The organism is Larkinella rosea (assembly GCF_003858635.1).
Classification (GTDB): Bacteria; Bacteroidota; Bacteroidia; order Cytophagales; family Spirosomataceae; genus Larkinella; species Larkinella rosea.
Map to the genome: position 1 here is coordinate 230,687 of NZ_RQJO01000017.1, position 57,671 is coordinate 288,357.

The 57,671-nt window shown below is 52.5% G+C and carries 41 protein-coding genes (1 of these 41 cut by a window edge); 25 read left to right on the top strand and 16 right to left on the bottom strand.

Translation table 11 applies throughout. The features are described from left to right. Positions 1 to 9: 9 nt before the first annotated feature. Together EHT25_RS32200 and EHT25_RS32205 are read left to right on the top strand one after the other, a co-directional pair. The gene (locus EHT25_RS32200; protein ID WP_124879571.1) at positions 10 to 1,362 is read left to right on the top strand and encodes an MFS transporter; all 1,353 of its coding nucleotides are present in this window, start codon (positions 10 to 12) and stop codon (positions 1,360 to 1,362) included. A 4-nt stretch (positions 1,363 to 1,366) separates the two neighbouring features. Next, on the top strand, positions 1,367 to 2,305 hold the full coding sequence (locus EHT25_RS32205; protein WP_124879572.1) for a carbohydrate kinase family protein: 939 nt from the start codon (positions 1,367 to 1,369) through the stop codon (positions 2,303 to 2,305). 88 nt (positions 2,306 to 2,393) lie between these two features. Here EHT25_RS32205 and EHT25_RS32210 read toward each other — a convergent pair whose 3' ends face one another. Together EHT25_RS32210 and lgt are read right to left on the bottom strand one after the other, a co-directional pair. Beyond that, positions 2,394 to 3,026 carry a transposase gene (locus tag EHT25_RS32210; protein WP_124879573.1) on the bottom strand — a complete coding sequence of 211 codons (633 nt, stop codon included), beginning with the start codon at positions 3,024 to 3,026 and terminating at the stop codon, positions 2,394 to 2,396. A 116-nt stretch (positions 3,027 to 3,142) separates the two neighbouring features. After that, positions 3,143 to 3,976 (bottom strand): prolipoprotein diacylglyceryl transferase, encoded by an 834-nt coding sequence (lgt, locus tag EHT25_RS32215; RefSeq protein WP_124879574.1) that lies wholly within the window; start codon positions 3,974 to 3,976, stop codon positions 3,143 to 3,145. Between the two features lie 144 nt (positions 3,977 to 4,120). Between lgt and yidD the strand changes: the two genes are divergently transcribed. The 3 genes from yidD (at position 4,121) to EHT25_RS32230 (ending at position 5,338) form a co-directional block, all read left to right on the top strand. Continuing rightward, positions 4,121 to 4,330 carry a membrane protein insertion efficiency factor YidD gene (gene yidD, locus EHT25_RS32220; protein ID WP_124879575.1) on the top strand — a complete coding sequence of 70 codons (210 nt, stop codon included), beginning with the start codon at positions 4,121 to 4,123 and terminating at the stop codon, positions 4,328 to 4,330. Between the two features lie 137 nt (positions 4,331 to 4,467). After that, positions 4,468 to 4,845, top strand: a complete 378-nt coding sequence (locus EHT25_RS32225; RefSeq protein WP_124879576.1) for a co-chaperone GroES — start codon at positions 4,468 to 4,470, stop codon at positions 4,843 to 4,845. A 52-nt stretch (positions 4,846 to 4,897) separates the two neighbouring features. Further along, entirely contained in the window at positions 4,898 to 5,338 is a 441-nt protein-coding gene (locus tag EHT25_RS32230; protein ID WP_229311876.1) for a DUF4174 domain-containing protein, read from the top strand. A gap of 38 nt (positions 5,339 to 5,376) precedes the next feature. On the opposite strand, the gene EHT25_RS32235 is transcribed toward EHT25_RS32230, so the two are convergent. Next, positions 5,377 to 5,799, bottom strand: coding sequence for a hypothetical protein (locus EHT25_RS32235; protein ID WP_124879577.1), 423 nt, complete (start codon positions 5,797 to 5,799; stop codon positions 5,377 to 5,379). A 151-nt stretch (positions 5,800 to 5,950) separates the two neighbouring features. Here EHT25_RS32235 and EHT25_RS32240 point away from each other — a divergent pair, with 151 nt between their 5' ends. From EHT25_RS32240 to EHT25_RS32255, 4 genes are all read left to right on the top strand, one after another. Beyond that, positions 5,951 to 6,304: a hypothetical protein gene (locus tag EHT25_RS32240; protein ID WP_124879578.1), complete on the top strand. Its 354-nt coding sequence runs from the start codon at positions 5,951 to 5,953 to the stop codon at positions 6,302 to 6,304. A 92-nt stretch (positions 6,305 to 6,396) separates the two neighbouring features. Beyond that, complete coding sequence (locus EHT25_RS32245; RefSeq protein ID WP_124879579.1) at positions 6,397 to 8,403, top strand: TonB-dependent receptor plug domain-containing protein; 2,007 nt, start codon at positions 6,397 to 6,399, stop codon at positions 8,401 to 8,403. A gap of 8 nt (positions 8,404 to 8,411) precedes the next feature. After that, entirely contained in the window at positions 8,412 to 8,921 is a 510-nt protein-coding gene (locus EHT25_RS32250) for a molybdopterin-dependent oxidoreductase (RefSeq protein ID WP_124879580.1), read from the top strand. A 4-nt stretch (positions 8,922 to 8,925) separates the two neighbouring features. Continuing rightward, complete coding sequence (locus tag EHT25_RS32255) at positions 8,926 to 10,002, top strand: cytochrome-c peroxidase (protein WP_124879581.1); 1,077 nt, start codon at positions 8,926 to 8,928, stop codon at positions 10,000 to 10,002. A 15-nt stretch (positions 10,003 to 10,017) separates the two neighbouring features. On the opposite strand, the gene EHT25_RS32260 is transcribed toward EHT25_RS32255, so the two are convergent. Then, a complete protein-coding gene (locus tag EHT25_RS32260; protein WP_124879582.1) occupies positions 10,018 to 10,266 on the bottom strand; it encodes a hypothetical protein in 249 nt (82 codons plus the stop codon). A 484-nt stretch (positions 10,267 to 10,750) separates the two neighbouring features. On the opposite strand from EHT25_RS32260, the gene EHT25_RS32265 reads away from it, so the two are divergent. Next, on the top strand, positions 10,751 to 10,966 hold the full coding sequence (locus tag EHT25_RS32265) for a hypothetical protein (protein WP_124879583.1): 216 nt from the start codon (positions 10,751 to 10,753) through the stop codon (positions 10,964 to 10,966). Here the strand turns inward: EHT25_RS32265 and EHT25_RS32270 are convergent. Beyond that, positions 10,960 to 11,955 (bottom strand): OmpA family protein, encoded by a 996-nt coding sequence (locus EHT25_RS32270; protein ID WP_124879584.1) that lies wholly within the window; start codon positions 11,953 to 11,955, stop codon positions 10,960 to 10,962. The two genes, EHT25_RS32265 and EHT25_RS32270, sit on opposite strands and share 7 nt — an antisense overlap. A 233-nt stretch (positions 11,956 to 12,188) precedes the next feature. Between EHT25_RS32270 and EHT25_RS32275 the strand changes: the two genes are divergently transcribed. Further along, complete coding sequence (locus EHT25_RS32275) at positions 12,189 to 14,006, top strand: SGNH/GDSL hydrolase family protein (RefSeq protein WP_124879585.1); 1,818 nt, start codon at positions 12,189 to 12,191, stop codon at positions 14,004 to 14,006. 3 nt (positions 14,007 to 14,009) lie between these two features. Here EHT25_RS32275 and EHT25_RS32280 read toward each other — a convergent pair whose 3' ends face one another. Both EHT25_RS32280 and EHT25_RS32285 read right to left on the bottom strand, forming a co-directional pair. Further along, positions 14,010 to 16,388: a TonB-dependent receptor gene (locus tag EHT25_RS32280; protein ID WP_124879586.1), complete on the bottom strand. Its 2,379-nt coding sequence runs from the start codon at positions 16,386 to 16,388 to the stop codon at positions 14,010 to 14,012. 107 nt (positions 16,389 to 16,495) lie between these two features. Continuing rightward, on the bottom strand, positions 16,496 to 17,125 hold the full coding sequence (locus tag EHT25_RS32285; RefSeq protein ID WP_124879587.1) for a dioxygenase family protein: 630 nt from the start codon (positions 17,123 to 17,125) through the stop codon (positions 16,496 to 16,498). 262 nt (positions 17,126 to 17,387) lie between these two features. Between EHT25_RS32285 and EHT25_RS32290 the strand changes: the two genes are divergently transcribed. The 4 genes from EHT25_RS32290 (at position 17,388) to EHT25_RS32305 (ending at position 20,267) form a co-directional block, all read left to right on the top strand. Continuing rightward, positions 17,388 to 18,467: a sensor histidine kinase gene (locus EHT25_RS32290; protein ID WP_124879588.1), complete on the top strand. Its 1,080-nt coding sequence runs from the start codon at positions 17,388 to 17,390 to the stop codon at positions 18,465 to 18,467. A gap of 38 nt (positions 18,468 to 18,505) precedes the next feature. After that, entirely contained in the window at positions 18,506 to 18,979 is a 474-nt protein-coding gene (locus EHT25_RS32295) for a hypothetical protein (RefSeq protein WP_124879589.1), read from the top strand. 15 nt (positions 18,980 to 18,994) lie between these two features. After that, positions 18,995 to 19,489, top strand: a complete 495-nt coding sequence (locus EHT25_RS32300) for a hypothetical protein (RefSeq protein WP_124879590.1) — start codon at positions 18,995 to 18,997, stop codon at positions 19,487 to 19,489. Positions 19,490 to 19,550: 61 nt separating this feature from the next. Further along, positions 19,551 to 20,267, top strand: a complete 717-nt coding sequence (locus EHT25_RS32305; RefSeq protein ID WP_124879591.1) for a LytR/AlgR family response regulator transcription factor — start codon at positions 19,551 to 19,553, stop codon at positions 20,265 to 20,267. An 87-nt stretch (positions 20,268 to 20,354) separates the two neighbouring features. Here the strand turns inward: EHT25_RS32305 and EHT25_RS32310 are convergent, their stop codons facing one another. Continuing rightward, positions 20,355 to 23,141 (bottom strand): DUF1553 domain-containing protein, encoded by a 2,787-nt coding sequence (locus tag EHT25_RS32310; RefSeq protein WP_124879592.1) that lies wholly within the window; start codon positions 23,139 to 23,141, stop codon positions 20,355 to 20,357. Positions 23,142 to 23,282: 141 nt separating this feature from the next. On the opposite strand from EHT25_RS32310, the gene EHT25_RS32315 reads away from it, so the two are divergent. The 6 genes from EHT25_RS32315 (at position 23,283) to EHT25_RS32340 (ending at position 29,334) form a co-directional block, all read left to right on the top strand. Continuing rightward, positions 23,283 to 23,846, top strand: a complete 564-nt coding sequence (locus EHT25_RS32315; RefSeq protein ID WP_124879593.1) for a pentapeptide repeat-containing protein — start codon at positions 23,283 to 23,285, stop codon at positions 23,844 to 23,846. An 11-nt stretch (positions 23,847 to 23,857) separates the two neighbouring features. Beyond that, the gene (locus EHT25_RS32320; protein ID WP_124879594.1) at positions 23,858 to 24,763 is read left to right on the top strand and encodes a LysR family transcriptional regulator; all 906 of its coding nucleotides are present in this window, start codon (positions 23,858 to 23,860) and stop codon (positions 24,761 to 24,763) included. A gap of 67 nt (positions 24,764 to 24,830) precedes the next feature. Next, on the top strand, positions 24,831 to 26,033 hold the full coding sequence (locus EHT25_RS32325; protein WP_124879595.1) for a threonine synthase: 1,203 nt from the start codon (positions 24,831 to 24,833) through the stop codon (positions 26,031 to 26,033). A gap of 451 nt (positions 26,034 to 26,484) precedes the next feature. Beyond that, positions 26,485 to 27,588 (top strand): serine hydrolase domain-containing protein, encoded by a 1,104-nt coding sequence (locus tag EHT25_RS32330; RefSeq protein WP_124879596.1) that lies wholly within the window; start codon positions 26,485 to 26,487, stop codon positions 27,586 to 27,588. Continuing rightward, positions 27,585 to 28,667 (top strand): sensor histidine kinase, encoded by a 1,083-nt coding sequence (locus tag EHT25_RS32335; RefSeq protein ID WP_124879597.1) that lies wholly within the window; start codon positions 27,585 to 27,587, stop codon positions 28,665 to 28,667. The genes EHT25_RS32330 and EHT25_RS32335 overlap by 4 nt, the downstream gene beginning before the upstream one ends. Next, complete coding sequence (locus EHT25_RS32340) at positions 28,648 to 29,334, top strand: LytR/AlgR family response regulator transcription factor (protein ID WP_124879598.1); 687 nt, start codon at positions 28,648 to 28,650, stop codon at positions 29,332 to 29,334. The genes EHT25_RS32335 and EHT25_RS32340 overlap by 20 nt, the downstream gene beginning before the upstream one ends. Positions 29,335 to 29,426: 92 nt before the next feature. On the opposite strand, the gene EHT25_RS32345 is transcribed toward EHT25_RS32340, so the two are convergent. The 3 genes from EHT25_RS32345 to EHT25_RS32355 form a co-directional block, all read right to left on the bottom strand. Next, positions 29,427 to 33,764, bottom strand: a complete 4,338-nt coding sequence (locus tag EHT25_RS32345) for a CotH kinase family protein (RefSeq protein WP_124879599.1) — start codon at positions 33,762 to 33,764, stop codon at positions 29,427 to 29,429. 491 nt (positions 33,765 to 34,255) lie between these two features. Next, complete coding sequence (locus EHT25_RS32350; RefSeq protein WP_124879600.1) at positions 34,256 to 38,074, bottom strand: CotH kinase family protein; 3,819 nt, start codon at positions 38,072 to 38,074, stop codon at positions 34,256 to 34,258. Positions 38,075 to 38,475: 401 nt separating this feature from the next. Then, positions 38,476 to 41,895 carry a DUF7133 domain-containing protein gene (locus tag EHT25_RS32355; protein WP_124879601.1) on the bottom strand — a complete coding sequence of 1,140 codons (3,420 nt, stop codon included), beginning with the start codon at positions 41,893 to 41,895 and terminating at the stop codon, positions 38,476 to 38,478. A 369-nt stretch (positions 41,896 to 42,264) separates the two neighbouring features. Between EHT25_RS32355 and EHT25_RS32360 the strand changes: the two genes are divergently transcribed. Continuing rightward, the gene (locus EHT25_RS32360) at positions 42,265 to 42,846 is read left to right on the top strand and encodes an RNA polymerase sigma factor (RefSeq protein WP_124879602.1); all 582 of its coding nucleotides are present in this window, start codon (positions 42,265 to 42,267) and stop codon (positions 42,844 to 42,846) included. Positions 42,847 to 42,854: 8 nt separating this feature from the next. Here the strand turns inward: EHT25_RS32360 and EHT25_RS32365 are convergent, their stop codons facing one another. Continuing rightward, positions 42,855 to 46,148: a VCBS repeat-containing protein gene (locus EHT25_RS32365; RefSeq protein WP_124879603.1), complete on the bottom strand. Its 3,294-nt coding sequence runs from the start codon at positions 46,146 to 46,148 to the stop codon at positions 42,855 to 42,857. Positions 46,149 to 46,345: 197 nt separating this feature from the next. Here EHT25_RS32365 and EHT25_RS32370 point away from each other — a divergent pair, with 197 nt between their 5' ends. The 3 genes from EHT25_RS32370 (at position 46,346) to EHT25_RS32380 (ending at position 52,560) form a co-directional block, all read left to right on the top strand. After that, a complete protein-coding gene (locus EHT25_RS32370) occupies positions 46,346 to 47,428 on the top strand; it encodes a FecR family protein (RefSeq protein WP_124879604.1) in 1,083 nt (360 codons plus the stop codon). 137 nt (positions 47,429 to 47,565) lie between these two features. Further along, positions 47,566 to 50,994 (top strand): TonB-dependent receptor, encoded by a 3,429-nt coding sequence (locus EHT25_RS32375; protein ID WP_185731561.1) that lies wholly within the window; start codon positions 47,566 to 47,568, stop codon positions 50,992 to 50,994. Between the two features lie 96 nt (positions 50,995 to 51,090). Next, positions 51,091 to 52,560, top strand: a complete 1,470-nt coding sequence (locus EHT25_RS32380) for a RagB/SusD family nutrient uptake outer membrane protein (protein ID WP_124879606.1) — start codon at positions 51,091 to 51,093, stop codon at positions 52,558 to 52,560. Positions 52,561 to 52,801: 241 nt separating this feature from the next. Here the strand turns inward: EHT25_RS32380 and EHT25_RS32385 are convergent, their stop codons facing one another. The 4 genes in view from EHT25_RS32385 to EHT25_RS32400 are tightly spaced (at most 16 nt apart) and all read right to left on the bottom strand, a layout consistent with a single transcriptional unit that may run on beyond the window. Further along, the gene (locus EHT25_RS32385; protein WP_124879607.1) at positions 52,802 to 54,007 is read right to left on the bottom strand and encodes a lanthionine synthetase C family protein; all 1,206 of its coding nucleotides are present in this window, start codon (positions 54,005 to 54,007) and stop codon (positions 52,802 to 52,804) included. 16 nt (positions 54,008 to 54,023) lie between these two features. Continuing rightward, a complete protein-coding gene (locus EHT25_RS32390) occupies positions 54,024 to 55,295 on the bottom strand; it encodes an HlyD family secretion protein (protein ID WP_124879608.1) in 1,272 nt (423 codons plus the stop codon). A gap of 3 nt (positions 55,296 to 55,298) precedes the next feature. After that, positions 55,299 to 57,533: a peptidase domain-containing ABC transporter gene (locus EHT25_RS32395; RefSeq protein WP_124879609.1), complete on the bottom strand. Its 2,235-nt coding sequence runs from the start codon at positions 57,531 to 57,533 to the stop codon at positions 55,299 to 55,301. Between the two features lie 11 nt (positions 57,534 to 57,544). Beyond that, positions 57,545 to 57,671 carry the 3' end of a lantibiotic dehydratase gene (locus EHT25_RS32400; RefSeq protein WP_124879610.1) on the bottom strand. It continues 3,056 nt past the right edge of the window, so 127 of the gene's 3,183 nt are visible here — the last part of the coding sequence; its start codon lies off the right edge, out of view; its stop codon occupies positions 57,545 to 57,547.

Sequence of the window (57,671 nt, forward strand, 5' to 3'; positions counted from 1 at the left end):
TTTTCTCTCATGAAAGACAAGCCCCGCTTAAGTTTCTGGCAAATCTGGAATATGAGTTTTGGATTTCTGGGCATTCAATACGGCTTTGGGTTGCAACAGGCCAACATGAGCCCGATTTTCCGGTACCTCAATGCCGACGAGTCTTCCATTCCCATTTTGTGGCTGGCCGGGCCGGTAACGGGTTTGCTGGTGCAGCCCATCATCGGTGCCATGAGCGACAAGACATGGTCAAAACGCTGGGGACGCCGAAAACCGTATTTTCTGGTCGGTGCCATCATCACCAGTTTTGCATTGGTAATGATGCCCAATTCGTCGGCACTCTGGATGGCGGCCAGCCTGATGTGGTTGCTGGACGCCGGTCTGAACATCACGATGGAACCCTTTCGGGCGTTTATTGGCGACAAGTTAGCCATTCAGCAACGTAATCTTGGTTTTGCCGTCCAGAGTTTTTTCGTCGGGTTTGGGCAGACGCTCGCCAATTTGATGCCCTTTATCTTACCGGTTTTCGGTATTGCGATGGCGGCTTCGGGGGCCAACCTCATTCCGGATTTCGTTAAATATTCATTTTACGTCGGTGCTGTCGCCATTCTGGCTGCGGTTTTCTGGACGATGTATACCACCACCGAATATCCGCCCGAAAACATGGAAGAGTTCGAGCGGATGAAAAAGGAGAAAAGCGGGGTTTTTCACGCCTTTACCGAAGTTTTCGACGCCTTTCGGAATATGCCCGCAACGATGAAACAGCTCTGGTGGGTGAAATTTTTTACGTGGTACGGTTTGCCGCTGATGTGGCAGTACCTGTCGCTGGCCATTGCCCGCCATGCTTTCAACGCGCCGGATGCCATCTCCAATCCGAGCGGTTTTGCCGAAGGACTGAAATGGAGCAACCTGTGTTTTGCCCTGTTCAACGTCGGCTGCTTCGGTATCTCGTTTCTGTTGCCACCCATTGCCGCCCGTTTGGGTCGCCGGAGCACCCATGCGGTTTTTCTGACCATCGGCGGGCTGGGATTTCTCTCGATGATGTTTTCGCCCGATAAATACGTGTTTCTGATCGGCATGACACTCGTCGGACTGGCCTGGGGTTCCATCATGTCCATGCCGTATGTGATGCTTTCCACCTCGGTGCCTAAAGAGCGGATGGGTGTTTACATGGGTTTGTTCAACGGGTTTATCGTGGTTCCGCAGATCATCAACAACATGACCATTGAGTTTCTGTACAAAACCATCCTGAACAACGATCCGCGTAATGCGCTGGCTCTCTGCGGAGTTTGCCTGATCTTAGCCGCCGGAGCCTGCTTTCTGGTCAAAGAATCCAAACAATCCGAAGAGGCCGCGTTCCCGATTGGCGCCGGTGGACATTAAGCGTATGAATTCCCAAAACCGTACGTACGACCTTCTGGCGGTGGGCGAATTGCTGGTTGATTTAATTGGTCACGAACTGGCCGACGATCTCCGGCAAACGCGTGATTTTCACCGGTATCAGGGCGGAAGCCCGGCGAATATGGCGGCCAACATGGCCCGGCTGGGCAATCGATCCGCTTTAGTCGCCTGCGTCGGAAACGACAACCTGGGCGTTTACCTGAAAGACCGTGTTGCTGAAGCAAACGTTGAAACGCAATTTATTGCGTCTAACCCCACCGCCCCCACGAGCGTCGTCATCGTTTCCCGCACCAAAGGCACCCCCGATTTCATTGCCTACCGCGAAGCCGACTGCTGGATCAAACCCGAACATTTGCCCGATGACTTACTAAAAAACGCTGCCATTTTCCATACTACCTGTTTTGCCCTCAGTCGCCAACCGGCGCAGGATGCCATCGTGGATGCCGCCCGGCGCGCGAACGAAGCCGGTTGTCAGGTCAGTATCGATGCCAATTACGCGCCCGCGATCTGGCCCGACCGGGAACTGGCGCAGCGCGTTTTGCAGCAATATTGTTCGGCCAACGCATTGGTCAAACTCAGCGACGACGACGCAGCGCGCTTGTTCGGATATCGGCAGAAACCGGAAGAAATTGCGGCTTATTTTCACGGAAATGGTGCCCCTTTGGTTTGCCTGACTTTAGGTGCCGAAGGGAGTTTTGTCTCCTACGAAAACGGTCGCCAGCGGCTTCGAATTCCCAGCCGGAAGATTGAAGTGATCGACGCCACCGGCGCGGGCGATGCCTACTGGGCGGGTTTTCTGACGGCCTGGCTCGACGGCCACGATCCGGCAAGCTGCGCCAGAGCGGGCGCTCATCTCGCCGAAAAAAAATTAACCCGCCAGGGCCCCTTGCCCGGCGGGATGGATAAAGAGGAGTTGTTTGGTTAGAAGAAAGAGGTGAGACAAGAGAGTAAAGACCAATGTCAATAAAGGATATTAGTCTTTATTCTCTTGTCTCACCTCTCTTGTCTATTACTCACTTCAATTCCGCCAGCTTGTCGAGGTCGATCTTTTCGAGCGTGGCTTTGATTTTATCCATGTCGACGCCGTTGCCTTTGGCGGTAACGATGAAGCGGTTTTTGATTAACACGGCAATTTCGCCGTTTTTATTGCTGTTGTCGTATTTTTCGTAAGATTTGTAATCGCCGAATTTGGTGGTTTTTTCGTAACCGTTCTCGGTTTCTTTGTCCACTTCAATAATCGACCAGGCGGCTAAACCCATCAAGGCACCGGTTCCGCCCGCATCAACAATGTCAATTTCAATGGATTGGCTGCCGTCTTCGTTGCGGTAATCGCCTTTTGCCGTTGAAATATTGAAACCCGCCATGCCGTTTTTCTCGCCGGTAGCTTCTTTCCGGGCCAGCCCGTCGGCATCGGCGGGGAGCATTTCTTTCAATTTCCGGAAATCAACGGTTTCGACCGGGCCGTTTTTCGACATATCTTCGGCCTGTTCGGCCATCTTTTTCAGCGCCTTCACACTTTCGGTGGCCGAGATTGACGTGCCGTCGTCGCCCGACTCTTCCGTTTTTTCTTCTTCTTTATTTCCACCACAACTCATCAGCAGCGTTGCCGCCAGCAGGAAGACCGGTACCGATTTGATCAATTTCATGGTCAGATTGATTGGTTAAGTCAGGAATTCAATCAAAAAACAAGGTAAGAAGTATTTCAACTTCTAGTGACCAATTTTGATTCTCCGGTAATTAAATAAAGATTAAATCGCTGATTTTAACGGGATTTGCTCGAATCGATGGGGGTGGGACGTTTGCGAAAACTCACGATCAGCAGATAAATACCGGCGAGTACGGCAGGAATACTCAGAATCTGTCCCATATTCAGCGCCAGCGTGTTCTCAAACTCCACCTGATTCTCTTTGAAGTATTCGTAAACAAACCGCAAACCGAATACGCCGATCAGGAAGATGCCGAGCAAACTGCCGTGGGGCGTGTTCTGTTTGTAGCGGTTCCAGAACCAGAAAAGAAACAGGCAAATGAAAAAGCACGAAATGGCTTCGTATAATTGCGCCGGATGGCGGGGAATCTGTAAGTACTCGGTGTTGTTAACAAAGACGAAACCCCAGGGCACATCGGTCGGACGGCCGACGATCTCGGAGTTCATCAGGTTACCCAAACGAATGAAACAACCACCTAATGCAACCGCGATCACGATGCGGTCGGTGACCCAGAGAAAGGTCTGGTTCGTGGCCCGGCTGGATTTCCGGCGGGAGTAGAGCCACAAACCGGTCAGAATCCCGACGGTAGCGCCGTGGCTGGCGAGTCCGCGGTAGGGGGGAAGAATGACTTCGAGTGGGTTTTTGAACAATACTTCGGGTTCGTAGAAAAGGAAATGGCCGATGCGGGCCCCCAAAACCGTGGCGATAACCATGTAAAGCGTCAGGGCGTCGATATCAGCGATCGGCTTTCCTTCGCGTTTAAAGATGTAGAGCATGATTTGCTGGCCCAACAAAAAGCCGAGTGCAAACAGAAGACCATACCAGCGAACGGAGAATGTACCGATGGAAAACAATTCGGGATTGACGTCCCAGATGATGTATGAGAGCATTCGATGTAAAGAAGTGTTAAAAATAGACCCGCTCCGGCGGTTTAGGGTTTGAATGTGTCCAAATGCGCGAACGGTTTTAAAACCGGGTCGGCACGGACTGAAAGCAAAGATAGAAAAGATTTAACGAAGGAGTTGTCACCCACTATGAAAACCGCATTGATTGGTTTCGTTCGCTTTTATCAGGGAGCGATTTCGCCCTACCTTCCCAACGCGTGCCGGTACACGCCGACCTGCTCCCAATATATGATCGAAGCCGTGCAGAAATACGGTGCTTTGAAAGGCGGACAATTGGGATTGAAGCGGATTTCGCGCTGCCATCCGTGGGGTGGAAGCGGCTACGACCCCGTTCCCTGACGATTTTGATCCGGAGAAAAAGGCGGCCTCAACTGACAATTTGTCGCATTTGTCGTCCGAAAGCCACATAGCCTGATTGTTGAGCGAATTGCCTCGCGACGCGAACTGCGCGCAAAAATGACAAGTGATATACTACGATGGAAATAACGGCAGATAATCGATTAAGACGATTGATCGTTGTGGGTGACCGGGTGCTGGTGAAACCCAAGAATCCGAGTGAACGTACCAACAGCGGTTTGTATTTACCCCCAACCGTAACGGAAAAAGAACAGGTTCAGAGCGGCTACGTCATTAAAGTGGGGCCGGGTTATCCGATTCCGTCGCCAACGGAAGACGAGCCGTGGAAGGAAACTGAAGAAAAAGTGAAATACATGCCGCTTCAGGCACAGGAAGGTGATCTGGCGATTTACCTCCAGCGGAACGCCATTGAACTGGAATACGAAGGCGAAAAATACTGTATTGTTCCCCAGTCGGCCATCCTGCTGCTGGAACGGTCCGAAAACCTCTTCGAATAAAATGGGTTATAAGAGTTCGTAAGCTTCCTTTACGAACTCTTCTATTTTTACGATGAACACGGGTTGGGTAGTTGGCATGCTGGTGGGTATGATCTGGTTGGAAAACGCCGGTTTTCAATCGCCATCCCTGAAAAATACGCTGGCGGCAAAACGGGATCATCGGCGCGTTCTGGTGATCTACAGCCGGGAGAGTTCGCAGCAGGAACTGGATGCGCAGCAAAAGGCTTTTCAAGCTGAAAAAACCGGTCTGGCCGAGCGGGATCTGGACGTCATTGTACTGACCGACGCGAAATTGCCGGAAACGGATCGCCGGTTTTTGATGCAAAATCCGTTCAACCTTTCTCCCGCCACCGGTTTTAAAGGCTGGCTCATCGGCAAAGACGGCGGGGTTAAACACGCGTTTACCAAACCGGTTGACTCCGGCGAACTCTTCCGCATCATCGACAGCATGCCCATGCGTCAGGCGGAAATGTCGAAAGGGAAGAAGAGTTAACAGACAGGGACAATTCTGTATGCGGAAGAAGTAAAAGTTTACAACAAATTCAACTGGACCAGCACCGACAGAAACTGATAGCATCCCGTTTTGATGTGAGCGAACTCGTCGGACAGCCCGGTAATCTGGAGTGAAATGGCTGAATACAGGCTCAGATGCGGTTTTCCGCACTTCAGACAGCCCGACGAATTGCCTGAAACGGTACCTTCACAAAGCAGGTCGGACCGCAGGCGGTGGAACCACACTTTTAACCGGTTCAGCCGCTGGGAATAATCGATGGCCCGCTGGCGCAGATTCTGGTGATTATATTGTTCCAGGACGTCATTCAGCAGAACCAGCAACTGATCAACTTCCTGTTCATAGCTCGTCAGCGTGACGCTCCAGCGCTGATTTTCGGTATGACATTGATTCAGGAGGTGCAAATCGGCAATTGGATTCTTCAACGGTTCCATCGTTTCCATGTTTTCCGTAAAGCTCCCGGTTTGGCCGAACCTTTCCCATGACATTCGTCAGTTGCCGGGCAGACGATAATCAGTTGTCAGACTAATGTCAGTCATCCAACTGGTGCTTTTCCTCCGCCACTTTTGTGTCATCAAATTAGCTCACAAGACGATGAACACGAAACTTTCTTTGCCCGCACATGCCGTTGCTGAACAGAACCACACTCTGAGCTGGCGTACAAAATATAACAACACAATTAATTTACTGGAAACCGGCGATTACCGCTTTACGGTGATGGTGGCCATGCTGATCATTCAGAGCTGTATCATCACTCCGGCGTCCCTGCTGATTTTCCAGTATTTTGATTTTGGCTTCAGTGATGTTTTCGCCGGAATTGCGGTAGTAGCCTTCTTTGGCGTACTGGTTTCGAATCTGGGACTGTTGTCCGTGCGGTTTTGCATCAGCCTTTTCACCGTCAATGTGTTACTCCACGTAGTGATGGTGGCCATGCATTTTATCCGCTGAGGTCGTTGAATGAATCAGGAAATCTGATCATTCAGTCGGTAAATGCGTTATATTTGTTGGGATATAACGACCAGCCAGCTAATCCGACCTGAATGAGATACAATTACGCTTCCCTGATTGGAAAATTAGCCCTTGGTATCCTCTTTTTTCAACCGGCTTTTGCGCAGCAGATTCGTTCTGCTGACTCAAGCCGGGTTTTTAGTTTGGGAGAGGTAACGGTTTTGGGGCGCCGGAGCCTCGACTCGGCCCATACCGTCCAGAGTGGTCGAATGGAGCTGTTCAATCGGCTCGACGTGGGCCGGGCGCTCAATCTGCTGCCCGGCGTCAATTTGTCGACGGTGGGGGCGCGCAACGAATCGATGGTGTACTTGCGCGGTTTTGATTTGCGGCAGGTGCCGGTTTTTATCGACGGCATTCCGGTGTATGTTCCCTACGACGGCTACGTGGATCTGGGGCGGTTTACAACCTTCGATCTCGCTGAAGTTAATGTCACCAAAGGATTTTCGTCGGTTACCTACGGGCCCAACACGATAGGGGGCGCCATCAATCTGGTGTCGCGCCGACCTCAGAAGCGGTTTGAATTTGAAGGACGTGGCGGGTTGATGAGTGGTCAGGGACACCGCTACAACCTGAACGTTGGGACGAATCTGGGGAAATTTTACTTCCAGGCATCGGCTTCGCAATTGAAGCAGGAGACGTTTCCGCTGTCGAACCAATTCGTCGTCCACGCCCAGGAAGACGGCGGTGACCGGCAGAATGCGTACCGCAATGACCGAAAATACAGCCTGAAAGCCGGTTTTACCCCCAACGCCACTGACGAGTATACTTTTAGTTACGTTAATCAGAAAGGAACGAAAGGAACACCGCCGTACGCGGGCGACGATCCGAAGCAGACGCCCCGGTTTTGGCAGTGGCCCAACTGGGATAAGGAAAGCTGGTATTTTATTTCCCGGACGGCCCTGACAACCAGTAGTTACCTGAAAGTCCGTTTGTTTTACGATAAGTTTAAAAACCTCCTGAGCGCTTTCGACGACAATACGTATACGACGCAGAAAAAAGGGTCTTCCTTCAATAGTTTTTACAACGATGACACCAAAGGCGGTTCGCTCGAATACGGTAACCGTTTGGCCGAAAGTCATAATCTGAAAGCCTCGTTCCATTACAAACAGGATCGGCACCGCGAAAACAACCAGGGCGAACCGGCTCGGACGTTCATCGATCAGACGTATTCGCTGGGGGTTGAAGACGTATTTCGGCTGACCAGTCAACTCTCGCTGGTGCCGGGCATCAGCTACAATTCGCGCCAGAGTCTGCGGGCGGAGAACTACGAAAGTACGACGAAACTCATCAAGCCGTTTGCCGGGAACAACAGTTCGGCCCTGAACGCGCAGGCCGGTTTATTTTATAATCCAACCGCCAATCGGCAACTGGGTTTCACCGTCGCGCGCAAAACCCGCTTTGCCACGATCAAAGACCGGTATTCGTACCGCATGGGAGCCGCCATTCCGAATCCGGAACTGAAAGCCGAGTCGGCGCTGCATTTCGAAGCGGCTTATGCCGATCAGTTTAATCTGGGAAAACCGGGTCGAACCCTGACGCTTCAGGGCAGCCTTTTTTACAGCAAACTGACCGACGCCATTCAGCAGGTCAACAATGTGCAGCCCAACGTCTATCAGTTTCAGAACACCGGCCGGGCCGAGTTCTACGGCGGGGATTTGTCGGTCAAAGTGCCGATCGGTTCCGTCTTGCAAACCGGGCTACAGTATTCGTACATTCACCGCCAGAATCGGAGCAATTCCGACCTGAAATTTATTGATGTTCCCGACAACAAAGTGCTGGTTTTTGCGCAGGCTCAGGTGTTGCGCCGGGCCACCTTGCTGGCCAATGTCGAATACAATTCGGATCGGTACAGCACCAGTTACGGCACAAAGGCGAAAAGTTTTGTGGTGGAATACGCCAAAGCGTCGGTGCGGATTGTGCGGTTTGTGAGCCTGGAAGGCGGAATAAATAATATTTTTGATCAGGACTATGCCCTTGCAGAAGGGTTTCCCGAACCGGGCCGTATGTATTTCGTAAATCTGCTGCTGACCAACTTATAAAACCGACCATGACCCGATTTAACCTCCTGTTTCGCCCGGCGCCTTGGGCCTTGTTTGTTCTGATTGGTGCGTTTTGTCTGGCGGCCGGTACCGGTTTTGGGCAGATTACCATTTCCGGCGAAGTTACCAAACCGCTGACGCTCCAGGCCGCCGATCTGAAAGCCCTGCCGCATACCGAGGTGACGGGCAAAGACCGCGACGGAAAAGAACACAAATACGCGGGTGTGCCGCTGGCCGACCTGCTCAAACTGGCGGGGGCCACGATGGGCGGGGAGTTGCGGGGCGAAAACCTCATGAAGTACGTCGTCGTGAAAGCCATCGATGGCTACGAAACGCTGTACGCGCTGCCCGAACTGGATGCTGACTTTGCCACCCGCACCATCATTCTGGCCGACAGCGTCGATGGATCGCCCCTGCCGTCGGGCGTTGGGCCGTACCGGATTGTGGTTCCCGGCGAGAAAAAACCGGCCCGCTGGGTGCGCGAAGTGAAAAGCATCGAAGTGCGGTTTGCAAAATAAAAAGATGACTGTCAGCCGGTTTGTTCTTTTCGGATTCGTGGCGCTGGCCGTTCTGGCGGCCTTTCAACCTGCTGACGACCCGGTTCCGACTGGCCCGTACGAGCTGAAATACCCGGCTTCGTTCGGCGGACGATTCAGCATTCCGGCTGACAATCCGATGACGCAGGAAGGCGTTTACCTGGGTCGGCTTTTGTTCTATGAACCGCGTTTGTCGGCCACCGGAACGGTTTCCTGCGCCAGTTGCCACCAGCAGTCGCGGGCCTTTACCGACGGTTTGGCAAAAAGTGTAGGTGTCAGCGGCAAACCGACGCGCCGGAATTCGATGTCGCTGGTCAATCTGTTGTGGGTTCGGCAACTGTTCTGGGATGGTCGCTCGAATTCTCTGGAAGAACAGACGCTGGTGCCGCTCCAGCACACCGACGAAATGGGTTTGAAACCGGGTGAAGCCGCCCTAAAAATACAGAAAACGGCTCCGTATGCTGCTTTATTCCGACGCGTTTTTGGCTCGGATTCCATCACCGACGGCCGGATTGCCAAAGCCATTGCCCAGTTTGAACGAACGCTGATTTCGGCGGATTCGCCCTACGACCGGTTTTTGGCGGGAAAATATGCATTGACGGCTGCGGAAGAACGCGGATTCCGGCTTTTCTCGACGGCTCCGAATCCCGAACGCGGCATCCGGGGCGGCAATTGCGTCCACTGCCACGGCGGTCCCAAACTGATGCAGGAGTTGTTTCACAACAACGGTCTTGATTCAAACGCGACTGACCCGGGGCGGCAGGAAGTGACGGGGCTGGAACTGGACCACGGGCGGTTTCGGGTGCCGACCTTACGCAATATTACACTGACCGCGCCCTACATGCACGACGGTCGGTTTACCACGCTGGCGGCCGTTCTCGATCACTACAGCGACCATGTTCAGGCCAGCCCCACGCTGAGCCGCGAACTGGTGGCGGCTCAGGCGGGAGGACTTGGTTTAACACCTTCCGAAAGAAACGATCTGCTGGCTTTTCTGCATCTATTGACGGATACGGTTTTTGTCAACAATCCGCAGTTTTCGAACCCGCATGTCCGGCATTGAAACAGGTTACTGAAATTAAATAAAGGGCTGTGGCTGAGGAGTTTGAAGGCCTACCGCCGACTTGATCCGGTGTTGAAGTTCCAGATCCAACTGCCGGGCATAGTCCGTCCACTCTTTATCGGCCTCCATAAACTGGTCCCCGCGTTCCTTTTCGTCGGCTTTATAATGTTTCTCGGCATCTTTGACGTAAGATGCGGCCAGGTTGAGGGCATAATCGTACATTTTCTGAATCTCTTCGAACGAAAGCTCACTTAGATTTTTCATAAGACGGGGTTAATGTGTGGACTATAAACTATCGGACACCGCTAAATGTTAAAACAAGGTCGGGTAGGCAGGAATAGGCAGAAAAGCGAGGGTGCCTGGCTCGTTTAGTTGATTAACTTTTCTATATTTGATAAAAAACAATACCGACATGGCGATCGCGTGGCTTATATCCGGAGTTGTCCTGCTTTATTACATTGGGAAGGCCCTGGAAAAACCGGGTAAACCCAACTGGAACAAAGCAATTGTGTCCGCGATTTTCTGGCCTTTTTCGATATTCATGAATTGGAGGACCGAGAAAGAAGATCCAAAATGAGCTGACCTCTTTTTAACCACTGTGGTTTTATCCTTCAAGTTTATTTTTCCTGCCTTTTAGTGACTTTCTGGCAAGGCTTCCGTCTTACTGATAACCGGTCTCAAAACACGCATTGTAGGGGCGGTTTTGATACTGAATGATCCACAAACCGGAATTAACCTTGTCTTGAAAATGACCACTCCTGTCAGCAATACTCTGAAAAAAAGTATTCGATCTTTGTTTATTCTCTTCGTTATTATTGCGTCACTGATTGTAGCAAGTCCGGCGAATATGCGCGGTATTCTGATCGCCGTCGGCAGCTTCGAATTCGTCGGAATGAGTGTTATGTCGTGGATGGCTGCATCGGCTCGCTGGGTGTTCAGGGATTCTGCCTATCCAACTCATTGAGGTGAAAACTGAAGAACAACCCGCCGGTTTTTCACTTTCGTTTCTTCCGACTCGTTGGATGCCGCCGGTGAATCAGCGCCTTTCCAGGCAGGTCGGATCTGGTTGGCTGGAACTCCCTTTTTTCGCAAATAATTGGCGACGGCTCGGGCCCGGAATTCAGACAAAGTCAGGTTTAATTTTCGCTCACCAACATCATCCGTGTAACCGGTTATATCAACCACAATGTGGTTTTGATTGGCCAGAAACTGCGAAATCGAGTCCAACGCAGCCGTGGTTTCTTTGCGTAATTCATAACTGCTCTGATCAAAATACAGTGATCGTGTCGGGAGTGATTCCGGACGGTTCGACAAAGCTGCATTTGCAGAAACCGGTTTTTCAATGCGAATCGATTTAAAGTTAAAGCCCGGACCGACGGTCAGGGACTCGCGCAAAAGCAGACGGCCATCGGTCGTTGATGCGGTCAGGACGTATTCGCCCTGCCGGATATCGCGCAGGAAAAAATAAGGCGCTTTTTTTAAGAGTTTCGAGTTAAATTCGGTGAAAAATCGTTGTGTTTTACCGTGTTTCATTTCATAATTAATCTCCAGGCTATCCGGCGAATGAAAGCTCCAGTAAAGCTGATTTTGTTGTTTGACAGGAAGGGAATCTTTCGCGCTGATGGGAATGGTGACGTAAAAGTTAGCGTCATTTTCGACTTTCCCAAGAAAATTTACCGGTATGGTCGCCGGCTGATAACCGTCCAGTTCGAACGACAGATGGTGGGTTGAATCCGGTAACTGCAAATGAAAAATTCCTGAATCGTTGCTCTGCCCCAGATTTACTCTGCGGTTTCCGTACAACGCAAATGCCCTGATCTTCAGATCGACGCCCGTTGCCACATCGTAACAACTGCCGGAAACCAGCACCGAATGAGTAGCCTGATCAATTTTACCGGAGGAAGGGGCGCTGCCGGAAAAGCAATACGCCCAAAGGAGAAAAAAGGAAACCATACGTCATTTTCTACGTTTTCTGCCCATCTACTAGCTAAAATGTACGCTAGACTTAGCAAGTATAAGGTAAATAAATTATAAAACTAAATATATAGTTAAAAAATAATTGATTTATTCTGCCGCACAAAATACCCCGTAAAAGACAAAACCAGGGTCAGTGATTTACTTTGTTAACTTCCTGCGTATTTTTGGAGCAGATCACCGCGCTATTCCGTGCAGCTTGCAACCCTTCTATGAAAAAAACGCTTTTCCTCCTTTGTGCATTCGTTTACCTGAATTGCGTACCGGGTTTTGCCCAAACTCCCACCGAATACGTCTGGTGGAACCCCACTCAGGCCGATTTTCCGGTCATTGAGGGCCAGGGCTGGCGGGGCAAGGACATCCAGAATCCGTATGACCGCTTACCCGCCGAATCCGAAAAAAGCGTCCGGAAAGCCGTCTGGGACTTGTCGCGCAATTCCGCCGGGTTGATGATCCGGTTTCGGGCCAATACCGATAAGATCGTGGTTCGGTACGCAGTCAGTGGCAAACAGGCCATGCCACACATGCCCGCAACCGGTGTTAGTGGTGTCGATTTATACGCAGCGAACTACGACGGTGACTGGTTGTGGTGCAACGGAAAATACGCATTCGGCGACACGATCCGGTACGAATACGCCAACATGGAACCCACCGAAAAAGGCCGGGAATTCCGGTTATATTTGCCGCTTTACAACACGCTGAAATGGCTCGAAATCGGGGTTCCGAAAGACGTTACGTTCACCCCCTTACCCATTCGGGTCGATAAACCGATTGTGGTGTACGGCACTTCCATCGCGCAGGGCGGTTGTGCATCGCGGGCGGGAATGGCCTGGACGGCGATTCTGGGCCGGAAAATGGACCGGCCGCTGATCAACCTGGCGTTTTCGGGCAATGGCCGACTGGAAAAGGAAGTCGTGGACCGCGTAGCGCAACTCGACGCGAAAATCTACGTGCTGGACTGCCTGCCGAACCTGATTGCCAACGGCGACCGGAAACTGGAGGATGTCTACAACCTGATTGTCGAAGCGGTAAAAAATCTTCGGCAAAAACAACCGGCCACGCCGATTCTGCTGGTTGAACACGCGGGCTATACCGACGGGGGCATCAGTCCGCTGCGCCGGAATTATTACACCGAAGTCAACGAGGTGATGCGCAAGGCGTTTACGAAGTTGAAAGGCGAAGGAATCGACCAGTTGTATTTACTGCCCAAATCGCAGATCAACCTGGATTCGGACGCGATGGTGGACGGCACGCACCCGTCGGATCTGGGCATGCAGCAATATGCCGAAGCCTACGAGAAGAACCTGCGCGTCATTCTGAACGAACCATCGGGGCCGATTTCAACGACAAAACCGCGTACCCAGTCGCGCGACTGGCGTATTTACGACTGGCAAACCCGCCACCACGAGATCATGGCCCGGGTAAAAACCAATCCGCCCCGCATCGTTTACATGGGCAATTCGATCACGCACTACTGGGGTGGTGAGCCGGTGGCGCCCCGCGCGGCCGGTGCCGATTCCTGGAAAGCCGTCATGGAACCGCTGGGTGTGCTGAATCTGGGTTACGGCTGGGACCGGATCGAAAACGTACTCTGGCGCGTATACCACGGCGAACTCGATGGTTATAAAGCCGCGCAGGTGGTGCTCATGATCGGAACGAACAACCTGGGGATCAACACGGATGCGGAAATCACGGCCGGGCTCAAATTTCTCGTTCAGGCCATCAAGGTGCGGCAACCCACGGCCGAAATTCTGCTGATTGGCATTCTGCCGCGCCGGAACGAAGAAAAACGCCTGACGAACCTCAACGAAGAACTGGCGCAAATGGCTGGAGAAGCCAACATCCGGTTTGCCCAGCCCGGTACGGTTTTTCTGAAACCGGATGGCAAAATCGACGAGGCCCTGTTCAGCGACGGACTGCACCCGAATGCGGAGGGTTACCGGCAGTTTGCGGCCAAACTTCAGCCGTTTCTGAAAGCCCCGGAGCAGGCGCTGAAGCCCGCCGAGACCGGTCGAAAACGGAGAAAATAAGGGTTAATCGCTGGTATCGGCTTGCCGGACGCGCGGCCCTTTGATCTCTTTTTTGCCGAGTTTGTACGAAAACGTCAGCCGCATGTGCTGGTTCTGCACGCGAAACGTCTGGGTTTGATAAAACGAATCTGAGACGGTTTCTTCCGTGATAAATGTGAAGGGGGACAGGATGGTATCCAGCCGGAGACTCATGGTAAATCGCTCATTTTTAGCTTGTTTGCTGAACGTCAGGCTGTAGTATTTCCAGCCAGTCCGGGTACCCTGGAGCCGGATGTTTTTCGCGTCGAAAAAACCGTAAAAGTAGACGCTGAATCCGCGGGGTAGTTTATACGTGATCGTTGGTACAAACTCGCGCATCAGGCCCCGGTTGGCGATGTGGAGCGCGCGGCTTTCCAGCCAGACGTACTGCGTCGTGAATGTTGCGCCCACCGACAGTTTCGACGACGGTTTCCAGCTCAGGGTGGCCGACAAACCCAGCCGCCGGTTTCGGCCGATGTTCTGCCAGGTATTCTCAAAAACACCGTCGGGTCGGGCGGTCCGGATTCCCTCAATGCTGTTTCGGTTGTGGTTGTAAAACAGGGCGATATCGGTAAATAACTGCGTCGCGTTTCGCGAATAACTGAGCTGATACCGCCGGGTCAGTTCCGGTCGAAGATACGGATTCCCGAACTGGATCGTGAGTGAATCGCTGTTGTTTACCGTCGGGTTCAGGTAGGAAAAATAAGGACGTACCAGTTTCAGGGTATAGCCCAGTTTCAGCATACTTTTGGTGGTTAACGTTCGACTGATCAATAGATTAGGAACGAGATTGTCGAACGCAGGTAGCTTTAGAGCGGTGTTTTTGAACGATGCGTTCAGGGTGGTTTTTTCGTAACGCGCTCCGGCGATGAACTGCCATTTCTTGATTTTCAGGTTGAAACTGCTGTACAAGGCGTAAACCGAATTTTGGTAAGCGAACGCATTGGAACGTGTTGGGTCATTGGCATATGCCTGATTATCTAAATTATAAATACCAAACCGGCTGTCGCTCCTCAGATTTTTGCGAGTCAGTTTTGCCCCGTTTTCCCACTTCAAATGCTCGTTGAAAGCCTGTGCGTAGTCGGCCTGAAGCGTGAAATCGCGGTTTTCGGTTTTGCTGTCGAAGTTTTCCCGGTAATCGGGCTGATCGGCGCCGGTTTGCGTCAGGTCATAGCGGTTGGTGCCTTTAAACCGGAACGACATTGCCAGCAGCGAAAACTCCTTCTTTTTGTCTTTGGAATTGCCGGTGTACCCCACGCTGAATGTACTCCCGTCGTTGCCCAGCGGAACATCCAGATTTCGTTGAAAGCCGGGTGAAAGTGCTTCATTTCCAGTGAAATAATTATTGGTAATCGTCTTCGTTCGATTGGGTGTCGAGCGCAGACGATACCCCACACTGAGTGTGTTGTTGGAATCCAGGCTGTAAAGGATGTTCGTTCCGCCGAAAAAGTAGCGGCCCGTCTGCCGGGTTTCGCTCTTCTGAACAATGCGAAAATCATTCGTTTCCCGCTCCAGCACGGCCCCGTTCCGGTTCCAGTAGAGCTGGTAAAAACCGTCGGCTTTCAGCAGCCATTTCTCGCTTTTGTGCTGAAAATCAGCCATCCCATTTTCGGTACGGTTTCCGATAATTCCGCTCAAATTGCCATTGGTCGCATTATTGCGTGCTTTTCGGGTGATGATGTTCACCACGCCGTCGGTTCCTTCGGCCTCGTAGCGGGCCGAGGGCTGCGTGATCACTTCCACCTTGACAATGTTGTCGCCCCCGATGGATTTGAGCGCATCCGCCACCGACGAGGCATACAGATCGGACGGTTTTCCGTCGATAAACACCCGGATCTGCGAACTACCCCGGATGGAAAGTCCGCCGTCGGCATCGACATTCAGCAGCGGCACCCTCCGCAGCATATCCGCAGCGCTGCTTCCGGCGATGGGCGGCAAACTTTCCACATTAAAAACAATCCCGTCCGCCCGCTGCTCGATCAGCGGTTTTTTCCCCCGAACGGTCACCGTTTGCAGCGTCCTGACGTCCGGGCTGAGGACGAGCGTTCCCAGATTCAAAACCGGGTTGAACGAATCGATCACCAGCGTGGGCGTTTGCAACGAACGATAGCCCACGGCACTCAGGGTAATGCGGTACGAACCGGTCGAAAGCTTCTTCAACGTAAATTGTCCTAGGCTATCCGTCAGGGTTCCATCCGCCAGTTGATTCGTTCGGAACAGCGAAACCGTGGCAAAACCGACCGGTTTTTTGCTGATTGAATCCACCAGAAAACCCTGCACTTCCCCCGGGCGATCGGCGGTTTGGGAGTTCAGTCGAAACGAAATACCGCCGGAAATGAGCAATATAAAAACCAGGTATTTCATGACAGATGGATTCGAAGCGAATGGACTAGCGGTTTTCAATCAAGGCAATAACTTTCCCGGCCGGCTAAAAAACCGGGAATTGATAGCAGACAGAAAAAGCGGTTTTATTACTTCGTGGGGTAATTGGGGATGTTTTTGCCGAGGTGAATGTTGCGCTCGCCTTTGTACATATTACCCACATCGACCAGTTTCACGATGCCGCTGCCACCCCGATTTTCCAGTTTCCGGCGTTTTTCGGTGGTCAGGAGCGGATCGTCATCGAACACAAATTCGTCGATGTAATATTCGTTGAGGTCCGGTTCCTTGACAGTGACGTGGATATGTGCCGGGTCGGAATGGCCGGGGTAGGGGGCGGGTCGGAGCGTCCCGAATTTGTAAAAACCGTTGGCGTCGGTGCGCACCCAGCCCCGGATCGAGCCGTGCCGTTTTTCCCAACCCTTCGCATCAGCCTTGGCGGTATAGTGGCCGGTTTCGTCGGTGTGGTAAATGTAGATAATTACCCCCGCAGCGGGCGTTCCGTCGGCTTTGTAAACGGTGCCGTTGATGCCCAGCGGTTTCTTGCCTTCCCAGGTCACACCCGGCAGTTGAACAAAGCTTGGTAGTTGATCAAACGCGATGGGCGATTCGTAAATCGCTTCACAACCTTCGCAGGGGCCTCCCACTTTTTTACCCGGATCAGAACCGGGCAACGAAACTACCTGGCAGGTCAGAACCAGCCCAACGAATAATGCTTTCATGATGTGAAATTTATGATGATTGACGATTGATCATTGACCATTGACAATGGTCAGCGGTCAATCGTCAAGTTTGATGAAACAAACCAACACCGGTTTCGGAAGATCGCCAAAAAAAGTAGAGCAACGACCAAAAAAGTAGATGAGCCTTTTTACGCGCGATTTTCCTCTACTTTTTGGGTCGTTGGTCGATATAATTTCGCCTGAATGCTTCTTTTGCTTTCATTTACAGCGAACTACCGGGAAACTTTATCGACTGCCTGCCATGGACTTTCTGGACCGACCCCTGAAACTGCCGCTTTCCAACCGCATCGTTCCGCTCAAGTACGCGCTGGTGCACGCGGCCTACTGGATTCTGATCACCGGTTTTTTTCTGTACGAAAAACGATACCTGATTTACAAGGCCAGCCTGTCGTATTTTACGATTTGCGTGGTGATGCGCGTGTCGCTGCTGATCGGCATTGCGTACCTGAATCTGCATTTTTTTCTGCCGCGCTACCTGCTGCAAAAACGGTATGGCCGGTATTTTTCGATGGTAATGCTGTCTATTCTGGGGTATCTGCTGGTGCAGAGTCTGTTTGATTTTTACCTGTATGGCTACGTCATCGGTCCGATGCGCAACAGCGATTTGTGGGAAAGTCTGTCCTACAATTTTTTCAGTACGTTGTGGTACCTGGGCTTGATGGTGGCGCTGAAACTGAGCATCGACTGGTACGAACAACAGCGGATTTTGCAGAAAATTACCGTCGAGAAATTGCAGGCCGAAGTGGATTTTCTGCGGTCGCAGGTGAACCCGCACTTCCTGTTCAACATCCTGAACAACCTTTACGCCCTGACGCTCAAGAAGTCGGATCTGGCGCCGGATGTGGTGCTGAAACTGTCGGAAATGATGGAATACATGCTCTACGACAGCGACGACGCCCGCGTGCCGCTGGAAAAGGAACTCCGGTATTTGCAGAACTATATTGAACTCGAACGAATTCGCTGTGGAGACCACGCCGACATTGCTTTTCAGATCGAAGGGAACCTGAACGGTCAGGAAATCGCTCCGCTGTTGCTGCTTCCACTAGTTGAGAATGCGTTCAAGCATGGCGTTGGCAAGCAGTCCGAAAAAGCCTGGTTACACGGTAAAGTGAGTCTGGATCGAAGGGCAGTAGAAATGAGCGTGGAGAATAACAAACCGGTTGCATCGCAAAGTGGGGGCAAAGGCGGCATTGGCCTGGCCAACCTGCGGAAACGGCTGGAACTGCTGTATCCCGGTCGCCATACGCTCCAAACGGAAGATAATCAGGATGTTTACAAAGTATCGCTGAACATCGTTTTTGCCGAAAATGGACGAGTGTAAATGGCAACGAAACTAGCTCACGCTAAACAACATGACTCATGACACTGCTTCGAAATTGTCTCCTGCTTGGGGTTTTGATCACCTTTGTTCAGGCCAGCCGGATTTCGCCCGACCCGACGGTTTTCTGGGCTACGAGCCCCTGCGACCAGATTCCCCGGTCGATGCTGGCGATTCCGGCCACGGCCGAGTGCAAAATGATCCGTTGGGAACTGGCTCTCCTCCGTGATCCGCGTAACCAGAATCCAACGTTTTACAAACTCAACTACACGTATGGCATATCGAAACCGGCCACCACGGATTTCATGAACAACGGAACGAAAGGAACAAAAGAAGGCAACTGGACGATGCTGAAAAATGGCCAAAACAAAACCGTTTACCGGCTGAGCCCGGCAGAAGTAACGCCCGCGATTTCCTTCGTCCGATTAGACGATAAGTTGTTGCATTTGCTCGATTCGGACGGAAAACTGATGATCGGGCACGGTGGCTGGAGTTATACGCTCAATATGAAATAACTACTGATTAACGCCATGAAAATCAGAATGTTTTGTCTGTTTGTCGGTTGCTTGCTGTTGGTCGTACAAAGCGCCCGGGCGCAGGAAGCCCGGGCGGGTAATGTGCCCTCGAAAACGTATTCCCGTACCCCTTTAGCCGAAGGGGCAACGGTGGTGGGCCATTTTGAAGGGCGGTTTCCCTGCGCCGAAATCACCAAAGACTGGAAGATGCCCGTTCGCCCGGAATGTGTGAAAATGAAATGGGGTCTTACGCTTTTTCAGGACCCGGTGACGCATCAACCGACGACGTACCAGTTAAACCGCAAAGCCCGCGCAGGAAAATGGGCGATTGTCCGCGGAACGAAAACCGATCCGGAAGCTGTGGTGTATCAACTGGATTCCGACACACCGGAGGTATCGGTTTACCTGCTGAAAGGCGACGATAACGTGTTGTTTGTCCTCGATCAGGAGCGCAATTTCCGGGTCGGCACCGGCTATTTAAGCTACACACTGAACCGGGTGGTGAACTGAGAATCAACATTGTTTGGGGCCGTAAACTGTATACCGAATACCGTAATCATCTACACTCCTTATGTTAAAATGCGTGGTCATTGACGACGAATCGCTGGCGCAGGACATCCTGACCGACTACCTGGGGCGGCTGGATTTTGTGGGGCCGGTTCACAAATTTGGCAATGCGCGGGAGGCTCTGGTGTACCTGGAAAACCACGAAGCCGAGGTGTTGTTTCTGGATATTGAAATGCCCGGCATGAACGGCATTGAGTTTCTGAAACTGCTGCCACATCCGCCCATTACGGTTTTCACCACTGCTTACCGTGACTATGCGTTTGAAGGCTTTGAACTGGGCGTGATCGACTTTCTGTTAAAACCCATTTCATACCCCCGGTTTTTACTGGCAATCGAAAAAATCCGGGATTTTCTGGCGCTGAAAGACCAGAATACCAAACTCGACGGCCCGACGGAAGAACCACTGGGATCGGTTTTTGTAAAGAGTGGAGTCCAGCGCATCAAGCTGAATTTCGACGAAGTGACCCACATTCAGGGACTCAAGGATTACGCCATCATTTATACCCTGACGGGCAAAATTGTGCTGAAGGGCTCAATCAAATTCATGCACGATATTTTCCCTCAAAACCGGTTCATCCGCGTCCATAAATCATTCATCGTAGCGGTTTCGCGCATCGCCCGCATGGAGCGCAACCGATTAATCATCAATAACAACCAGATTCCCATCGGCCGGAATTACAAGGAGGAAGTGGAACGGGTGCTGAAGAGGGTTGACCATTGACGATTGACCATCGACGATTGTCGATTCTTCTTCTGACATAATCTATCGTCGATGGTCAATCGTCAGCGGTCAATCGTCAACTCCTTCTCACTCCTTCGTCACCACCTCATCCAGATTCAGCATGGCGTTGGCGGTGACAGCCAGGGCGGCCAGTTCGGGCGTGCCTTCGGAACAGGTGAGTAATTTCCGGGCTTCGTCGGGTTGCTGCTGGTAATGGCGTTGGGTCGTTTGGTACAATCTGGTCAAAACCGCCAGCTTGGCTTTGGATAAAGGGCGTAACATAATCCGCTGAAAACCGGCCTGAATCTGCTGTTCCGGTGTTTTTCCCTGGTACCGCATCCAATCCGCCAAATGTTGGGCGGCTTCCACGTAAACCGGATCGTTGAGCGTCACGAGGGCTTGCAGGGGCGTGTTGGTGCGTAACCGGCGCAACTGGCAGAACTCCCGGCTGGGACTGTCGAAGGTGATCATCGACGGATACGGCGCAGTGCGTTTCCAGTAGGTGTACAATGCCCGCCGGTAGCGATCTTCGCCCTGACTCAGTTTCCAGCTTTCCGGGCTGTAGGGCGACTGCCAGATGCCGTCGGGTTGCGCGGGCATCACACTCGGGCCAAACTGTTTTTTGCTCAGTAACCCACTGGCCGCCAGCGTCTGGTCGCGCACCTGCTCCGCCGTCAGCCGAACGCGCGGCCCCCGCATCAGAAACTTGTTCCAGGGATCATGGGCCAGGGCTTCGGGCGAAGCTTTGGAATGCTGTCGGTAGGTCGCCGACAGCGCCATTTTCTTCAGCAATTTCTTGACGCTCCAGTGGTCGGTTTCCATGAATTCGGCCGCCAGCCAGTCCAGCAACTCCTGGTGAGTGGGTGGAATGCCCTGGGTGCCAATGTCTTCGACGGTTTCAACAATACCGGTTCCGAACAACTGTTCCCAAAACCGATTGACGGCCACCCGCGCCGTCAGCGGATTCTGGCGATTGACCATCCAACGAGCTAATCCCAGGCGGTTTTTGGGCAGATTTTTGTCCATTGGCGGTAACGATTTGGGCACATCGGCACTCACCTTTTTGCCTTTGACCAGCCAGTTTCCGCGTTGAAAAACAAAGGTTTCCCGCACCTGATCACCGGTATTTTCCTGCATGACGGGCAACAATTCGGCTTTGGCGTTCAAAATTTCGGTCAGCTTGTGATCCATATCGCCCAGGATCGTTGCGGGCTGGCCGGGCAAAGCGGGCTGCAGCGAAACCCATTTCACCATCACCCAATCCTGTGGACTTTTCGGATTACTGAGCGTCAGGTATAAATGATGCCGTCCTGAAACATTCGGAAGAGCAAAAACCAGCGTCGTATCGCGCCACGGACTCCCGGTTTTGGGAACCGGTTGCTGCAGCAAAACCGGGCCGTCGGGGCTGTCCTGATGAACGGTCATGACGGCTTTTTCAGCCTTGGTTCCCCACGCGATAATCAGGCGGTTTTTGCCGTTGAGGTCCATGTCTTTCATTCGCGCCGAACCCTTATCCTGAATGGCCGTATACATGGCTCCCATCAGCGACGCATTAACGTACTGATCGAAATAATGCGAATTGACCTTCGGTTCGGTGAGTCTCGTCAGCCGGTCAGCCATTTTGGTCTGTTGCGGATTTGCCGCGCGCTGGCTCACCCAGGCATGTAACTCTTGCACTTTGACCGAGTCGGCTTCTTTGTAAAACCGCAGGGTTGGTGTATCGCTGGGCACGTCTTCGTCGCGGGTGTTGTTGAAGAATGCCATGTATTTGTAATACTCGTCGTGCGTGAACGGATCGTACGGATGGCTGTGACATTGGACGCAGCCAAACGTAGTTCCCTGCCAGACGTCCCAGGTCGTGTTGACGCGATCGATAACCGCAGCCACCCGATACTCTTCGTCCTGTGTCCCACCTTCGTCGTTCGTCATCGTGTTTCGATGAAAACCGGTCGCAATCAGTTGGTTATCGGTTGGCGGTTCGCCGTTGCGATTTGGGAGTAGATCGCCCGCCAATTGTTCGACGGTAAACTGGTCGAACGGTTTGTCTTCGTTGAAGGCTTTGATCAGCCAGTCGCGGTAGCGCCACATCGGGCGCGACAGATCCGCTTCGTAGCCTTTGGTATCGGCATAGCGGGCCAGATCCAGCCACATGCCGGTCCAGCGCTCGCCGTAGGCCGGGTTGGCCAGCGCCCGATCGACCATTTTTTCGTAGGCATTCGGCGACTTATCGTTCAGGAAATCCACCACATCCTGTTCGGTGGGCGGCAAACCGGTTAAGTCGAGCGAAACCCGGCGAATGAGCGTGATTTTATCGGCTTCGGGCGACGGTTTCAGCGATCCGGCCAAGCCTTTTTCGTGCGAAATTTTATCCAGTACAAAGTGATCGATTTCGTTTTTGGCCCACTTCAGCTCGTCGTTTTCCACCACGCCCAGGCGCGACCAGAACGTCCCGATCTTCGGCACCTCCGGTTTCGTAACCGGTTCATACGCCCAGTGTTTGCCCCAGTCGGCGCCCTGATTGATCCAGGTACGAAGCAGTTCGATTTCTTCTTTTTTCAAAGGCGGAGCTTCCAGCGGCATCCGCTCTTCGGGGTCGGTGAGCGTCAACCGGCGGATCAGCTCGCTGGCGTCGGCGTTGCCGGGAACAATCGCGTGTTTGCCGGATTTGGCTTTCGCAAGGGCTTCGTGTTCAAAGAGTAAGCTGAAATCCGATGCTTTTTTGACGCCACCGTGGCAGGCAATGCAGTTTTTGTTAAGCAGCGGTTTGATCTGCGTATTGAAATCGACGCGGTCTTCCCGCATCGTGAGCCAGGCCACCGACGAAAGTGTAAGCAGAACAACAAGCGCAATACTTAATCGAAATAACGGTTTCATGATACGAGCAGTAGCGAATGGGCGGCTTTACATGAAAAGACAGACCGGCTTTAAAAATACTAAAATATACCCAAAACTGCCTGTTTTCTTCCTTTTTTGTGCCGTATTTTGCCGACCAATCACCCCATTTTTACCGGTATCATGGAGTTTTTTGACCAGCATTTCGATCCGACGACGGGCGCGCCCGACGCCTTTCCGTACCACGATTTTGAGCAGTGTACCTTCAAAAATCTCCCGTTGGGTAAAGCCGTGCTGGCCAATTCGAATTTTGTCAATTGCCGGTTTGAAAGCTGTAATCTGGATCTGGCGCTGGTGAAAGGGACCAAATTCAACGACGTAAGTTTCGTGAAATGCACGCTGGTCGGGGTTAATTTTGAGCATTGCAATCCGTTTGCGTTCTCGGTCGGTTTTGAAGAATGCAACCTCGATCAGAGCTATTTTTTCAATCGCAACCTCAAAAAAACGAAGCTGATCGGGTGTTCGCTGAAAGGAGCCAGTTTCATCAATTGCGATCTGGCCGGGGCGGTTTTTAAAGATTGCAACCTGGAACTGACGGTTTTTGTCAATAACACGCTGACGCAGGTCGATTTTTCGACTTCGTATAACCTGACGCTGGACCCGGAACAGAACAAGCTGAAAAAGGCAAAATTTTCGCTCCACAGCCTGCCCGGTTTGCTGACCAAGTACGATCTGGTGATCCGCTAGCCGAAAACCGTATGCTGTCTTTTCGACACAAACTTTTTGCAGAAGTGGCCCGGCAATTAAGCTTTACCAAAGCCAGCCAGACGTTGTTCATCAGCCAGTCGGCCCTGAGCAAACACGTCAAAGCGCTGGAGTTTTTCTACAAAACCGCCCTGTTTGAGCGGCACGGCAACAGCATCAGTTTAACCCGAGCCGGTCAGATTCTGTACACTAAACTACTGGAAGCGGGCGAGTTGCAAAACGAATTGCATCAGGAACTCCAGCTTGTCAACGAGAATTTCCAGCCGCCTACCGGCCTGGCCATCGGAGCCAGCACCACCATTACGCTGTACGTGCTCCCACCGGTTTTATCGACGTATTTACGGCAACATCCCGCAATTCGGATCAGCGTGCTCAACCGCAATTCCGACACCATCCAGAAAGCCCTGATCGATCACGAAATCGATGTCGGGATTGTGGAAAGCATCACCCGCCTGACCACACTAACCTACGTTCCGTTCATGACCGATGACGTGCTGGCGGTTTGCTCCCGAAATAGCCCGCTGCGCGAACGAACCCTAACGGTTCAGGACCTGCCAGGTATTCCGCTGGCATTGCGGGAAACCGGTTCCGGCACCCTGGCGGTGGTGGAAAAAGCCTTGGAAAAGAAAGGCGTCAGCCTGTCGAACTTGCAGGTTCTGATTCGGCTGGGCGGCACGGAAGCCCTGAAAAACTTCGTGCTGGCTGACACCTGCCTGGCGTTTATGCCCAAGCGGGCGATCCTGAAAGAGCTGGCTGACGGTGAGCTGGTTGAAGTGCCAATCCGCGATCTGAACGTTCAGCGGGAATTTTACTTTATCCAACGAAAAGGCACCGAAAACAACCGGCTCGTGAATGAGTTTATTCGATTCACGAAACGCCATTATTCCCTTTTGGCATAACCCATCTCAAAACGTCGTTTGCTTCCTTCTGGGCGGGCTTTCAATTTGCGGAAAAATACAGCCAACCATGAAAAGCCTGACCACTTCATCCCTGTTGCAGCACCTGCGGTGTTCGCAGTGCGGCAAAACCTATTCTCCATTCGACCTTCAAACGCTGTCAATCTGCTGCCAGGCTCCACTCCTGTGCGAATACGACCTTGATCGCCAACTCGTTTCCCGGGATTCGCTTCCCGGTCAGGTTAACTCGCTCTGGCGATACGAAAACGTATTACCGGTTTTTCAGGCTCAAAACCGCGTCAGTCTGAGCGAGGGATTTACGCCCCTGTTGCCGCTCCGGCGGCTGGCCGGCCGCACCGGTTTGCAGCACCTGAGTTTGAAAGATGAAGGACTGAATCCGACGGGCTCGTTTAAGGCGCGGGGCCTGAGTCTGGCGGTTTCAAAGGCGAAGGAAAACGGCGTGGAAGCCTGTATTATTCCGACGGCGGGAAATGCGGGTGTGGCGATGGCGGCCTATTGCGCCCGGGCGGGTCTGGAAGCCGTGGTGGTGATGCCGCAGCACACGCCCGACGCGTTCAAGGAGGAGTGTCGGGCCTACAACGCCCGACTGGTGCTGGTCGATGGGTTGATCAACGACTGCGCGGCCAAAGTGCAGCAAATGAATCAGGAAAACCGCTATTTTGATGTGTCGACGCTGAAAGAACCGTATCGGCTGGAAGGCAAAAAAACGATGGGTTACGAGATGGCCGAGCAACTAAACTGGCAATTGCCGGACGTCATCCTCTATCCGACCGGCGGAGGAACCGGCCTGATCGGCATCTGGAAGGCGTTCTACGAAATGCAGGCCCTGGGCTGGCTGTCGGCGGATCAGAAGTTCCCCCGCATGGTGGCCGTGCAGGCCGAAAACTGCCGCCCGATTGTTGACACGTTTCTCGGGAAACAGGCGAACAGCAAAACGTATGTCGGAAAACCGACGCTGGCAAACGGGCTGGCCGTGCCACGTCCGATCGGCGAGCCGCTGATGTTGAAAGTATTACGTGAATCGGCGGGCACGGCAGTGGCGGTTTCGGAAGACGAGATGATCGAAGGCGTGAGTCAGCTCAGCGCGGAGGAAGGTATTTTTGCGGCTCCCGAAGGCGGAGCGATCTGGGTTGCTACGCAAAAGCTGCTTCGGCAGGGCTGGATTCGTTCGGACGAACACGTTTTGTTGCTGAATACCGGTTCGGGACAGAAATACCTCGACAATTTGAAAGGAAAATGGCAGTTGAAATGATAAATGTAAAATGACGAATATCGAATGAAAAAGTAATTTGGCGCGTCTGAATCACTTTTACATTCGATATTCGTCATTTTACATCTTTACTGTACGAAGGATTTAAAAACGATTGGTAAAACGAGTTTTCTTTCCTTTTATCGGGTCACGGTTTTTGCCAAACGGTATCGATGCCAAGCCGATGGCTGTTTGTCCGCTACGCGGCCCCACTGCCATCACTTACATTAAAAGAGAAGAGACGACATTCAAATTTTAAAGACGGTTTCGTCAGAAAATCCAGGAAGATTATAGCAAAACGTAACCTTCGTGCACTACTGATTTTACATTTATCATTCTTTTACCTGCCAATCCCGGTTTTTGACCGACAAAAAGCCCCGGTTGGCAGAACGGTTTTTGAGGAGGAGGGAAGTTCCGGCAAATTTGATGACGTTTCAATCCAATTTACAACATCATGAAAAAGCTCCTTATTCTCGTCGCACTGCCGTTTCTTCATCCGGTTTTTGGGCAATCCGGCGGACCCATCAAAGACAAAGCGTATCGGCAGGCGATTCAGCGGGCTGAGCGGTTTGTAGACTCATTGCGCATCAAACAGGACATTCCGGGCATTTCGGTGTGCGTCGGAACCGCCGGAAAAATTCTGTGGGCGGAAGGTTTCGGTTTTGCCGATCTGGAAGCGCAACGGCCCGTGACGATTGCGTCTAAATTCCGCATGGGTTCGGTTTCCAAATCCATTACCTCACTGGCCGTCGGTAAACTGGTGGAAGATGGTAAACTGGACCCCGACGCGCCGGTTCAGCAGTATGTTCCCGGTTTTCCGGCGAAAAAATATCCGTTCACACCCCGCCAACTGGCGACGCACACCGCCGGAATCCGTCATTACCGGAACAGCGATCCGCTGGCGTGCCCGAAACGGTATGCGAACGTGCAGGACGGACTGACGATCTTCAATCAGGACAGCCTCTTATTCAAACCGGGTACGGCGTTCAATTACTCGACCTACGGTTATTCGCTGCTGAGTGCGGTGATCGAAGCGGCCAGCCAGACCGATTTTCTGTCGTACATGCAGCGGGCGGTTTTTACGCCATACGGCATGACCAGCACTGGCGCGGATTTCAGCGACAGTATCGTCACAAACCGGGTGAGGTTTTATGAACACCAGGGCAAACAACGGGTCAACGCGCCCCAGGTCGATAACAGCTACAAATGGGCGGGCGGGGGCCTGCTGTCCACGCCGGTGGATCTGGTGAAAATGTGCGGCAGCGGTTTGCTGCGACCCACCACGCTTCGGAAAGAAACCGTGGCTTTGCTGTTTACTCCGCAGCTGCTGGCGAATGGCAAAAACACGCAATACGGTTTTGGCTGGCGCATCGGAACCGGTCGGCAGGGCCGCAAGATTGTTCACCACGGCGGGTTGATCGACGGTGGCCGAACGTTCCTGTTGCTGTATCCGGAAAATGACCTGATCGTGGCCATCACCGCCAATATGAGTGGAGTAACCATCAATCAGCCGGAAGTCGAAACCATTGCGGACTACTTTTTTGCGAACAACCGATGAACACGTCGATCATAAAGCTCCTGCACCTTGGTTACTGGTTGTTCTACTGCCTGGTCATCACCTTTCTTTTTGTCCTTTCCAGCGATGGTATCCAACCGGCATTTGAAAATTGGGACGATTGGCTGATCATTCTGGCGACCATGCTTCTCACCGGATTCATCAGTTTTTACGCTTTTTACGGGTGGCTGGTGCCGCGTTATTTGAAAAATCGGCAACTACAGCAGTTCCTCCGTTGGGGATTGGGAGTGAGCATCGCCATTACGGGGTTGATTATCGCGTTCGTGATCGCCGGGCTTTCGGTGGTCGTATCCGTGGTCTTTGGAAAGGTTTTCTTCGTTTCGGTTTCCTTCGGCGAATTATTTTTTTTACTGATTGGCAGTGCGTTGGTTGCGGTTATGAATGGTTTGCTTGGCACGGTTATTCGGGGTTTCATCATGTGGTATCAGGATATTCACGTGAAGGAGATGCTGGCCAACAAGACGTTACGAACCGAACTGGCTTTGCTAAAGGCCCAGATTAATCCGCATTTTCTGTTTAACACGCTCAATAACATTGATATCCTGATCGAGCGGGATGCGCCGAGGGCGTCGTTGTACCTGAACAAACTATCGGATTTGCTCCGGTTTGTGCTGTACGAAACCCAGGCCGAGCAGATTCCGTTGACGCAGGAACTGGAATACATCCAAAAGTACATCGAGTTACAGAAAATCCGGACCACCAACGAGCACTACGTCACGTTACAAATCGACGGAGAGCCGGACGGTTTACTGATTCCACCGATGCTTTTTGTGCCGTATCTCGAAAATGCGTTCAAGTACGCGACCAACAAAAAGGTCAATAACGCAATTCGTATTCAGATCAGGGTGAACAGTGAACAGATTCATTTTCAGTGTGTCAACGTGATCGACAAGGGAAAAACCGCCCAGCATGCGCCCGGCGGCCTGGGAAATGACCTGATCCGGCAGCGGTTGACGCTGTTATACCCGAACAAACACACGTTAACCATCCGGCACACCGGCGACGACTATTCGGTTGATTTGCTGGTTCCTGTAAAAACCCATGAATTGTCTCCTCATTGAAGATGAACCCCTGGCCATGTTGCGGCTGAAAGAGTACGTGCAGCGGGTTCCGTTTTTGCAGCTTTGTTTTGCGGTCGATAACGGGCTGGAAGCCCTTCCATTGCTGCAGCGCGAGAAGATTGACCTGGTTTTTCTGGATATTGAAATGGACGGTTTTACGGGAATCCAATTGCTGGAAGCCTTGCCCAACCGTCCCGCCGTAATTCTGACGACGGCTTTTGATCAATACGCGCTCAAGGCCTTTGACTTACAGGTCGTTGATTATCTGCTGAAACCGTACACCTTCGAGCGGTTTTTGCAGGCTGTAGTGCGGGCGCAGGAAAAGCTGAAAACCGCTCCGGCCGAAAACCGCAACGCCTTTCTGTTCGTCAAAACCGAATACCGCCTTCAGAAAGTCAACTTCAATGACATTCTGTACATCGAAGGCATGCGCGACTACCGGCGCGTTCATACGGTAGCCGAAAAAATCATGACGCTCGAAACCTTCGGGGAACTGGAACAGAAGTTGCCCCGCCCGCCATTCTGCCGGGTTCACAAATCGTACTTGGTGTCGCTGGATAAAATCGAGTCCGTCGAACGCGACCGCATCAAACTGGGCAAGGCGGTTATTCCGGTTTCAGACACCTACCGGGAGCGGTTTTATCAGGTGATCGGGCGGGCGCTCTAATTACAACAGCTTGACTTTTCGTATAAAAGCCGCAGGGGCAACTTCAACGAGTTGCCCCTGCGGCTTTGACGTCTGGAGGTTGTCCCGCTTCGTTAGCGAACGATCAGGATTTTCCGGCTGCGGAGTTGCTGGCCCTGACGCACCCCGACAACCAATGTTCCGATGGTGCCGGAAAGCGTTATTTTATGGCGCTGCCAACCGCTGCCTTCCACGGTTTTCCGGTACCAGGATCTGCCCAATTCATCCAGAACCGATAGTTCACTGACGGTTTGGGTTGCGGTATGGAAAACCACTTCAAATTCGCCACTGGACGGATTAGGCGTAATGATCAGATCTGTCGAAACCGCTTCGTCCGCCGAGACGCTCAATCGACCGCCGGGCGCACAGTTGAGGTTCTTGGGAGCCTCTTTTAAGGTATAGGTACTGTTCAGCACTTTTGCACTGATCGAAAACGTCTGACCGGTTTTGACGGCTGCCGGAGTCGTGAAATTGTACACGTGGTAGCCGTTGCCCTTGCCCGCGTTTTTGATGTCCTGGCGGAAAATATCGGCGGGTGCTGTTCCAATCGATTGGCCGTTGGCAAAGAATTCGACGGTCAGGGGCGTATTGGGTTTGTCGCGGTCCCAAACCCAGCCCCGGATGGTTCCGCATTCCACTTTGTCCAGATACCCTTCAAAATTGCCCGTCACAGTCGGCGGAGTAGGTTTATTCGCGATCGTAAACGGAATGGTAACGGAACTGGAATTGGTCCCGTCGCTGGCGGAATAGGTCAGACTCAAAACCGCCGAAGCCGTGGGCGTTCCGTTGATGGTGCGGGTGGTGGCCGTAAAATTCAATCCACCGGGCAACCCTGTTAGCGTATACGTTAAGGGCGCTGACTCGGGATCGGTAAACACGGGCAGGGTGGTGGTGAAAGCCGACGCGACCGTGGCCGACAGGGGCGAAACCGTTGGCTTAACCGGAGGCAGATTCTCGGGTGGTTCGGGCGCATCGGCAATCGTCAGGGTAACGACCAGGCTGGTGGAATTGACGCCATCGCTGGCGGCATACGTCAGACTCAGCGTCGCGGTCTCCGTGGGCGTTCCGGTGATGGTTCGGGTATCGGCCGCAAAGTCAAGTGCATCGGGTAAACCCGCCAGCGTATAGGTCAACGGGGCCGATTCGGGATCGGTGAACGCGGGCAAAGTGGTTGTAAAACCGGCATTGACCGTGGCCGACAGGGGCGAAACCATTGGTTTAACCGGAGGCAGATTCACGGGCGGAGTCGAGGCATCGACAATGGTCAGGGTAACAACCAGACTCGTTGAATGAGGGCCGTCGCTGGCGGTGTACGTCAAACTCAGCGTCGCGGTCTCCGTGGGCGTTCCGTTGATGGTCCGGGTATCGGTCGCAAAGTCAAGTTCATCCGGCAGTCCTGCCAGTGTATAGGTCAACGGGTCGGAATCGGGATCGGTAAACGCGGGCAGGGTGGCACTAAAACCGGCATTGACCGTGGCCGACAGGGGCGAAACCGCTGGCTTGACCGGAGGCTGATTTTCAGGTGGTTCCGGCGCATCGGCAATCGTCAGGGCAACAACCAGGCTGGTGGAATTGACGCCATCGCTGGCGGCATATGTTAAACTCAAAACCGCCGAAGCCGCGGGCGTTCCGGTGATGGTTCGGGTGCTGGCCGTAAAGTTAAGCGCATCGGGTAAACCCGCCAGCGTATAGGTCAATGGGGCCGATTCGGGATCGGTGAACACGGGCAGAGTGGCAGTAAAACCAGTATTGACCGTGGCCGACAGGGGCGAAACCGCTGGTTTGACGGGCGGCAGATTCGCGGGTGGGGCCGGGGCATCCTTAATTGTCAGGACGATGGTCACACTCGTGCTGGCTATCCCATCACTGGCTTTGTAAGTCAGATTGCTGGTTCCTTTGGCCGTGGGCGTTCCGGTGAGGATTCGCGTATCAGCCGCAAAAGTAAACCCGTTCGGTAAGCCGGTCAGCGTATACGTCAGCGTTGGCGAATCCGCATCGAAGAAGGCGGGTAAAGTTGCGGTGAAGGGTGAACTAACCGTGGCCGACAGGGGCGAAACCGCCGGTTTGATCGGAGCCTGATTGGCGGGGCGCGGGCAGGTTAATTTTTTGGGAGAGTCTTTCAGAATGTAGTTCGACCCCAGTACGCGGATGCTGAGGGAATGCTGTGTGTTGTCTTTTAGCGTCTCCGGGATCGAAAACGTATAACCGTGGAAGCCGTTGCCTTTGCCTGCGTTCTTCAAATCCTGCCGAAAATCGTCGGCAATAACCGTTCCGATGACGTTCTGATTGTCCAGTACTTCGACGTAAATCCCGGCGTTCGGTTTTTTACTGTCCCAGACCCAGCCCCGCAGCAGCGAGCAGTCGACCCCGCCCAGATACCCCTCAAAACTTCCCGGCAGCGATCCGTTCTGAAAGACATTGATTTGCACCGAAGCCGATGGCAAACTTTCGCAGCCGGCCTCTCCACGGCATTTGGCTGTATAGCTGGTAGTTACTTCCGGTTTGACCACCACCGACTGACCGGTTTGCCCCGTACTCCAGATCACGGATTCAGAACAGCCACTGGCCGTTAAAATCGCCGTCTGTCCTTCGGTGATGTCCGAAAGATTTTTGCTGATGGTGGGAGATGTCGGCGGGCTCGGACAACTGTTGGCACCCACCTGAATGAACGGGCTGTAGGTGAACTGGTCGTTATCCAGCACAATTTTCAAGCGGTAGAAATCCAGCGGAGAATCGTCTTCGTGAACAAACTGGTACGTTTGACCGGTTTCCGCGTCGCCAGTGGCTGCCACGGTGGTCAACGGACTGAAATTCACCCCATCCGTGCTGGACTCAAGCTCGAATTGTTTCAGGTTGGGTTCCTGCAGTGTCGACCAGGCCAGGTTTTTGTTGTCGGTCACCACTTCGCCGTGAAAATAATTCAGTTCAACGCCAGGGCCATTTTCCGGGAAAAGGGCGAAGTATTCGTCCAGAAAGTTGAGCCGGTTTTCGAGCCAGCTATTTATTTTGGCGATATCGGAAGTATTCACCGTACCGGCCCACTTGGTCGTTTCACGGGCGTAGGCTCCTTCGGCAGTCAACAGGTTAAAATTCGACGCAAACCGGTTTTTCAGATTCTGCAGCGAATATTCACTTTGCCGTAAGGTAAACCAGCGTTGTCGCAGTTTGCTTTTAAAACCGCCCGGATCCAGGGTGAGTAACCGATCAAACAAACCGTTTGAAATAACACTCCGGGCCTCTTCCGATCGGGTAAAAACCGTCGTATATCCATAAGTGGCGTCCATATCCCAGGGAATCAAAAAGTAGGGCTCGTTTTCTTTGTAACGGGCCAGAAACTGGTTATTCCCCGTGTTGTCGGTTGCATTGGTCAAATTGAGAAAAATAAAGTAATCGACCAGATTATCGATTTTAAGCCGTTTGGAAACGTTGGTTTTAAAATCTTCCGCAGGCGCATTCACCACGAATTTCACCAGATCATACAAATTGGTCCAGAAAGGGTCCGGATAATCCATCTCCCATTCGGCCCAGACCGGATCGGTGGGCGACGCGGGCGGAGCCGGTACCTCGACGAATTTGGTGGCACCACTCCAGCCACCGGATTTGTATAATTCGCCCCGTACTTCGTCATTCGAACCCGTTTTTTTCAATTTAAGCTGCTTGCGGTCCATCGGCTCCGTAATCATGTACACCCCGAAGTAGGCATTGTTGACAAATACATCACAGTATTTGGTTCGGATAGCCGGGTTGGCATCCGGTTCCTGGACGGCATAATACAATTTATGGGTGTTTTGCCAGATCGTGTAGGAAGTGGCATTATTTAACCGCAGCGGCTCGTTGTACATGGCTAGTAAATACCATTTACTGTCTTCCCGCAACCCCAGCAGTGAGGTTTCCAGTTCTTCATGGCCATCCGGATCTTTCCAAAGCTCCATGTTGTAGGACTTCTTCGGAAATTTCCGCGAAGAATTGCCCCGGATTCGGATGCCCATGCTGGCTGTAAAAAGTGGGTCGGTATCGTTGGCAAGGGTAAAGGTTCCCTTCGTTCGGTCGTCCGTGGTGCTAATCGTCTGATTGCCCTGTGTATCGATATTAACCAGCGGAAGGTTCGTAAAATAAAGCGTGAAGGTGGTGGAGCCGGTTTTTACTTTGTACGGTTTTCCAATTTCAAAAGCACTGACGGCCTGCGTAAAGGTGTAATCCTTGTCAAAGAAAAGCGTCGGCAACGGCTGCCCGGCCGGAAATGGTGGAAGCTGATTGCAGACGATTAATTTCAGGGAATTGTCGATTTGGTAGCGTCCGGTTGCAATGGGAATGGATTGAGCGAATAAGGAAGTAAGATTGAACAGGAGAGATAATACGAAAATGGGAACGGTAATTCGGATACTCCGGTGTAAGGGATAGGGTTGTTTCATACAGACTAAATTTTCAGTTGAGTAATGGCACCTTGCGTATTTTTTTGCCCCAAAAGCCGGGCAAAATACCGGTTGCCAGCCAATGAAGAAGGAAGGCTGCCTGATCGGCAACGGATGAGAAAGCAGTAACAAACATGAACCGCTAATTAAAATGATAGGACGTGCGTATTGGGAAGTGAGTACTACTTTAGCGGGAAATTACCGCTTTTTTTTAATGTATAATTAGACGAAATAAAGAATAAGTGCAAGAAGATTTTTAAAATATTAAATAGATAGACAATATTGGTAACAATAAGTTTACTTATTCAGAAGCTAACTTATTGATCAGAAATGGAAAAATTGAATGCTGAACGGGTTAATACCAGACAATAAAAATATAAGGCACTCAACCTGATTCCGGGCGCTATGGGTTAGTGAATGACCGAAAAACCGCCGACGATTTTTACCGCCGACGGTTTTTCAATCCGTTCATCCGCACACGGCAGCGGTGCTTAGCGCCCGATCAGTACTTTCCTGCTTCGGATCTGCTGGTCTTCCTGCAACAGAATCTGGAAAGTACCACCGGCATTTACCAACCGCACTTTCTCGTGGTGATAACCAGCACCTTCCACGGTTTTTCGGAACCACACCCGGCCTACCGCATCAACGACCGACAATTCAGCGGCCGCCGGACTGGTTTTCCGGAATTGAACCTCAAACTCCCCGGTGGTCGGGTTGGGCGTCACCAGCAAATCGGTTTCGGCGTTCCCGGCGGAGGCACTCAACCGTGAATTGGGGGCACAATTGAGCGGTTTGGGACTCCAGGCCAGCGTGTAAGGGCTGTTCTGAACCCTGGCGCTGATCTGGAACGTCTGACCGGTTTTGACAGAAACCGGGGTCGTGAAATTGTAGACGTGATTGCCGTTGCCTTTACCTGCGTCCTTCAAATCCTGCCGGAAGATATCGGCCCGCACTGTCCCGATCGGGTTGCCGTTGGCAAAAAACTCGACCGTAAATGCCTCATTGGGCTTGTCGCGATCCCAGACCCAACCCCGAATGGTTCCGCATTCCACTTTGTCGAGATAGCCCTCGAAGTTACCCGTGATGCTGACGGGCGGAGTCAACGGGCCCGAAATGGTTAACGGAACGATCAAGGAACTGGTGAGTGTGCCGTCGCTGGCCGAATAGGTCAGGCTGAGGGCGGCCGTTGCCGTTGGGGTGCCGCTGATGGTTTGCGTACCTGCCGTAAAACTCAGGCTGCCCGGTAAACCAGCCAACGCATAGGTGAGAGAGGGCGAGTCAGCGTCGGTGAAGGGCGGCAAAGTAGCCGTAAAAGCCGCATTGACTGTAGCCGACAAAGGGGTTACGGAAACCGGTGGCTGGGGCGGCTGATTCGTACTGGTGGCCGGACACGTTAGCGATCTGGGCGATTGTTTCAGAAAATAAGCACTGTTCTGGACCTTGGCGCTAATCTCGACGGCCTGACCGGTTTTAACCGAAACGGGCGTGGTGAAGCTATAGACGTGGTAGCCGTTGCCTTTCTGGGCGTCCTTCAGATCCTGTCGGAAAATGTCTGCCCGGGCGGTTCCGATCGACTGCCCTTGGGCAAAGAATTCGACCGTAAACGCCTGATTAGGCTTGTCGCGGTCCCAAACCCAGCCCCGGATCGTTTCGCACTCGACTTTATCCAGATACCCTTCAAAGTTGCCGGAAACCCCGGGAATCGATGCACTTTCGACCGTCAGCAAAACGGTGATGGAGGTCGTATTGACGCCGTCGCTGGCCGAATAGGTCAGGCTGGAAATTCCGGTATTGGTCGGGGTTCCGCTGATGGTTCGGGTGCTCCCCGTAAAATTCAAACCCGCCGGCAGACTCGATAAGCCATACGTAAGCGTAGGGGAATCCGGATCGGTAAACGCGGGCAGGGTCGTGCTGAACGGCGTATTGGCAACGGCGGTCAGCGACGCAACAGCAGGAGCCACCGGCGACTGATTTCCGGCGGGTGCGGTGAAACTTCCGGCGCAGGTTAATTTTTTCGGAGAGTCTCTCAGGACAAAGGTGGTGCCGTGGACGCGGGCACTGATCTGGTGTCCCACATTGTCCTTTAGTCCTTCCGGCGCGGCAAACAGGTAGCTATGACTTCCGTTACCCTTCTGTGCGTCTTTCAAATCCTGCCGAAAAATACCGGCTATCGTGGTGCCAATGACTTTCTGCCCGTCCAGAATATCGATGTAAATGGGCGCATTGGGTTTGTTACGATCCCAGGCCCAGCCCCGGATAAAGCTGCAATCGACGGCTCCTAAATACCCTTCAAAGCTTCCTGGCAGCGAGTTAGGCGGGTAAACCTGAACGGTGGCCGTTGCCGAAGGAACACTTTCACAACCCGCATCCAGGCGACAGCGGGCGCTGTAGGCCGTGGTTTCGGTGGGATTGACGACCACTACCGAACCGGTTTGCCCGGTGTTCCAGATAATGGTTTGAGCACAGCCACTGGCCGTCAGCACGACGGATTCACCGCCGGGGACGTCGGCAATACTGGCCCGGATGGAAGGAGGAGCGGGGGCATTCGGGCAGGTATTGCTGCCCAGCGAAATGAACGCGCTGTACGTAAAAGCGTCGTTTCCGGTAAAAATTTTCAGTCGGTAATACGTGTGGGGATCGGTTTTGGCGTGCGTGAATTCGTGTAAACTTGCCGCAGTGGGATTGCTGACCCCAACGGTTCCTACCGTATTGAAGCTGACCCCGTTGGAGCTGTGTTGCACTTCGACTTTCCGGGCCGTCGTGTTCGCCCGAAAGGCCCATTTCAGTTTTTTGCCACCGGAAATGCTTTCCCCCTGAAAATAGGTCAATTGAATCCCGTTCGGCTCTTCGGGAAAAAGCGCGAAATATTCGTCCAGAAACGCCACCCGGTTTTCAAGCCAGTGGTTGACGGCCGCGAATTGTTCGGGATATACCGACGACGGCCATTTGAGAGCCTCCCGCGTATAAGCACCTTCGGCCGTCAGCTGATTGTAATTGGCTGCGAGACCGTTTTTTAAGGTGGGCATCGAAAGTTCCTGTTGCCGAAGGGCAAACCAGCGTTTCCGCATTTTGCTCTTAAAACCGTTCGGGTCCAGCGCTAACAGCCGGTTAAACAGGCTGTTGCTGTTCAAAAGCCGGGGTTCCTCAAAAAATTTGCCGGTTGGGCTGTACCCGAAAACCGCGTCGAGATCCCAGGGAATGAAAAAATAAGGCTCATTTTCCTTGTAACGAGCCACAAACTGGTTATTGCCCCAATGGTCGTTAGCGTAGGTCAGGTTCAGAAAAATGTAATAATCGATGAGGTTATCGACTTTGAAGTTGTCGGAAAGTTTTGCGGTAAACTCCTGAGCTGGTGCGTTGATCGCAAATTGGAGGAGGTGGTACAGGTTGTCCCAAAAAGGGTCCGGGTAATCCATTTCGAAAGCGGCCCAGACTTCTGCCTGCGGATTGGCAGGTTTGGCAGGAAGCGCAGTAAAGGTAGTGGCCTCGTTGCCAATGGCGGTTTTGTACAACTCCCCCCGAATGGCGCCGTTGTTAGCGGTTTTCTTGAGCTTGAGCTGTTTCCGGTCCAGATCCTCGCCCAGCATATAAACCCCGGCGTACGAATCGTTCAGAAACACGTCGCAGTATTTGGTGCGAATGGCCGAATTGGCATCGGGTTCTGACGACTGGTAATAAAGTTTATGGAGGTTGCCCCAAAGCGCCTGAGCGCTGGCATTCTGCAGGCGCAGTGGCTCGTTGTACATCGCGAACAGGAGCCACTTGCTGTCTTCCCGCAATCCCAGCAGTGAGGTCTCCCGCTCTTCGTCTCCATTGGGATCTTGCCACAGCTGAATGTTGTACTGCTTTTTGGGAAATAAGCGCGAGGCATTTCCGCGGATTCGAACACCCATGGAAGACGAGAAAAGCGGATCGTTGCCGTTAGCGAGCGTAAAAGTCCCTTTGGTTCGGGCGTCGGTCGTACTGACGGCCTGTTTCCCCGCCGTAGTAATTTTGACGAGCGGAAAATGGGTGAAAAACAGGGTGTAATCCGTACCTCCGTTTTTGACTACGTAGGCTTTTCCCGTTTCGAACGCACTGATCGGTTGTGTAAACACGTAATCCTTATCGAAGCGAATTGTGGGAAGGGATTGACCAGTGGGAAAAGCCGGAATCTGGTTGGCAACAATGAGTTTGAGACCTGCGTCGATCTGGTAGCGATTCGGCGGGACAAGAACCGCTTGTGCCCGGCTGATGGCCACCTGAAAGAAAACCAGAAGAAAGGCTGTAATGACAGAGAAAGCTCTGAAAGGGGTGAAGTTGTGATGCATACCGTTTTGATGTTGGATAGGAATAGGTGGGCATGATTACCAAAGTTCCTGTTGTTGGTAATTTGGTAACATATCATTTATTCATACATCAAAATGTATTCCAATTACTACTCCGGATCGCACAGACATTCAATTATATGTCCGACTCTTCGTTTATTTTATAATTTGGTCGGAGACTCGCCTTATTAGATCGCAAAAACGTTGTCGAAAACGCGATTGATGCCGACAGGGTATCGGTTTTCAGCTACTTGATTGTTTCGAAAAAGAAGGCTGGTGGAAGGGCTGCCGGTTGCTTTGTGGCTGTTCTAAAATGGAATTGCCCGACTCCTGTCGGGCAATTCCATCGCTGCGTTCATCACTGATTCGTGCTAAACGGGGCGGTTATACGTCTTCGGAAATCATCATTTCAAATTGGCCAGAAATTCCACCACATCCCGGATTTCCCGTTTAGACAGAATGTAGCCCATCGGTGGCATGCTTGACGGCAAATTATCCCGTTTCTGGATGCGGGCCACCGGCACTTTCAAGGGTTCGGCTTCAGCGGTTTTCAAAACCAGTTCGTGCGCATTTTCTTCGGTCAGAATCCCGCTGACGGTTTGCCCATCTTTCAGCGTGAGCGAAACCATCCCAAAACCGGGGGCCAGCCGGGCGCTGGGTTCAATGAGTGCCTGCAAAATCTGATCGCGACTCAGGGTGTTGCCAATGGTCGTCAGCGACGGCCCCACGGCCCCGCCCTGCCCGCCGATGGCGTGGCACCGGACACATTGGGCGGTTGAGTTGGTGTTGAAAATCCGGCGGCCGATCTGGGCGTTTCCGCCAAAAAGGGCTTCCTGATAGTCGGCAACGCCCGTTCCGGTTTTGCGCAGCGGGGCCAGTTTGGCAATCAGGGTCGCCGATTTGGTGGAATCCACCGCTTCGCCGAGTTCCAGCGCCAGACTGGCCGGGAGTTGTTTGCTGGTCATTTTATCGATCACGCTGGCCAGAATCGGTTCGGTTTTAGCCACGGGCATACCGCCTAAAACTCGCAGCAACTGCTGTTGCTCCTTTACCGTTCCTTTCTCGAAAATAGCGTTCGATACATCCATCAGAGCGCTTGCCGACAGATTTAACCCACTGACCAGGCCCAGCGCCGTCGTCCGGACGTCCGCATCGGAATCGCTCATGCCTTTTCGGATCACCGATTCGATGTCTTTGTATTTCAGCTGGCTCAACGCCGTCAACAGGGCCGATCGCACCTCGGCCGATTGGCTTTCGTTCATGATCCGGGCGAGGTTTTCCGCTTTCTCCGTAATTCCCAAATTGCTCAGCATCTGGGCCGTAGCGACTAAAACCGCCGGTTCCGAATCCTGCAGCAGTTCATCAACCTGGCCCTGGATTTTGGCTTTTACCACTGCCGGACTCCGTTGGACTACGCCCCGATACCGACCGTCGACCCGGTCGAGAACCGAGGGACTGGCCCAGGTTCCGATGGTCGCGAGAGCTTCGGCGCGCAGTTCTTTTGTGATATCTTTCCGTTTCGCAAAGGCGATCAGGGTATTCAGTTGCTCGTCCCCACCCACGCGCAGACTCGCATTGATCGCGCGACGCAGTAGGGCTTCGGACGTGAACCGGGTTTCTTTCAGGCTCGCAGCTAAAGCCGGTAACGCACTTTCGATGGACAGATCGTCGTTGATGGCGCGGGCCGCTTCGGTGGCAATGTATTCGTCGTTGTCTTTCAGAAACAGGGCAACTTTGTCGCTGCTCAACCGGCGCAGGACCAGAACCGCAGCCAGTCGCAATGACTTGTTGGAATTTGACGCCAGCGCAGCCATCGGCTCGACCTGGCCAATGCGCGACAGAGCCAAAACCGCAGCGTGCCGCAAATAAACGTCCTCGTCATTGTTGGCTTTGATTAAATTCAGCAACGGTTCGACGGCGGGCTGGTACTTGATTCGACCGAGCGCCTGAGCACCAAAAAACTTCACCCGTGGATTTCCGCTCGTCAGTAAGGGAATCAGCAGCGGACCGGCTTCGGGAGCAGCCGCATCGCCGAGGACTTTAGCGGTTTGGGCAACGATCTCCGGATCCGCATCTTTGAGCAGCGGCAGCAGCGAAGCCGTGTAGGATTTATCGGCCCGTTCGAGCTGACCAATGCCCCAGATGCCGTGAATACGAGCCAGCTGGTTGCTGGTTTGGGCGATGGCTTTCTGCAAAACCGCTGCTCCTTTGGCACCCCGTTTCACCAGTTCAAACTGGGATTTTTGCCGAATTCGCATGTCCGGGTTCGACAGCAGTGACAGCAGCATGTCGTCCGTTTGCGAACCGTAATTCAGCGTCATCAGCCGTTTGGTTTCGGCCCGCAGGTCTTTCAGATCGTTTTTGTCGTCGGTGACATCCAGTTTCCAGACACGTCCGTAATTTTTGGTGTCCCAGCCGTTGATCCAGTCGGCAATGTACAAGGCACCGTCGGGGCCGAAGCGGATACCGGTTGGCAGGATTCCGTTCAGGATGTTTTTCTCGCCATCCAGGACAAACGAAGCGCCTTTCGGTTTCAGGCCAAACGACCAGATGGGCGATCGGGCGGGGTTTCCAACAAATTCAACGAGGAAAAACTTGTTCTTCCACTCCTTGCCTAAAGCCGTTCCGGGATTATAAACCATGCCCGTCGGCCCATTGTGGAAATTCTGAATCGGCGGAATGATGTAAGCCGCCTGACCGTCCCAGCGTGGTTTGTACAGCTTTTCATCCATCCAGACCTTGTAACTGTTGTTCTTCGGATCGGTGTATTTCCCGTATTGCCAGTTGGACCGCCAGCCCGCATCCGACCCTTCCACGACGTGTACCAGCCGTTCGCTTTCGCCGGGATGGTCGCCGTCGTTGTCGGAGCTGATCAGGTTGCCATATTCATCAAACACAAATTCGTGCGTATTGCGTAAACCGCCCGCAAACACTTCAAAATCAGTGCCGTCCGGATTCGACCGGGCAATGATGCCTTCGTTGGGGCGTTTGTGGTTGACGCCTTCAGCGGTGGTAATATTCGCGCCAATGTCGCCGATATTCCAGTAAATTTTGCCATCCGGCCCTTCAATTGGGTTCGACATGCCGTGGCCGCCAAAACCGATATGAACGCCGTAACCGTGGCTGATGGAGGTTTTCTGATCGAGAATTCCGTCGCCGTTAGTATCCTTCAACCGCCACAGGTCGGGCGCAATGGCCACAAACGCGTCCTCGGCCCGGATTAGCAAACCGCCCGCTACGTCGGAGACTTCCTCAAAGAAGTCATTCAAAATCCGGGTGGCTTTGTCGGCAATGCCATCGCCGGTGGAGTCTTCCAGCCGCCAGACTTCGTCTTTTTCAACGGTCAGATCTTTCCAGTCGTGGCTGCCGTCGCCATTAAGGTCTTTTAACCAGTTGTTTTCCTTGCTTTTTTCCGGGGCAAATGTGCTGCGTAGAAAAGCCCGCCGATCTTCCACCGATTGCAGAGCAATGGAAGGTGTCATCCAGTGCCGGTAGCCCCGGATGTCGAATTCGGAGTTTTTCTGCCGGTTGGTGCGTGCCAGATACACCCGCCCCTGATCATCGATGGAGATTGCAACCGGATCGGGTGCCAGCGAATCCGACGCCCACAAATCCAGTTTCAGGCCGTCGGCCAGTTTGACCACGGTATTGTCCCGGATTTCTTTGGCCCGGGCGCGTGCCTGCGCAGGGTCCTCCTTCACGACCAGCGGGGCACTGGCGGTTTTGGACGACCCGGTTGGACCCATTTTCATGCACGACACGACGGCAACGGCGAAAAGGCCCGAAACGATCAGCGGTATTCGAAAGCGGTTGGTTGGAATCATTGGTGAACTATTTTAATACAGGATTTGGAGCTACGATCGTGGTAAATACCGTAAGAGAGACTTGATTTAAGCCGTATTTTATCCACGAAGATAAAAGATATGTTCAATGAAATCGGTCTGACTTCCTATTTTTAACGACGCAGGTTTTGAGTCGGAGGGATGGATGCAGCCACTTTTGAAAAAGGCTGACCGATTTGTGCCCATTGCATCGGGAAAGTGTGAAATAGTTGAGTAATAAATGGTATATAGCGCCTTGATGGAGCTTTAGTGTTACTAATCGCTCATTTTTTTGCATTACAGGGAGTCAGAAACCGTACTGTAAGTTAGTTGAGTTGGTTCCTAAACCTCGATTTTTGCTCGATTACGTCTATGCACGCAACGCTTTGGAAACAAACGATAACCGGTGATGCGAAAGCCTATGACCAGTTAGTCCGGTTGTTTTACCAGCCTTTGTTCCAATACGGTTGCCGGTATTCGCGAAACAAGGAGCTGATCAAAGATTGCATTCAGGATGTTTTCCTGGAGGTTTGGCAGAAACGGCAGCAAATCGACAGTGATATCCCGCCTAAACCGTACCTGATGGCGTCGCTGCGACGCCGGATTCACCGCGTGGTGCTGGCCGACCGCCAGGTGATTGGCCCGGAAGATTCTTTGCGGGACGACCTGTTTGAAATGGAATTTTCGGTGGAAGAAACGTTTATTCGGGAAGAGTCGACGCTGCAAACCGCCAACCGCTGTCTTCAGTTGCTGAAAACCCTGCCCAAACGACAGCAGGAGGTCATTTACCTGAAATATTTCCAGGAACTTAGTCGCGACGAAATTGCCGAGGTAATGAAAATCACCCCGCAATCGGTCTCCAACCTGATTCAACTGGCCCTGAAATGGCTGAAATCGTACGTCGGTTCGGAAGTTTCGTGGCTGATTCCGGTGCTTTTTAGTTTTTTCGTTTAAATAAAACCTCACTTTTTTCGGAATACTTTCAAGGGTGCGTCGTTTTGAGAAACGACCAGCCACCGCCCCGATTTGGCCCGAAGACTAACAATGCCTTTGCAATTTCCATCGGCCAGAAAACCGGTTTTCTCAAAAAGCTGCGGAATGAAGCCAATCTTTCGATCACTCAGCAACACCAGCCCGACCGACGCATCCTGCTGACCCGCAACGGGTTCGGTGTCGTACGAATTGCCCACCAGCACCAGATCCGGACGTCCATCCCCATTCAGGTCGTCGGTTTCAATATCCGAAACGGGAGCCCATTGCGCCAGTGCAGGCAACGGTTTGATTTGGAATTGCCCCTTTCCCCGGTTTTCAATCCAGACGCTTTCCTGCCGATAGGCGCGTTTTACGGTTGCGGCTGCCCGTTCCTCCTGGCTGAGTACGTCTTTCAGTTCAGCACGGGCGTAGTCGGCATAGCGCACAAATTTTTTGCGCATCGATGGGATCTGTTTCATCATCAAATCACGGGGTGGAACGGGGTATTCTTTGCCATTCAGAAAATAGGAGGAAACCGCATCCAGCGTGCCATTGTGGTCGAAATCAGCGGCATAAACAGTCAGGGGTTCGGTGGGCGAGCACCGATAACGCGTATTCAATCCGGTATTTCCGACAACCAGATCCAGATCGCCGTCGCCGTCGAAATCGCCACTTTTGACGCAATTCCAGAAACCGTCCGATTGCGGCAAAACCGCCCGTCGACTCAATTTTCCCCGTTTATTCTGAAAAACAGTAATGGGCATCAACTCACCCACCACGATCAGTTCCGGCCAGGAATCGCCGTCCAGATCTGCCCAGACCGCGTCGGTAACCATCCCGACGGACTTCAAACCGGGTGCGACGGCATCCGCAACATCTTTGAAAATACCCTTGTCATTTTGCAACAGAAAACTTTCACCCGAAACCGGATACTGACCCGGAACCAGCCGCCCGCCCCGAAACAAATCCAGATCGCCATCGTGGTCGAAATCGGCCGCCCGCACACACGAACCGCTGCGCTGAATGACGGGCAATCGCTCCGGAGCCGCCGAAAAACCGCCTTTGCCGGTATTTAGATACAGCCGATCCTGCAAATAAACCGAGCGATCATCGAACTCATTGGAACCATTCACGATGTACAGATCCGAATCGCCGTCGCCGTCGGCATCAAAAAAGACCGCCCCCACATCTTCTTCCTGCTTCGGTCTGGATTCATCGGTATACGGTTTTTCGGTAAAACCGCTCGCTGTTTGAATGAACAATTTTCCGTAATGGCCGTATGATCCGCCGACAAAAAAATCGTCCAGCCCGTCGCCATTGACATCACCGGCTGCCAGTTTTGGCCCCTGCTGCGAAAATTTGTGCGGTAACAGAACTTCGGTTCCATAATCCAGAAAGTGTTCTTCTTTATGAATATAGTTTACCCCGCTTTTGGTGCTTACATCAACGAAAAGGCGGTTTTGAAGTGTTGAAACCGGTTTTTTGTAAGGCCTGGCTTTCTCATAAGCCAGGGTCAAAGTCTGGTTGGCGGCTACATGACGCAGCAATTCCCGTTTTCCGTCAGGCCAGACGATTTCCAGTGAATCCACCTGTTGATGATTTCCTAACCCGAAATGCAGTCGGTAATCGACCGACGAAGCGTAGCCCCGCGTGACAGCCTGAACCTGCTTTTGCTGTTTTCCTTTTGTAAAAACCGTTACCGTACTTCCCAAACCAAATCGGTTCTTTTCGGAACCGTTCAATTTTACGGTTAAATGATTGGCTTTCGGTGAGTTGTTCTGTAAAATAAATGCTTCCTCGTTGATGTTATTGACGACCAGATCGAGGTCGCCGTCGTTGTCCAGGTCCGCGTAGGAAGCCCCATTGGAGAGCGAGGTTTTGTCGCCAAACCAGGTCGCCGTAACATCGTCAAATGCATTATTTCCCCGGTTTCGGTAGAAAAAATTGACATTGTTCCAGGAAGGCATTTTAGCCGCCCGATCGATCGTCGATTGTCGGAAACTTTCCCGCGAGTGACCGGTTTGCCAGAGACTCACATTTTCAGTCACGAAATCCAGGTCCGTAATGTCGCGCAGGTAGCCGTTCGTAATGAACAGATCTTTGTAGCCGTCGTTGTCCAGATCGGCAAAGAGCGGTGCCCAGCTCCAGTCGGTCGCCGAAACGCCCGCAAACTGCCCGATCTCGGAAAAAAGTACCTGGCCATCCGGCGTTTTTCCCTGGTTGATGTGCAGCATATTCCGCATGAACTGGGGTTCGTAACCCGCCCGAAGCTCCATCGCAAATTGTTCGAAATGACCGGCGCCGGTCATTTTTTTGCGTTGAAAATTATCGGCGGGCAGCATATCGAGCGTCATCACGTCCAGCCGCCCATCGTTGTTGATGTCGGCCACGTCGTTGCCCATCGAAAACCGGCTCTGGTGTTTGAAATACGCTTTCGACGATTCCCGGAAACCGCCCGTTCCGGTATTGATGTAGAGATAATCGTTGTTCAGGAAGTCGTTCGACACCAGAATGTCTTCCCAGCCGTCGTCGTTCAGGTCGGCGATGGCAACGCCCAATCCCAGCCCGTCGTGCAGAATTCCGGCCTGACGGCTGATGTCCGTGAAGGTGCCATTGCCGTTGTTGCGGTAAAGTTTATCCGGCGAAAAACCGCTGCCGTCGCTGATGGCGGGTTCGATCTTGTTCGGATTCTGTACCAGGCCGGTCGTCGTGAGCAGAAAAGCGTCCAGGTCGCCGTCTTTATCGTAATCAAAAAAAGCCGCCTGGGTGGTGTAGGAAGTGTCGGCCAAACCGTATTGGGCCGCACTTTCTTTAAAGCGTACCGACCCACCGTTGCGATTGCCCTGGTTTATGAACAACTGGTTAGCTCGCTGTTTTCCTTCGTAATTCCCTGATTTACAAACGTAAATGTCCAGAAAGCCGTCGGCGTTGATATCCACCATCGTAACCCCAACCGACCAGCCGCCGGAGCGGATACCGGTTTTTTGGGTCACATCCTCAAACGTCAGATCACCTGTATTCAGGTAAATTTTATCGCCCGACTGGTTACCGGCAAAATACAGATCGGGCCGATTGTCGTTGTTCAGATCGCCCACGGCCACGCCCGCACCGTTGTAAACCAGATGATAATCGAACAGGTTATGCCGTTCGTCTTCCACCAGTTTGTTCTGAAAATCGACACCCGTATGGCTCGACGGCAACCGGGTAAACCGCTTTGGTTCGGTCGAATCGCAGCCGAATAAACCCACCAGAATCAACGAAATGAACAACAGAACAGACTTCATGAAAGGAGTAAAAAAGGATTTCGGGCAATCAGGAATCTTTTTATACGCAGATAGACGAAAGGAGCGTCCAGATACTCTAAAAATTCAGGAATTCGGCCATTCACCGGTTTTGGGGAAGGATTCAAAAAATAATTGAAAAAAGTAGGGTATCTGCCTGATGCCTTTGTCTATAGCCCAGTGAACCGGTCAATAAATCGATGCAACACTACCACTTGTACAACACGGAGGACTTCGTCTGGGATGATTTTTTCCGGAAGTGGGTACTTTCGCCAACGGCCGAATCGGACGCCGTCTGGACCAACTGGCTGAGCGAACATCCCGGCAAAGCGGATACGGTTCAGCAGGCGCGGGAACTGGTTCTGGCGTTGCAAGTCAAACAGCTTCCATTGAGCGAGACCGAACTGGAAGCATCGGTTCGGCAGATTGTGGGCCAGGTTACGGATGAACCGGTTTTGACCAGCCACGAAAATCGCTTTTGGCGCTACGGCTGGCTGGTGGCTGCTTCGCTCGTGTTGCTGGCCGGTCTGAGCTGGTGGCTGTGGACAACCACCAACCGCACACCGATCAATCCACCAACCGTATCGGCAAAACCGGGCCCCATATTGCTGGAACGAATGAATCAGAGCAATAAGGCGATGCTGGTGAGCCTGAGCGACGGCAGTGTGGTGGTGCTTCGGCCCAACAGCCGCATTCAGTTTCCGCCGGTTTTTTCCACCAACAAACGGGAAGTGCATTTATCCGGCGAAGCATTTTTTGAAGTAGCCCATAACCCAACCCGCCCGTTTTATGTGTTCGCCAATGAGGTGGTAACCAAAGTGTTAGGAACCAGTTTTTCGGTTCGGGCCTATCAGAATGAACGCGATGTTTCGGTGAAAGTCAGAACCGGACGCGTGGCGGTTTATGCACAAACCAGCCAGCCCAACCGCCCGACCGAGTCGAATGCTGTGGTTTTGAAAGCCCACCAGCAGGTGGCCTATTGGCGGAACAAAGCCCGGCTGGCGAAAGCGAGTCTGATCAAACCGACGAAGGAAGATGCCGATGCGGTTTTTCGCCGGTTTCAGTTTGAGGATACGCCCTTACCAGCCGTTCTTGAAAAACTGTCGATGGCGTATGGGGTGGAAATCATGTACGACAAAAATCTGCTGAAAGATTGTCCGCTAACCGCCCGGTTTTCCGACCAGTCACTTTACGAAATGCTCCAGTTCATTTGTACGGCGCTGGACGGGAGTTACACCGTGGAGGAAGGAATTATTACAATGGATTTGAAAGGCTGTCGATAGACACCAAAAGAGAAGGTCATCCATGTTGCAGCATGGATGACCGGAAATGCTCCCTTAAACCCGCAACTGATCCGGAAGATCGGGGTTTGGGGATGATTTTGCCGAATGTTTCAATTCAACCAAAACCCTTCAAATGTATGAAAGAATTCTTACTCAAGCGAACCCTGTCTCCCTGGACGATTATGCGAATAGGACTTTTACCGATATTACTGGTAATCTGGGGTTTGGGAACGGCTTTTGCGATTGACGGCAAGGCGCAGGATCTGCTCAGTCGTAAAGTGACGATTCGGGTAAAACAACTGGAAGTCAGGCGTATCTTTCAACAGATTGAGCAGCAGGCCGATGTGCAGTTTGTGTACAGTTCCCGGCTGATCCGGTCGCGGCACAAACTCACCTACGAAGCCGCCGACCAGCATCTGGAAAAAGTGCTTGCTGATTTACTAAAACCGCTCGGAGCCACGTACGAAGTGTCGGGCAAAACCATCATTCTGCGTCAGGAAAGCCATACCGGACCGCCAGAGAGCTTTTTGCCAGCTTTATCCACCGACGGAATGGTGGCTGAAATTCCCATTTCCGGCAAAGTCAGTGACGGGAAAGGAGAGGGGTTGCCCGGCGTCAGTGTGCTGATCAAAGGCACTTCGCGGGGGACGACGACCGATTCGCAGGGACAATACCGGGTCGTTGTGCCGGACAGCAAAGCCATTCTGGTGTTTAGTTATGTCGGCTACGTCTCGCAGGAGTTGACGGTAGGTGGGCAAAGTACCCTCAATCTGACGTTGGTGGAAGACAACAAAGCCCTGAACGAAGTGGTGGTGGTGGGCTACGGCGAGCAGAAGAAAAGCAACGTAACCGGTTCGATTGTTTCGATCAAAGCCACGGACATTACGAAAGTGCAGTCGCCGAGTTTTGAAAATGCGCTGCAGGGTAAAGTTCCGGGGGTGTATGTAACTACTAACGGCGGACAGCCCGGTGGCGGGATCAGCGTGCGGATTCGCGGTGTCGGAGCTATCAACAACAGTAACCCGCTTTACATTATCGACGGGGTACAGATTGGCGCGGGCGACAGTGAAAACTCGAATCCGCTGGCGACGATCAACTCCAACGATATTGAATCTATTGATATTCTGAAAGATGCGGCTTCGACGGCCATTTACGGAACCCGGGCGGCCAACGGCGTCGTATTGATTACGACCAAACGCGGCAATTCCGGAACGCCCCGCCTGAGCCTGACCACCTACCACGGGATTCAGAATCCGACCCGCAAATTACCCAATCCGATGAATGCGACGCAGTTCGGCCAGAATATGAATGCAGCCTTTACCGCAGCCGGACAACCCGCTCCCTTTGCCGACCCGACCACGCTGGGCGAAGGCACCAACTGGATCAAGGAGATGATGCGGCCCGGCAAAATTTCGGAATACCAGTTTTCGATTGCGGGTGGCGGAGCCAAAAATAAATACTTTGTTTCGGCTAACTATTTTACCAACGACGGGATGATGATCCGCACCTGGTTTGAACGGATGTCGGTACGGGTCAATACCGACAATCAGATTTCGGATAAAGTCAAAATCGGGAACAGCCTGTCCATTTCGCGGGTCAACCGCCGGGACAATGGGGCGGGAAACCGGCAGTTCATCGGCGGGGTGTTTACGAACATTTACCAGACATTGCCGACCATGCCGGTTTACAATGCCGATGGCAGTTTTGCGGGACCGACCGACAGCCGGTTTGAACGCCCGTCGAATCCGGTTTTTGACCAGCTTCGTCCCAAAATCGACAACGAAGAATACAACGTCATCGGAAATTTGTACGCCGAATACGAACCGATCAAACGGCTGATTTTCCGAACCAGTTTTTCGGCAAACGTCGGCAATGGTTCCAGTTACACCTTCAACCCGATCTGGACGGCCGGTTTGCTCAATTCGGCGGGGTTGTCGAACGTGAACGCCGGTTCGTCGCTGGGGCATCAGTGGACGTGGGAAAACACGCTGACCTACACCCGCGATTTTGGCAAACACAACCTGAATTTTCTGGTCGGGACCACCGCGCTGGATTACCGCGGGCGTAACGCCAATCAGAGTGCGTCGTACGACACCGATGCATTTCAGGAAATTACCAGTCAGGGCGCAAAGTCGATCAACACCAGCACGGGCTCGAGTCAGGAATCGCTGGCATCGGTTTTCGGACGGGTTGCCTACAGTTATGCCGACCGGTATTTGCTGACGGTGAACGTTCGGCAGGACGGTTCGTCGAAATTTGGAGCCAACAAAAAATACGGCGTTTTTCCCTCCGTATCCGGTGGCTGGCGGATTTCGGAAGAAGCCTTCTTTCCCAAAAACAACATTGTCAGCGACCTGAAATTGCGCGCGGGCTGGGGACAGGTTGGGTCGGATGCCATCGGTAACTTCCGGTATCTGGCGCGGGTTGGCAGCGGTTTTAACTACGCATTCGGCAACCAGACCGGGCAGTCGTCCATTGGAGCGGCTCTGGCCGATTTGGGCAATCCCGAAATCAAATGGGAAACCGTGACGGAATACAACATTGGTCTGGAATCCGGGTTGTTCAACAACAAACTGAGTTTCTCGGCGGAATATTTCAACCGGACCCGCACCGACATGCTGCTGACGCTGATTTTGCCGGGTGTTTCCGGTTTGCAGAGCACCGTTCGGAATGTCGGTAGTCTGACCAACAAAGGGCTTGAATTCAACCTCGGCTACCGGAGTTCGGTGGGAGCGGTTCGTTATAACCTGAGTGGAAACCTGACTACCTATAACAACAAAGTGGTTTCGCTGGGCGGCAGCACCGACATCATTGGATTGACCTATCCGGGTTCGGGTGCCATCACCATTATTCGGGAAGGCCAGCCGCTGGGCGTTTATTACGGTCTGATTTCAGAAGGTCTTTTCCAGACGCAGGAAGCCGTTGCCGCAGCCAATGCCATTGATGGCAATGCGGCCACGCCCTACCAGGCCGCCGGAACCGCGCCGGGCGATTTTAAGTACAAAGATTTGAACGGCGACGGAAAAATCAACGAATCCGACAAGACGATTATCGGGAATCCGACCCCCAAATTTACGTACGGTTTTGGCGGAGACGCGAGTTATAAGAACTTCGATCTGAGTCTTCAATTTTTCGGCGTGAGCGGCAATGACATTTTGAACCTGAACCGGACGAGCATCGAAAGTTCCGGCCGGGCCTGGAACAAAGTCGAGTCGGTAGTCAACGCCTGGCACGGAGAGGGAACGAGCAACAGCATTCCGCGGCCCATTCTGTCGGACCCGAATCTGAACAGCCGCGTGGCCAGTCACCTGGTGGAAAACGGGTCGTATTTGCGGCTGAAAAATATCCAGTTGGGCTATTCGATCAAGGGAGCGGGGCTGAAGAAACTGGGCGTGAGCAATGCGCGGGTATACATCGCCGTGCAGAACGCGTTCGTTCTCACCAAGTTCAGTGGTGTTGATCCGGAAGTGGGGCTCGACGATAACAACAGCGCCCGCGCCGGTATTTACAATGACCTGTATCCTCAGGCACGCACGTCATCACTCGGTTTAAAACTGGATTTTTAGCTATCAGACGTGAGACGCTAGAATAAAGAAAAACGACCTGTTCTTTCTTCTCTGCTCTTACTTCTTTTCTCTATATAACATCAATCATTTAAAGTCATGAAATACAGCATATTAACTCTCTTTTTGGCAGCCTTTCTTGTGATCGGCTGTAAAGAAGACTTCATTACCAAAGAATTTACGAACGGCGTTTCGGAGGAAAACTTTTTCAAGAACACCAAAGACGTCGAGCAGGCACTGACGGCGGTGTACGACGTCATTGGTCAGAAAGGCATTTACCGGGAATCGGTTTTCGTGCTGGGGAGTTGCCCATCCGACGACATCGACGAAAAAACCGGTGATACCGGCGACTACGGATTTCACTTCAAAAATGCCAGTGATTTCCGCTGGTTCCCCGATAATCCATTCTCCAAAGCACGCTGGTACGATGCTTATAAAGGCATTTTTCGGGCCAATACGTTTCTGGAGAAAGTACCGCCCGTGACGATGGACGAAACGCTGAAAAAGCAATACCTGGCCGAAGCCCGGTTTTTGCGCGCGGTTTATTACTGGAACCTGGTCATTACCTTTGGCGACGTGCCATTTTTTACCAAAGTATTGACGCAACCCGAATATGCTGACCTCGCCCGGACGGATAAAGCCGTCATTTACAAGCAGATCGAGGACGACATGAATGCGGCTATCCCGGATTTATTGGCCACCGCCAGCAACCCGGTTGGACGTGTCACGAAAGGAGCGGCCATGGGTTTTCTGGGCCGGATTTATCTGTACGAGAAAAAATGGCAGGAAGCTGCCGATATGGCCCAGAAAGTTATTGCATTGGGTCAATATCGGCTGGTTCCCAATTACATCTCGCTGTTTAATGGAAAGGCGGAAAACAGTTCCGAATCGTTGATGGATTTTCAGTCTGTCGGCTTTTCACCGGGTTATTTTAACGATGCATCCGAAAACTCGATTGCTGCCATGTGGAGCCCCACGATTGGCTGGGCCAACTGGTATACGCCGAGCGAGGAGTCCAAAACGCTGTTTGTGCCCGGCGACATCCGTCGGAAATCGGTCATGATTATGGGGGCTTCTCCCGCCGACTCGATCGACGTGGACGGAACCGGCCCCAAGGTGTTCCCAACCTTACCGATGCGCACGCAGTATTTCAATAACGCCAACGTCCGCAAGTTTTTACCCGACGGAAAGATCATGGCGCAGGTCGATAATTTTGACGTCAACTACCCGATTATCCGGTATGCCGAAGTGCTGCTGAACCATGCCGAAGCTCTTAATGAGCTGGGTCGTTCGGCGGATGCGCTGGCGTCGCTGAATCAGGTTCGGGCGCGGGCCAAAGTGGCTAATGTAACGGAAACGAATCAAGCCAGTCTGCGAACCATCATTCAGAATGAGCGCCGGGTCGAGCTGGTGTACGAAGGTCACCGGTTTTATGATCTGGCCCGCTGGGGACAACTGGAAGAAAAACTGAAGAAAAAAGGCTTCGTAAAAGGGCAGCACGAATACTGGCCCGTACCGACGGCAGAGCTGGATTTGATGAAGAAACTGACGCAGTATCCGGCGAAATAATTGATTATCGATCGCAGAATGACGAACCGACGGCGGGGATGGTCCCCGCCGTTATTTAGTAAAAAAGTGCAGATCGAATTAGATGGGTTGCTTGTCTGCCAAATGGCCTGTTTCCTGGTGACAGAAAACAAGACGAGGGAATTGGTGATTGATAGGCGATGGGTGCGGGATGTATTCGCCTTTTTAGCAGACTGGATTTTCCGGTCAGCGGCACTTGCGTTAGAAGTACATAAACCAGTGTCTACCGCATCAGAAACGCCCGCTCCCAGGCATTATCCGCGCCGAGTTGCGAGAGTAAAATCATCCCCACACTGGCTTCACCATCCAGAAAACTCAGGTCGCCACGGGTTGAAAGCGGAATGGCGGGGTGTGAACCGTCTTTTTCCATTGGCGGCAGTTCCTGATCGAGCGTAACCTGTAACCAGAACCGGGCGGTTTCGTCAAAAACCGGGTTCGGCTGTGAGTGCGCGAATTTTGAAAACAGGTGACCGATACCGCCCGAACCGTGGCAAAATGCCGTATCGGACACCAGTGTTTCTTTGCGGGTTCGGCGGGTGGCGGCTTTCAGCATGGTTTGTTCCGCAATCTGCTTCCAGCGGTTATTTTTAAGGATTTCGCCCGCCAGTTGAAACGTGTGGGCAATCCCTAAATCGCCGTAACACCACGCCATCCGGCTGAACTCGTTGCGCGGCTGGTCGTCAAACAACTGCCGGGGAAAAACCACCGGATGGTTCTCGTTCCGAACACTCCACAGCCACTGCAAACCGCCTTCGATCAGCCGGGCGCATGCGGATTGTGCATACCCATGTTGATACAGTAAACTCAGCAGGGCGACAATGCTGGCCGTTCCGTGCGACAACCCCAGGTTATACGAAACCGAGCGATCGTTCGGCTGGTCGAAATTCCGGAAATACCAGGTCATCGATCCGTCAATTTTTTTGATGGCAATTTTTTCGAGCTGATTGACGATTTCCGTCAAATAATAGACGATTTCGGGCGTTCGCGGACGTTCCAGAAAATACAGACAGGCTCCCAAACCGCCGTGCAGGTAATCGAAACTTCCGGCATACAGATCCTCCATCGACAACAGAAAAAGCGGTTCGTCGAGCGCGGCCACGATTTCGTGCGGATTATCCGAACCGTCGGCCAGAAAACCGTGGTTGTGCAGGTGTAGAAAACCCCAGGCAATGCCCGAAATACCACCGGCAAAGGTGTGGTCCACCTCGCCGGATTGGATAGCGTCCATACCCGCGCCGAGCCGTTCCCAGACGCGGCTGGTGTCGGTTAATCCGAAATGACGCTGGTAGTAACTCTCAAAAACCGCATAGCCGACCTGCCCCGATAACAGGGAGAAATTCCCGGCAATGGGCTCGGATGCAATCAGTTCATAAATCCGGTGGAGTTCCGTTTCCAGACGGGTGGGAGTATCGATCAAAAGCTGGTTCATGGGTGTGTATGTTGACTTATTCCGTCATCTGGGACGCTACTTTTTTGAAGTTCCGGAATGTGTACTCGTACAGGGTCCGTTCGTCAAAAATGATGTTGCAATGGCCCTGCATCCCGATCCGGACGCGTTTGGCGAGCCGCTGAAAATCGGTGAGGTGTACCTGAACATTGAACAATCCCTTTTCGTCGGGCGTGATCGAAACCTGACTCACCTGCCCGCGCACGGTTCCCCATTCATAAACCGGGTAAGCATCCAGTTTCAACACCACCGGCTGCCCAACTTTTACCTGTCCGATACGCGACGAATTGACTTGAGTATACGCGTAAAGCGGTGCATCCTGATAAATCATTTTAAGAACCATCGTGCCGGGTGCGGCCTCTTTTTCGCCGTCGAACACGAACGAAACCGTACCGGCCCGCTCCGCTTTCAGAATCAGGTGGTTACTAGGCGTTATTTCAAATTTGCCAAACCGCCCCTCGATGCGTTGGTGAACGGCATCCAGCGAACTACGGAGTTGGGCACCTTCGCCCCGAAAGTCGGTTTCTTTCTTCGTTAACTGTTTTTCCAGGCTCAGCATTTCCAGTCGTTTGGTCTCGATCTGCTGGCGCAACGAACGTTCTTCGTGTCCGAAATTCTGCGTACCGCTTTGGTAAGCCGCCTGCGCCCGCAGGAGCGTGGCTTCGTAGTTATTGAGGTCGTTTTTGCTGATGTCGCCGGTGCGGTACAACTCCTGATTGATTTTGAAAATGCGCTGCGCGTCGTCCTGCTCGAACTTCAGCTTGATCAGTTCCGACGCCCATTTGGCTTTTTGCACCTCGATCTGGGTTTCCTTCAACCGAATATCTTCGCGAATCTGGGCCGCCGTCAGCGCAATGATCTGGCGTTCCTTATCGGCCGAAACCGTGCGGTATTTCTCGTACTGACTGACGGCCGTGTTGGCGGAGGAGAAATCACTCACGAGCGCGGCCACATCCGGGGCGCTTACTTCGAGCAAAGGCGTTCCGGCCACTACGGTTTGACCCGGTTTGACGAAGGTTTTTTCCACGTAAATCGTCGAGGGAAACCGGTACATGTCTTCGGCTACTTCGGATTTGACCACGAACGGAACCGCGATCATATCCGGAAACCGAATCACGAAAGCCATGCCCGCACCAACCAGGGTCAGAATAACGGCAAACCAGCCCAGGCGGCTCAAAATCCGCTGACGCACGTCGGCAATCGGCGCATCATCGACGTGGTATAAATTCTCGTACTGGGTTACTTCCAGTTCTGCTAAAAGCGAATTCATGGGTTAATAGTCGATATACGTTTTGATGAAATCGTAGTAAAGGCCTTGTTTATCAATTAGTTCACCGTGGCTTCCCTGTTCGGCAATGGTGCCTTCGTCGAAGACCAGAATCCGGTCTACGTTTTTGAGCGTGTTCAGCCGGTGCGCAATCGAGATGATGGTTTTTCCTTTAAACCGCTCGTAAATGTTGTTCAGAATCCGGCGTTCGGTTTCCACATCCAGCGCGCTGCTGGCTTCGTCCAGAATGATAATGTCGGGTTGGTCGGCGACGAAAAGCCGCGCAAAACCGATTTTCAGCACCTGTCCGCCCGACAAATTGCTGCCAAAACTGCCGATCATGTGGTTGTAACCCAGGTGGTTCGACTTTACAAACTGGTGCAAATCCGCCAGTTGAGCGGCTTCCGCAATGCGGTCCATCGACGCCGACAGGTTGGCACAGCGGATGTTTTCCTTGATGGTATCGTTGAAAACGTAGGTATCCTGAGGAAAGAGATGAACGTGTTTCCGCAGCGTTTTCGGGTGAATGGTCCGCAGTTCGGCGTCGTCGCAGAAAATCTGGCCTTCGTAGTCGGGATAGAGGTTCATCAGGAGTTTGACGAAGGTGGATTTTCCCGTTCCGTTTCGACCCACAATCCCGATGCGCTCGCCCTGCCGGATTTCGCAATTCAGGTTTTTCAGGACATATTTAGCGTCTTTTTGCTGGTAGCGGAACGACACGTTGTTGAACCGGATCAACTTCCCCGAAAACCGGGAAACCTGCTTCTGCACGTCGGCGGCTTCTTCGTCTTCCAGAAAAATTTCGTTTACTTTCCCGAAACTGACACTCAATTGCGTCACCATCATCCACAACATACTGACGCTGTTGATGGAGTTCATCAGAATCATGAAAATGGCCGTAAACGCCATGTATTGCCCAATGGTCAGTTCGCCCGTAAAAATCTGGTAGGCACCCACCCAATACACTGCTATCTGGCTGAAAATGAAGATCAATCGCTGGATCGAATTGATCAAAATCTGCTTTTCCTCGTCGGCCATTACCGAGTTGATCGATTCGCGGTGCAGTTGTTTCCAGCGAACCAGCTTGTATTTTTCGAGCGACAGCAGCTTGACGGTTTTTATGCCTAAAACCGTATCCAGAAAACCGCCCAGCGACGCCTGATTTTTGTGGTAAACTTTCGAGCGCAGGTTTTTGATAACCGGAATGAAATACACCGTCGTCAGTCCGTAGGCCACGAAACAGACGAGCGCAATGGTCGCCAGTTGGGTGTTGAAACTGAACAGAATCGGGAAGTAGATCAGCATGAAAAACACGTCCAGAAACTGCTGGATGATGATTGGGTTGGTCAGCGCCCGGATGCCGATTCCCTCCTGAAACCGCGACATGAATTCTTCGCGTTTGCGGCTGTCGTAATACTTCTGTTTCAGCGAAATCAGCCGCTCGAAAAACTTCCCCATGAACTCCGTTTCGAAGCGAAACCGGTAGTGCATCATCAGCATGCTGCGCCCGTAAGTCAGGACCACCTGCACGACAAAAACCAGCATCAGACCGGCCAGAATCCCCACCAGCAGCTTTTTATTCTGGTTGATCAGCACGTTGTCGAGCATGGTTTGCGTAAACAGCGGTAACACTAGCCCGACCAGTTCCAGGATCAGCGAAAACAGGAAAATCTCAGCCAGCACACGCTTGCCTTCCTTCAGAATCGGGAAATACAATTGCCGGAAAACCGATGCTTTTCTGACCTTGTGTTCCTGAACGGCCTCCGTCAGTTCGGTGCTTTCGTAGAATTTCGGCGTCGGTTTCAGTTCCAGCACAATGCCGCTCCACTTATTGCAGAATTCTTCCTTCGAATACCGGGCTTTGCCAAACGCCGGGTCGGCCACCCGAACATACGTGTCCGTTGCTTCGTAAATAACCACAAAATGCTGGCCTTCGTAGTGGGCGATGCACGGCAGTTGAATTTTCTGCAAATACGGATAATCCAGTTCGTAGCCTTCCGCCTGGAAACCGAAACTTTCCGAAACTTCCATCAGGTCGTACAAACTGCTGCCTTCGGTATTGACTTCGGCCAGTTTGGTCAGTTGATGGCGTACATCCGCCGAACCGTAATGCCGGAAAACCATCGCCAGACAGGTGGGGCCGCAGTCCATTCCGGCGCTCTGGTCGAGGTGCGGAAACCGGTCTGTCAGCGCATAAGGGCTCATTTTTCCTCCGAAGATGGATTTCAAAACGTTCTTCATCGGTTTCAGGGCTAAAAGGTTACGGCTTCGAGCAGGGCGGTTTTCTTCGCCAGAACCGTGCGTCCGTACGCGGCCCGACCGTACGCGGCCCGATAGTATTTATGGAGATGGTAATAGAGCGAATATTCCACAAACCGC

Excerpts from the sequence above, each read along its gene's own strand:
- EHT25_RS32200 (WP_124879571.1), top strand. The coding sequence starts at position 10 with ATGAAAGACAAGCCCCGCTTAAGTTTCTGGCAAATCTGGAATATGAGT.
- EHT25_RS32205 (WP_124879572.1), top strand. The coding sequence starts at position 1,367 with ATGAATTCCCAAAACCGTACGTACGACCTTCTGGCGGTGGGCGAATTG.
- EHT25_RS32210 (WP_124879573.1), bottom strand. The coding sequence starts at position 3,026 with ATGAAATTGATCAAATCGGTACCGGTCTTCCTGCTGGCGGCAACGCTG.
- lgt (WP_124879574.1), bottom strand. The coding sequence starts at position 3,976 with ATGCTCTCATACATCATCTGGGACGTCAATCCCGAATTGTTTTCCATC.
- yidD (WP_124879575.1), top strand. The coding sequence starts at position 4,121 with ATGAAAACCGCATTGATTGGTTTCGTTCGCTTTTATCAGGGAGCGATT.
- EHT25_RS32225 (WP_124879576.1), top strand. The coding sequence starts at position 4,468 with ATGGAAATAACGGCAGATAATCGATTAAGACGATTGATCGTTGTGGGT.
- EHT25_RS32230 (WP_229311876.1), top strand. The coding sequence starts at position 4,898 with ATGAACACGGGTTGGGTAGTTGGCATGCTGGTGGGTATGATCTGGTTG.
- EHT25_RS32235 (WP_124879577.1), bottom strand. The coding sequence starts at position 5,799 with ATGGAAACGATGGAACCGTTGAAGAATCCAATTGCCGATTTGCACCTC.
- EHT25_RS32240 (WP_124879578.1), top strand. The coding sequence starts at position 5,951 with ATGAACACGAAACTTTCTTTGCCCGCACATGCCGTTGCTGAACAGAAC.
- EHT25_RS32245 (WP_124879579.1), top strand. The coding sequence starts at position 6,397 with ATGAGATACAATTACGCTTCCCTGATTGGAAAATTAGCCCTTGGTATC.
- EHT25_RS32250 (WP_124879580.1), top strand. The coding sequence starts at position 8,412 with ATGACCCGATTTAACCTCCTGTTTCGCCCGGCGCCTTGGGCCTTGTTT.
- EHT25_RS32255 (WP_124879581.1), top strand. The coding sequence starts at position 8,926 with ATGACTGTCAGCCGGTTTGTTCTTTTCGGATTCGTGGCGCTGGCCGTT.
- EHT25_RS32260 (WP_124879582.1), bottom strand. The coding sequence starts at position 10,266 with ATGAAAAATCTAAGTGAGCTTTCGTTCGAAGAGATTCAGAAAATGTAC.
- EHT25_RS32265 (WP_124879583.1), top strand. The coding sequence starts at position 10,751 with ATGACCACTCCTGTCAGCAATACTCTGAAAAAAAGTATTCGATCTTTG.
- EHT25_RS32270 (WP_124879584.1), bottom strand. The coding sequence starts at position 11,955 with ATGGTTTCCTTTTTTCTCCTTTGGGCGTATTGCTTTTCCGGCAGCGCC.
- EHT25_RS32275 (WP_124879585.1), top strand. The coding sequence starts at position 12,189 with ATGAAAAAAACGCTTTTCCTCCTTTGTGCATTCGTTTACCTGAATTGC.
- EHT25_RS32280 (WP_124879586.1), bottom strand. The coding sequence starts at position 16,388 with ATGAAATACCTGGTTTTTATATTGCTCATTTCCGGCGGTATTTCGTTT.
- EHT25_RS32285 (WP_124879587.1), bottom strand. The coding sequence starts at position 17,125 with ATGAAAGCATTATTCGTTGGGCTGGTTCTGACCTGCCAGGTAGTTTCG.
- EHT25_RS32290 (WP_124879588.1), top strand. The coding sequence starts at position 17,388 with ATGGACTTTCTGGACCGACCCCTGAAACTGCCGCTTTCCAACCGCATC.
- EHT25_RS32295 (WP_124879589.1), top strand. The coding sequence starts at position 18,506 with ATGACACTGCTTCGAAATTGTCTCCTGCTTGGGGTTTTGATCACCTTT.
- EHT25_RS32300 (WP_124879590.1), top strand. The coding sequence starts at position 18,995 with ATGAAAATCAGAATGTTTTGTCTGTTTGTCGGTTGCTTGCTGTTGGTC.
- EHT25_RS32305 (WP_124879591.1), top strand. The coding sequence starts at position 19,551 with ATGTTAAAATGCGTGGTCATTGACGACGAATCGCTGGCGCAGGACATC.
- EHT25_RS32310 (WP_124879592.1), bottom strand. The coding sequence starts at position 23,141 with ATGAAACCGTTATTTCGATTAAGTATTGCGCTTGTTGTTCTGCTTACA.
- EHT25_RS32315 (WP_124879593.1), top strand. The coding sequence starts at position 23,283 with ATGGAGTTTTTTGACCAGCATTTCGATCCGACGACGGGCGCGCCCGAC.
- EHT25_RS32320 (WP_124879594.1), top strand. The coding sequence starts at position 23,858 with ATGCTGTCTTTTCGACACAAACTTTTTGCAGAAGTGGCCCGGCAATTA.
- EHT25_RS32325 (WP_124879595.1), top strand. The coding sequence starts at position 24,831 with ATGAAAAGCCTGACCACTTCATCCCTGTTGCAGCACCTGCGGTGTTCG.
- EHT25_RS32330 (WP_124879596.1), top strand. The coding sequence starts at position 26,485 with ATGAAAAAGCTCCTTATTCTCGTCGCACTGCCGTTTCTTCATCCGGTT.
- EHT25_RS32335 (WP_124879597.1), top strand. The coding sequence starts at position 27,585 with ATGAACACGTCGATCATAAAGCTCCTGCACCTTGGTTACTGGTTGTTC.
- EHT25_RS32340 (WP_124879598.1), top strand. The coding sequence starts at position 28,648 with ATGAATTGTCTCCTCATTGAAGATGAACCCCTGGCCATGTTGCGGCTG.
- EHT25_RS32345 (WP_124879599.1), bottom strand. The coding sequence starts at position 33,764 with ATGAAACAACCCTATCCCTTACACCGGAGTATCCGAATTACCGTTCCC.
- EHT25_RS32350 (WP_124879600.1), bottom strand. The coding sequence starts at position 38,074 with ATGCATCACAACTTCACCCCTTTCAGAGCTTTCTCTGTCATTACAGCC.
- EHT25_RS32355 (WP_124879601.1), bottom strand. The coding sequence starts at position 41,895 with ATGATTCCAACCAACCGCTTTCGAATACCGCTGATCGTTTCGGGCCTT.
- EHT25_RS32360 (WP_124879602.1), top strand. The coding sequence starts at position 42,265 with ATGCACGCAACGCTTTGGAAACAAACGATAACCGGTGATGCGAAAGCC.
- EHT25_RS32365 (WP_124879603.1), bottom strand. The coding sequence starts at position 46,148 with ATGAAGTCTGTTCTGTTGTTCATTTCGTTGATTCTGGTGGGTTTATTC.
- EHT25_RS32370 (WP_124879604.1), top strand. The coding sequence starts at position 46,346 with ATGCAACACTACCACTTGTACAACACGGAGGACTTCGTCTGGGATGAT.
- EHT25_RS32375 (WP_185731561.1), top strand. The coding sequence starts at position 47,566 with ATGAAAGAATTCTTACTCAAGCGAACCCTGTCTCCCTGGACGATTATG.
- EHT25_RS32380 (WP_124879606.1), top strand. The coding sequence starts at position 51,091 with ATGAAATACAGCATATTAACTCTCTTTTTGGCAGCCTTTCTTGTGATC.
- EHT25_RS32385 (WP_124879607.1), bottom strand. The coding sequence starts at position 54,007 with ATGAACCAGCTTTTGATCGATACTCCCACCCGTCTGGAAACGGAACTC.
- EHT25_RS32390 (WP_124879608.1), bottom strand. The coding sequence starts at position 55,295 with ATGAATTCGCTTTTAGCAGAACTGGAAGTAACCCAGTACGAGAATTTA.
- EHT25_RS32395 (WP_124879609.1), bottom strand. The coding sequence starts at position 57,533 with ATGAAGAACGTTTTGAAATCCATCTTCGGAGGAAAAATGAGCCCTTAT.